The organism is Providencia sp. CIM-Carb-044 (assembly GCF_033901115.1).
Classification (GTDB): domain Bacteria; phylum Pseudomonadota; class Gammaproteobacteria; order Enterobacterales; family Enterobacteriaceae; genus Providencia; species Providencia hangzhouensis.
Map to the genome: position 1 here is coordinate 118054 of NZ_JAXADV010000003.1, position 57671 is coordinate 175724.

Consider the following 57671-nt stretch of genomic DNA (forward strand, 5'->3'; position numbering starts at 1 on the left):
CCGCCCATGGGGATTCAATAAAATTTTCTTGTGCTTGTACTGCCGCGTCACTATCTAACTCGACGGCATCAACACATAACATTGCATTTCTTTGTGCTAGCATCAATGCTATTAGCCCACTACCGCTACCAATATCCAATACAGACTGAACACCGTCTGCAGGAGCCCAAGCCCCCAATAGCACACCATCCGTCCCCACTTTCATCGCACATCGGTCATGAGCCACAAAAAACTGTTTAAACGTAAAACCGCCTTTACGGTAATTCTTTTTTTGCTTACACATGCAAACACTCTAATTGGCTAATACTTGTTCGAACATTCTCATACTAAGCAAATAAAAGTCATAATTTAACCTATTTGCTACAATATAATTCTCATAATATGAGAATTATATTTGAGACGAAAAAAATTTACTGATAAGTTCGAAAAAAAGGAGATGCCATGAACAGTATAAATAGAACCTTAGACATCTTGTCTTACATCACAACTTGCGCATCTCCAGTGACGCCACAGTCTATCTCATCAGCGTTAGAGATCCCATTATCAACCGTCTATCGTTTACTAACAATTCTCATAGATTGGGAATTTGTATCTCACGCAAAACAATATGGAACATACTGTGTTGGCTCGCAGAGTATCAAAAATCAAGAAAAATACTATCACCACAGTTTATTGATGAGCGCGTCTAAACAAGAACTGCAAACTTTAGCGAAAAAAACCCAAGAAACCGTGGCGATTATCACCTCAAATTTACGAGAGACCATTTGTGTCGACATGATTGAGAGTGAACAAGCGCTGCGCTGCTCTTTTATTATTGGCCGGGGCAATACTTTAGTTAAAGGAGCAAGTGCGAAAACATTATTAGCTTTTCGTCATGAACTCTATCAAAACCAAGTACTTGAAGCTCATATAAAGCAGTTAACCACTGAACAACAAAAAATAAAGCTACAACAAGATTTACAACAGATACGCAAACAAGGTTACGGCATGTCTGTGAGTGAAATCGATGAAGGCGTACTGGGTGTTTCTGCACCGATTTTCAAAGGTAATGATGTGTTAGCTGTCGTTTCAGTTATGGCACCTGAATTTCGCTCTACACATCGCGTGGATGAATTTATCACGCACACCCGCCAAACAGCGCATAACATCACTAAATTAATTAACTTGGAGTAACTATGACACAACCTTTCCAATGGCAAGGGCGCACAGATGGTGAAACACAAGAACATTTGCGCATCCACCAAGTCATTAATAAACACACACCTGCCAAGTTTGCATTAATTGGTTTTGCTTCTGATGAGGGCGTTCGACGCAATAAAGGCCGCCAAGGTGCAAAAGCAGGCCCTGATGCAATTCGTCATCAACTGGCAGGTTTGCCTATTCATCAACCACTTGCAATCAAAGATGTCGGTACAATTCGCTGTGATGATGGCAATTTAGAAGCAGCACAACGCCGTTTATCCGACCAACTTATCGCTCTCCTCGCTGATAACCAAAAACCGATTGTCCTTGGCGGTGGTCATGAAGTTGCATTTGCGAGCTTCCAGGGCCTGTTTGACTATGTTGAACAACATCAAGCGGGTAAAACGATTGGTATTATTAACTTTGATGCACATTTTGATTTGCGTGAAGCCCCTGTTGCCACTTCTGGCACTCCATTTTTACAATCAGCCATGTTGTGCCAGCAACACCAACGCTCTTTCAAATATTTATGTTTAGGCATCGCAGATCATGGCAATACAAAAGTATTATTCGATACCGCAGATACGCTAGGTTGCCAATATATCCGCGATAAAGAACTCGCTTATTCCAAGCTACCTCAAGCGATTGAAAAAATTAAAAAATTTATTGACGAAGTAGACTATTTATATGTCACCGTTGATTTAGATGTATTTTCTGCTGCTATTGCGCCGGGCGTTAGTGCACCAGCACCAAAAGGCATTTCTACTGAAATTTTTGATGAATTGTTTGCCATTATCAAGAGCAGCCAAAAAATTGCGGTTTTTGATATCGCAGAATGTAATCCTGAATTTGATATTGACAACCATACCGCCAAACTCGCGGCTTATTTGATATACCAATATTTATTCTAATAAAACAACACAACAACTCGACTGATAAATACACTGTTTCTCACGCTGTTAAGATTATTAATTTTCAAACACCACAATAAAAATAGCTTTGAAGTTGATTATCAAACTAGCCGTAACACAATAACTTAATGGTTTTTAACTATTGAATTTCGCGTTACAGCTAGGCAGCAAGTGACGTTATCCCTAGGAGCTACAAAAGTATGTGACTAGGGTAACGGAGCGCGGCCAACAACGCTGTAGCGCAATAACTTAATGGTTTTTAGCTATTGAATTTCGCGTTACAGCTAGGCGGCAAGTGACGTTATCCCTAGGAGCTACAAAAGTATGTGACTAGGGTAACGGAGCGCGGCCAACAACGCTGTAGCGCAATAACTTAATGGTTTTTAACTATTGAATTTCGCATTACAGCTAGGCGGCAAGTGACGTTATCCCTAGGAGCATACAAAAGTATGTGACTAGGGTAACGGAGCGCGGCCAACAACGCTGTAGCGTGAAAGACAACAGTTAAAAAGGGAAAAATATGATTCTACACCTCGACACACTCTCCACCCTCTTCCTAACGGTGATCTGCCTACTCATGGGGATCCACTTAAAGAAACGTATCGAATGGCTACAGCGCTTTTGTATCCCTTCTCCCGTCATTGGCGGCTTTCTGGTTAGTTTGATTATTTGGGGGCTCAAATCATTTAATCTGGCCGAAATCAATTTTGATACCAGTTTACAAACCTTCTTAATGGTCGCTTTCTTTACCACTATTGGTATTGACGGCAGCTTCCGTATTTTAAAAAGTGGTGGTCGGTTACTCTTTATTTACCTGTTTATCTGCTGGTTTGTGGTTATTTTCCAAGACACCTTTGGTGCAGGCCTAGCTCATTTACTCGGTGTTGATCCCGTTATTGGTATCATGGCTGGTGGCGTTTCTCTTACTGGGGGACATGGTGGTGCAGCAGCCTTTGGTGGCATGGCTGAGGGCCTTGGCGTGCAATCCGCAACGGTTGCCGCAATTGCCGCAGCAACATTCGGCCTAATTACAGGAAGTTTACTTGGTGGTCCGATTGCAACGTTCTTAATTAAGAAATTTAACGTGCAGATTAAAGCTGATGAAAATGTTGAGCGAGTTCAAGTTCCTGAAACCATTGCTGGAAAAATTGAATCCATCGATGCTCACGCCTTTTTAAAAATGCTAGCACTTGTTCTTGGAATTATGGTTATTGGTCAATTCGCTTCAGCGCAATTTACCAAAGCAACCGGGTTTTCTTTGCCGAGCTATGTTGGAGCAATGATCATTGCGATTGTTATTCGCAATATTAATGACCAAGTAGAATTATTCCGTATTAACCAAAAGTCGGTTGACCTTATCTCTGAAGTTTCGCTTGGCCTATTTTTGACTATGGCGATGATGTCATTGAAAATATGGGAGCTAAAAGCTGTTGCTTTGCCATTATTCACCATTCTATTGGCGCAAGTCATTATTTTAATTCTATTAGTTGTCTTTGTCATTTTCCGCTTATTAGGCAAAAACTACGATGCCGCAGTAATGTGTGCTGGCCTAATGGGGCACGGCTTAGGTGCGACGCCAAATGCAATGGCGAATATGTCCTCTGTTTGTGAACGTTACAAACAAGTGTCAATGAAAGCTTTCATGATTGTGCCACTCAGTGGTGCCGTGCTCATTGACTTAGTTGGTATTCCTTATCATACATGGTTAATTAATATACTTAGCTAAGTTAGATAAGCATGAAGGAGGAAAAGCTCTTTCCTCCTTCAATTATTTATCTTCTCTATATTTCACTCACATGCATTGATATATCGCTCCCTGTCCACAGTGAAAACAGTTACACTTGAGCAAAGCTGATTTTTTCAGGTGAACAATTTTGCTAACCTGTTTATAATCAGCGCCCCAAATAGAGGTATATCATGACTGCATCCACTTTTACTGAACTTGAACTTGATGAAAGCCTAATTGATGCGCTTTCAGATAAAGGCTATCAACGTCCAACCGCTATTCAAGCGGCAGCTATTCCTGCTGCAATGGATGGCCGCGATGTATTAGGTTCAGCTCCGACAGGTACAGGTAAAACCGCCGCGTTCTTACTACCTGCGATCCAACATTTACTTGATTTCCCTAGAAAGAAATCAGGGCCGCCTCGCGTTCTAGTTGTCACACCGACTCGTGAATTAGCCATGCAGGTTGCTGACCAAGCAAAAGAATTATGTGCCCATAATCACCTAGACATTGCAACAATTACGGGTGGTGTTGCTTATATGAATCACGCTGAAGTTTTCAGTGAAAATCAAGACATTGTCGTCGCAACAACAGGCCGTTTACTCCAATATATTAAAGAAGAAAACTTTGACTGTCGTGCAGTTGAGATTTTGATCCTTGACGAAGCTGACCGCATGCTCGACATGGGTTTTGCCAATGACATAGAAACAATCGCAGGCGAAACACGCTGGCGCAAGCAGACCATGCTGTTTTCTGCAACTCTTGAAGGCGAAGCTATTCGTGACTTTGCTGAGCGCTTATTAGAAGATCCAATTGAAATTGACGCCGACCCTTCACGCCGTGAACGTAAAAAAATTCAGCAATTTCATTACCGTGCTGACACTCTAGAGCATAAAACAGCATTACTGTGCCATTTGTTAAAACAAGATGAAGTCACCAAAGCTATCGTCTTTGTGCGTAAGCGTGAGCGTTTGCGCGAATTAGTCCAATGGTTACGTGAAGCGGGTATCGAACCTTGTTATCTTGAAGGTGAAATGCCGCAGGCTAAGCGTAATGAAGCTGTACGTCGCCTAGTTGATGGCCAAGTTAAAGTACTCGTTGCAACAGATGTTGCTTCCCGTGGCTTAGATATCGAAAACGTTAGCCATGTTTTTAACTTTGACTTACCTAGAACTGCAGATGTGTATTTGCACCGTATTGGCCGTACCGGCCGAGCTGGACGTAAAGGAACCGCAATTTCCTTAGTCGAAGCGCATGACTTCCCATTATTGGGTAAAATTACTCGTTATATTGAAGAACCTATCAAAATTCGTGTGGTTGATTCTTTACGTCCAACAACTAAAGCCCCTTCAGAAGCGATGCTAAATAAGCCAAAACCGTCGAAGAAAGTGCTTGCTAAGCGTAAAGAAAAGAAAAAAGAAGAACAAGCTAAGAAAAAAGAAAAAGTACGCCATCGCGATAAGAAAAATATTGGTAAACGTCGTACTCCTGCTAGCCCTTCTATACCAACAGCTAGCGATAAAAGCTAGTCACTAAAAACGGGTTTAGGCCCGTTTTTTATTTAGCCCATCATTTGAAAAACTTTATCTCGCATTTGTTTGCCTTCATGAGTTAGCAAATCATACTTAATAATATGGCTACCAAGTATATCCTTACAATCTAAGCCTTTATTATTTTTAATTCGCCAATCGGCTCCATTTTCCAATAGTAATGTAGCAACATCAAGTGCATGGCTATTTAACGCATCATGTAAAGGTGTGTTCCCCAAACTATCTTTAATATTCACTGTTAATCCATTTTTTAATAAAAGTTGCGATTGTATAAGACGGCCATTTTGCGCAGCTAAATGCAAAATACTTTTTTGGCCTCTGGATTGAAACATTTTAATTGTTTGACCATATTGAGATTCCATTAGGGCTGCCATAAACTGCCCATTAACTGTTCTGACTGATTGTTGTGCCAATAAACTAATGTCACAAGGTTTGTGGTCTAATGATAAAAGTGCTGAAAACTCCGTTATATTTCCTTTTTTGATAGCACTTTCACAACATTCCTGCCAACTCATTTCCTGTTTTTCTTCTTTAGTTGGAAATATTTCTAGTGGTATTTCTTGTACCTTATTATATTCACCTGTGATTGCATTCCAATTATTCCATGGCTTATGTTTGCACATAACCCTAATAATTTTAAGCATTGAATGAGCAATAAAACTTCTTGTTAATAAACGGGTGGGTAACCAATTTTTCCAAGAGCTATGTTCGCTATAAGCCATTTTAATACAATTTCCCAACGCAGAAGGGATCGGTAAAGAGTTTTGTAATCCATCGAGCCAATCATATTGCACCGTGTAATAACGTATCAACCCTTCTTGTGCCATTTTTTCAGCAACGTGATAATCAATCCCAATATTATTAATAGTATTTTTTGCCAGCCCTGCAGGACTGAATGCGATACAGGGTGATTGACTCGCTAACGCCGCTATTGATGCCAATCCTCCACCTAATGAGTGCCCTGTACAAATTGTGTTTCCATTAACTGCATTGAATAAAACATTCATCAAACCAACAGCTTGAAAATATTGAGACTCATAAAAACCAAGGCCTTGACGAATATTACTGTAAAAATCGATAATATCGTTAGTACCAGCAAAACAAAGAATATATAAATCATTAAATCGACAGATATTAGCTTGAAAACCTGTTTGCTCGTCGTTTAATAGTTCCGCATTAATTCCGAGATCAAAAATCTCTTTATTACTTAATCTTTCAACACCCTGAATATTCCGCCAATTTTTATGATAAGCACCTTGCGCTAATAGAGCCAAAATATAGTCATTTTGTTGTGCATGACCTCCTAAGAAGTCTTCTCTTAATATCTCTTTAGGCCATAAATCTGTTATACAAGGTTTAATTTCTTGATGTTGGTGCTGCAAATAAATATTTAAGTTTTCTCTAACAAAAATATATTCATCTTTTTTTGATAATGTTTGTAGTGTTGATAGTGACATGAATTCTCCCTAACAAGTGTATTTGTTGGAAGAATATTGAAATACAAATAACCAAGGTGGGAAATAATCAACTTTATTAGGAACAAATAAAAAGCCATTGATAACAATGGCTTTAGAATTTATTATGCATTACTAGATGTAATTACATTTAATATTTATTACAAGCTTTCAGTGAAAGTACGAGTAATAACATCACGTTGTTGTTCAGGCGTTAATGAATTAAAACGCACTGCATAACCAGAAACACGGATTGTTAATTGTGGATATTTTTCTGGGTTTTTAACTGCATCTTCTAATGTTTCACGACTTAATACGTTAACATTTAAGTGCTGACCACCTTCAACACGTACAGTTGGTTTCATTTCTAAAGGAACTTCACGATACTCAAAAGCACCTAATTCGTCTTTAGCAACGATTTGCCCTTCGTTATAATCGGCTTTCGCACAAACACAACGAGCTTCATTTTTTTCGTCATCCAGTAACCAAAACGAATTCATCAATGCTGCATTATCAGTTTTAGTAATTTGAATACCTGTAATCATGTCGACCTCCACGTTCGAGCTAGATTGCATTCGATTTGCTTAATAAATCGAAGCTACATTAACCATCAATCTTATGAAAACTTGTAATTGGATATTTGGTCTAACCAATGTATATAGGTATTTTATACCAGCTAGATCCCCTATTTTCTTTGATATTTATCAATTATTCCGCTTAGTAACTAATTCAACCAACCCAACATTATGATTTAAATCAAAATTCATAATTCACTTTTTTAACTATTTTTATATATTTTCAATTTTTTTTAAAGATTAATACTCAATATCAGGGCTTTATCTCTCCCTCATGAACCAGTAAGCTTATAGCTATCAACTGGTTCATATAATTGTTCCTTCTTAAATTCATTGTTATGGAATATTTCATGTCAAACTCCATTACGTGGCACGATGTTATTGGCCCTGAAAAATCAAAACCTTATTTCAAAGAAACGTTGGCTTATGTAGCAGAACAACGCAAAAATGGTAAAATTATCTATCCTGCTCAAGACGACGTTTTTAATGCATTTAGGTATACCGAGCTTTCTGATATTAAAGTTGTTATCCTTGGGCAAGACCCTTACCATGGGCCAGGGCAAGCTCACGGCCTCTCTTTTTCCGTACTCCCAGGAATTAAGCCACCACCATCATTAGTCAATATGTATAAAGAGCTAGAAAAAGATATTAGTGACTTTCAAAGGCCTAATCATGGGTACTTGCTCAGTTGGGCTCAACAAGGTGTTTTACTCCTTAACACCGTCCTCACCGTCGAGCAAGGCAATGCCCATTCCCATGCACATTTAGGTTGGGAAACATTTACAGATAAAGTTATTGAAGCAATTAATGAAAATACCGAGGGCGTGATCTTTTTACTCTGGGGCTCTCATGCCCAGAAAAAAGGTAAAATTATTGATACTAAACGCCATCATGTTCTGAAAGCCCCACATCCTTCCCCACTTTCTGCTCATCGCGGGTTTTTAGGTTGTGGGCATTTTTCACAAACAAATGAAATTTTAGCTCAGCAAGGCAAAAAACCTATAGATTGGACACCTGTAATTAGCGAATAATTTCAAATTGCGGACAATAAAAAATGGGATACTCACGTATCCCATTTCATCGATTATTTAGACACAATAACCATTGCAGGTCTGAGTAAACGGTTATTTAACGTGTACCCTTTTTGCATCACATCAATCACATGATTAGCTTGGTGATCAGGTGACTCAATCATCGTCATCGCTTGGTGAACTTCAGGGTTGAATGGCACATTCACTTCACTGACAGGCTCAATACCGAACTTAGCCACTGCATCTAAAAAGGTTTTTAACGTTAAATTTAAACCTTCTAACATCGCTTTAGACTCTTCACTTTCGTGATCAGCAGCTTCTATTGCACGTTCCAAGTTATCAATCACTGGCAATAATTCATTTGAGAATTTTTCCAGTGCAAATTTATGTGCCTTTTCGATATCTTGCTCAGTCCTACGACGAATATTTTCAATTTCGGCGTGTGCACGTAACATCGCTTCACGTTCAGTTTTTTGTGAAGCTTCTAACTGTTGCTCAAGCTCAGCAATACGCGCGGCTAACGCTTGTTCGTCTGCTTGTAACTCATCAGCTTGTTGAACGCTGGCTTCTTGCTCAGCTTGAACTTTTTGTGATTCATTTTGTTCAAAAGCTTGCTCATCATGCATGTTTTGGTCTTTACTACTCATGAATATCTCCGCGTATTTAGCATTAATCCCATATATGAGAGTATTATGGGGATCTAATACAGGGATTCAAGGGAAGTCATACAATCAGAGGCCAAAAAAGTATGCGAAAGGACAATAATACAACACTACCACATTTTAAAACGATAGGCATTGTCGGGCACCCTAGGCATCCTGAAGCATTGGCAACTCATGAATTAATATACCATTGGTTAATTTCAAAAAATTATCATGCCATTATCGATAAACAAGTTGCTAAAGATTTAAAATTAGCTAATGCCAACACTGGTACATTAACTGAAATAGGCCAACAGGCTGATTTAGTTGTCGTCGTTGGCGGGGATGGCAATATGCTTGGCGCTGCTCGTATTTTATCCCGCTATAATAATAAAGTGATCGGTGTAAATCGTGGTAATCTCGGTTTTCTTACTGATTTAGACCCTGATAATGCATTGCAACAACTTTCAAGTGTTCTTGAAGGAAAATACCGCGAAGAAAGACGTTTTTTACTAGAAGCACAAGTCATTAAAGCTAACCAAAAAGCACGTAAAAGCACCGCAATTAATGAGATTGTTCTGCACCCAGGCAAAGTTGCGCATATGATCGAATTCGAGGTTTACATTGATGAAAAATTTGCCTTTTCTCAACGTTCTGATGGTTTGATTATCGCCACACCAACAGGTTCTACAGCTTATTCTCTTTCCGCAGGTGGCCCTATTTTAACCCCGAACTTGGATGCTATTGTATTAGTTCCAATGTTTCCACATACCTTATCCTCCAGACCACTAGTGATTAGCAGCGACAGCAGTATTCGGTTGAGGTTTTTACGAACAAATATTGATTATGAAGTCAGCTGTGACAGCCAAATTATGCTCCCTATTCAGGATGGAGAGGAAGTTATTGTTAAACGTAGTAATAAAAATCTTAATTTAGTTCATCCACAAGATTACAATTATTTCAATACGTTAAGTTCAAAATTAGGCTGGGCTAAAAAAACTTTTTAATTTTTTCATTCTGCCTCTTTACTGTATAAAAAAACAGTCATACACTGTATTAAAACACAGGTGTGTATTTTTACAGGAGAGCGCAGATGCTTACCCAACTAACAATCAATAATTTTGCAATCGTACGTGAATTAGAAATTGATTTCCGTAATGGTATGACAGCCATAACCGGTGAAACAGGTGCGGGTAAGTCCATTGCTATTGATGCTCTTGGCCTATGTTTAGGTAATCGGGGTGAAGCCAATATGGTACGCCCTGGTGCGCTGCGTGCTGATCTTTGTGCCCGTTTTTCCTTAGTTGATGCTGAGATGGCTGCTAATTGGCTTATTGAGCATCAACTTGATAACCAAAATGAGTGCTTATTACGTCGGACTATCTCTCCTGACGGCCGTTCCCGAGGTTTTATTAACGGCGTTTCTGTACCTTTATCACAACTTAGAGAACTCGGTACATTACTGATCCAAATTCATGGCCAGCACGCGCACCAACTCTTGCTAGATAACACTCATCAAAAGTCCCTGCTTGATGCCTATTCAAACCAGCAAGAACTACTTGCTCAAATGAAAAAAGCATGGAAAACATGGCACGACTCCTGCCAACAATTAGCCGTATTTCAAAAAGAGATGCAAGAGCGTGAATCTCGGCAACAGTTGCTGGAATATCATCTAAAAGAACTGAGCGAATTCCTTCCTGTTCAAGGAGAATTTGAAGAGATAGACCAAGAATATAAACAACTCGCTAATCATGGGCAATTTTTATCTATTGGTCAAACAACCACGCACATACTATCTGAAAATGATGATGCGAACGTCATTAGTTTATTAAATATGGCAAAAAATGAATTGACTGATCTCGTTGCTCTCAATCCGAAATTTTCAGAACTTCTCGATATGCTTGAAGAAGCATCAATACAAGTCAGTGAAGTCAGTGATGAAATAAAACATTATTGCGATCAATACGAACTTGATCCCAACCGTTTATTTGAACTTGAGCAACGTATCTCTAAACAAATTAGCTTAGCTCGAAAACATCATGTTAGCCCCGAGGCACTACCTGAACTATTTCAACAGTTATTGACTGAGCAAGAACAAATTGCTAATCAAAACGAAGATTGTGAAACTTTAAACGAGCAAGTCGCTATCGATCATCAAAAAGCATTAGCTTGTGCAGAGCGTTTACACCATGTGCGGCTGCATTATGCCCAAGAGTTAAGCACGCTAATTACCAACAGTATGCATCAACTTTCAATGCCTCATGGTCTGTTTACTATTGATGTGAAATTTATACCAGAACAATTGCAGATTGATGGTGCATGTAAGATAGAATTCAATGTTACAACGAACCCAGGCCAGCCACATCAGGCGCTCGCTAAAGTTGCTTCAGGTGGTGAACTATCGCGTATCGCACTAGCTATTCAAGTTATTACCGCTAAGAAAATGGATACTCCAGCGTTAATTTTTGATGAGGTCGATGTGGGTATTAGCGGACCAACAGCCGCTATTGTTGGTAAGTTATTACGTGAGTTAGGTGAATCAACTCAAGTCATGTGTGTAACGCATTTACCTCAAGTTGCAGGTTGTGGACATCATCATTTTTATGTAAGCAAAGAAACTAATGGCGTTGAAACTGAAACTCATATGCAGCTATTAGATAAAAAATCTAGATTACAAGAGCTTGCGCGCCTTTTAGCAGGTTCAGAAGTCACCAAAAATACACTAGCCAACGCAAAAGAGTTACTTGCAGCATAATTTTTGACAACTTTTTTACGCTCATGTGGTCTTAGAGTCGATAAGGAAGGTTTTAAATTGTATCAATGTCGATTATCATTGATGTTCTGACTCCAAAAGGAATGAGATATCCATGCGTTATAAATTGTTAACTGCTGCCGCACTATCACTCGCATTAATGTCTACGGGCTGTTCAATGATGGAACGCCTTGTCTATCACCCAGACATTAACCAAGGTAATTACCTCACAGCGAAAGATGTTGCTAAGATCCAAAAAGGAATGACACAGCAACAGGTCGCTTATACTTTGGGCACGCCAATGTTATCTGACCCGTTTGGTACTCAGACTTGGTATTATGTTTTCCGCCAAGAACTAGGGCATGACCCAGTTCAGCAAGAAACTTTGACTCTGATTTTTGATCGCAATGGTATTCTTACTGACATCAAAAACGAGAAAAATCTTGCCGCGCAGGAATCAATGGAAGCTGCTGAAACAAAAGCATCAGAAACTAAAACAGCTGACTAACCACAAACACTAAGAACCACCTAGTGTGATAGTAACAACCTGTTTTATGAAGGACTTATTCAGGCGGGTTGTTATTATGAGTATCTTTATTAAAAATTTATTTAGACTCAACTTGTATAAATAAATTTAAAGACAAAAACCGAGCTTTGCTCGGTTCGCTACGTATAATCGGTTTACTTATTTTTAACTTCTTTAGACTTTTCGGCTCGTTTGCGACGTAATTCTTTTGGGTCTGCAATCAAAGGTCGATAAATCTCAACACGATCCCCATCTTGCACTAAATCTGTCAATTTAGCAGGGCGACTATAAATACCAATCTTATTTTTTTTAAGATCAATATCATCTCTAAGAGCTAAAATACCAGAAGCTAGTATTGATTCTTCTATTGTCGCCCCCTCTTTCACTTTTACTGATAGCAAAAATTGCTTTTCAGGAAGCGCATATGTCACTTCAATATTCAGCTCAGACACTGTATACATCCTTTGCTCTTAAAGTGAAAGCTTGAACCATATTATTAGCTAATTCCTTAAAAATTTTGCCAAATGCAAGTTCTATCAATTTATTTGTAAATTCAAAATCAAGGTGAAACTCGATTTTACAAGCATCAGGACTTAAAGGAATAAATTTCCAACCACCAGCTAATTTACTAAATGGCCCTTCCACAAGTTGCATATGAATGCACTTGTTATCCTCTAGCACATTTTTTGTGACAAAAGTTTTGCTAATACCTGCCTTTGACACTTCAACAGAAGCGGTCATTTCTTCAGAACTATGACTAATAATTCGGCTACCCACACACCCCGGCAAAAAGCTCGGATATGAAATAACGTCATTAACGAGTTTATACATTTGTTCTGCGCTAAAAGGGACCAACGCAGAGCGACTAATCTGTGGCATATCAATTCCTATCCCCAAAAACTGAGCGTATAATACCATCTTTGATTGGTTAAACAAAAAACAAAACCCACATAGGGCAAGATTTGCACAATCAAAAAAATATCAGCTTAGAAAGATTTCTTTCAACTCAGCTTACAGTATAATGATTGCACTATGACAAAGAAAAAACCATATAAACCCGGTTCAGCAACAATTGCTATGAACAAGCGTGCTCGCCACGAATATTCTATCGAAGAGGAGTTCGAGGCGGGTCTATCCCTACAAGGTTGGGAAGTCAAATCACTCCGTGCAGGCAAAGCCAACATTGGAGATAGCTACGTTCTTTTAAGGGACGGCGAAGCTTATTTATTCGGTGCAAACTTCACACCGCTGACTGTTGCATCATCGCACGTTGTGTGCGACCCAACTCGTAGCCGAAAATTACTTTTAAATCAACGTGAATTAGATACACTCTACGGTAAAGTTAACCGCGAAGGTTATACCGTTATTGCACTTTCTCTCTACTGGAAAAATGCATGGTGTAAAGTTAAAATCGGCGTTGCCAGAGGTAAAAAATCTCACGATAAGCGTTCTGATATTAAAGAACGTGAATGGCAACTCGATAAAGCACGTATAATGAAACATTCTAATCGCTAACCTCTAGCTTTATAGAGTATTTTTCTGTTATACTGCGCTCAACAACTTGGGGCTGATTCTGGATTCGACGGGATTTGCGAAACCCAAGGTGCATGCCGAGGGGCGGTTGGCCTCGTAAAAAGCCGCAAAAAAATAGTCGCAAACGACGAAAACTACGCTTTAGCAGCTTAATAACCTGCTTAGAGCCCTCTCTCCCTAGCCTCCGCTCTTAGGACGGGGATCAAGAGAGGTCAAACCCAAAAGAGATCGCGTGGATGCCTTGCCTGGGGTTGAAGCGTTAAACTTAATCAGGATAGTTTGTTGGTGGCGTGTCTGTCCGCAGCTGGCAAATGAATTCAAAGACTAGACTAAGCATGTAGTACCGAGGATGTAGAAATTTCGGACGCGGGTTCAACTCCCGCCAGCTCCACCAAATTATCTTCTAAGGACGTCCAAAGAAGACTGAAAAGCCCGCTAACTCAATGAGTTGCGGGCTTTTTTATGTCCTGCGCAGTCTGATGTCACCTAATTAAATCCAATCATCTTAGGCACCTTGATAGGCACCTCGTTAACCTTTATAGTTTTTGAGGTGCCTAAAAACAACGGAACATCAAAAATGGCAAGACAAACCAAACCCTTATCAGCAAAAGAGATCGATGCAGCAAAACCAAAACAGAGTGATTATGTCCTCTATGATGGCGACGGATTAGAGCTATTGGTTAAATCCAATGGCAGCAAGCTGTGGTCATTTCGCTACATTCGCCCTCTCACTAAAAAACGAGCTAAAAAGAGCCTAGGCGCTTACCCTGCCGTCAGCCTTGCTGATGCACGTAGTTATCGCCTTGAAGCAAGAACACTGCTCGCTAAACAGATAGACCCGCAAGATCACCATAAAGAGCAAGTCCGTAACACCTTAGAAGCTAAGGCAAATACCTTTCAACTTGTTGCTGAGCGTTGGTGGGAAGTGAAGAAGTCCACCGTAACCGAAGATTACGGTAACGATATTTGGCGTTCACTTGAACGAGATGTATTTCCCGCTATAGGTGATATCAGCGTTACCGATATCAAAGCCCATATATTGGTTCAAGCAATACAGCCCGTCCAAGTCAGAGGTGCATTAGAAACTGTTCGTCGCCTTTGTCAACGTATCAACGAAGTGATGATCTATGCTCAAAATACTGGCTTAATTGATGCTGTTCCAAGTATCAACATTGGTAAGGCTTTTGAAAAACCAAAGAAAAAAAATATGCCAAGTATTCACCCTGAGCAATTACCGCAACTCATGCAAACAATGCGTACAGCTAATATTATCTTACCTACCAGATGTTTGTTTATGTGGCAGCTACTTACCATATCCCGCCCTGCTGAAGCAGCTGAAGCCCGTTGGGATGAAATCAACTTTGAGACCAAGGAATGGAAGATACCGGCTGCTAGAATGAAAATGAACCGTGAGCACACCGTTCCATTGTCTGACGCTGCTTTAGCTATTCTAGAGCTAATGAAACCACTCAGTGGTCATCGTGAGTTTATCTTTCCAAGCCGTATTAAGCCGACTCAGCCTATGAACAGCCAAACTGTCAATGCCGCGTTAAAACGCGCCGGATTCGGCGGTGTACTGGTCTCACACGGTTTACGCTCAATTGCTAGTACCGCTCTCAATGAGCAAGGCTTCCCACCCGATGTTATCGAAGCCGCCCTCGCCCACGTTGATAAAAACGAAGTGAGACGCGCCTATAACCGTAGTGATTACCTAGAGCAAAGACGCCCTATGATGCAATGGTGGGCTGATTTTATTGAATCGGCTGATAGGGGAAGCATTATTGAAGGCGGAATTAGAGGAATATCGCTAGTTGGGTAGTTTATTTGTACCAGCTCAAATTTGAGCTGGTACAATAACAACACAGAGCTAGATGTCTGCTCTGTGCCAGAAGCGGAAGTTGCGATTGTACTTTGATCCAACAGTGAGCACTCGATAGAAGTCTATTCCACCTAGTATCCCCAGGAGCCTGCATATATCGCGTTTTGCATGATTATCGGTTAACCTAATGTCATCTACCTGTTCGAGAGAAGTTGGGCCATGCAGGGGCTATAGCTGTAATTTTTGTATCTGAAGAATATGAACCAAAATATATACTTATTAAGATGAAAATTTAACTTCAACGGAAAAACATGAATATATGCAAATGTTTTAAATGTGATACCTGTGAAACGTTAATTGATTGCAGAATTGGGATGTCTAACAGGGACATTCAGCCTTTTCAGTTTGCCTGCCCAGAGTGTGAAGAACGCATCACTTTTACAATCGGCTCTGAGAAAGACGATCTCACGGGCGCATCAGATATAATTGATTTTGAAGCACCATTCACAGGTGAGAATCATTTCGTTGAGTTACACCTTGATTTCCCTGTTTATTTTTGTAAGTACACGCAGGGAATGACGACTTTTTTCGTGCAATGAGTGAAATTGGTAGAAATGAATTTGGTCATTTAGCTCAACGCCTTGATATGTTGAATCGCCTCTATCCATTGCAAAGGGAGTTAGAGAGAGTTATTACTCAATACAAAAAAGGTAATATAAATAACTTTGAAAAAGTGTGTGCGAAGTTACCTATGGAAAAGCTGAGAAGTCATAAAAAAGAAGACGTTTTAGCATCCTTGTACACAGCAACATCGATTATGTCATCGCCTTTTACAATCCATGAGCAAAACGAAGAATTGTCCAAAGGTTTTACCCTTTTATATAAAAATCTTCACGGGAAGCATAAAAAGAACGTCATCAGCTTTGTTGAGGAAATTATTAATAATAAATTTCTAAAAAACCTACATTTTGATTGTCTTGGCTTATACCCACGCCTTATTGAACTTGAATTACCATTACGACCAGCCCTCTTTTATGATTACATTGAGGTAGAGAAATACCGACCAGTTCCCGCTCGCGTATCAACGGCTTACTTTGACACATGCAATAATTACTACAAAGACTTGGCAGAGGTTTTCGCCCGTCAGTTAACGCTTCTTGCAGGCCTGAATAATTTACTAAAACGAGGTGATCACAATGAATTTGAAGCGACATTAAAGTTGAACAAGAAGAACGAATTTCGTAAAGAATTATCCTCTCTGAATAAATTTGCTGATGTGGATTTAGGCCAGAAAATTCAGTATATCGACGATTGCTTTTATACAATTAATATAACAGCCATCGATAATAGGCTCAGGAACGGTATTGCACACTATAAATACGAATATAAAGAATCAACGCAAGTCATTACCTATTACCCTGCTAAAGAAGGTATGGAACGTACTAAGTCGGAAGATATTACTTTTATGGAGTTTCTGCGCAAAACTCTGCTGCTATTCCGTGAAGTTCACAGCCTGAATCATCTCATCAAGGCTACACTCTACTACATTGTCCTGATCCTGAAAAAAGACGTGTAGCAATTTGGTATAACTCCGGTAGCGGATAATTTCCCTAATCAGGTTTTGCGCCTGCGGAGTTTTCTTGTTGCTTCTGACAGAGTTCTATTCTGCAGGTTTATAAAACAATTGCCATTCCGGATAACAAGCCGATGTCCGATGTTCTCTCTTTCGGGATAACAGACATAATTAAATCTCTACATCATAGGAGATTTAATTATGTCTAAGTCACCGTGGAATAAAAATCGTATCATTGGGCAAAAACGACCGCTTAAAATATCTCATATCTGGGGAATCCGTATTAGACTGGAATTAGAAGGGAAAATTCGCGACTTAGCTTTGTTTAATTTAGCCGTGGATAGTAAACTTCGAGGCTGTGATCTCGTTAAATTGAAGGTATCAGATGTTGCATATGGCAGTTCAGTCTCCAGCAGAGCAACAGTGTTACAACAAAAGACTGGTAGTCCTGTCCAATTTGAGCTGACTAAAGGAACTAGAGATTCAGTTGCTGCATGGATAAGAATAGCTCACTTGCATAGTGCAGACTATATTTTCCAATCCCGAGTAGGTTCTGCTCAACATATCTCTACCAGACAATACAACCGTATTTTTCATGGTTGGATTGAAAAGCTAGGCCTTGATAATTCGTTGTACAGCACGCATTCTATGCGCAGAACTAAGCCATACCTGATCTACCAGAAAACAAAGAATCTTCGTGTAATTCAGTTATTACTAGGACATAAAAAACTGGAAAGCACGGTTCGTTACCTTGGCATTGAAGTCGATGATGCATTGGAGATTTCTGAGTCAATTGAAGTATAAATCTATCAGGGCTGTTTATCAGCCCTGTGCCAAAAGCGGATGTTGCATCTATCGAGGCTTGTTTATCAACGGAGAAGTCAGTTCTGGGAATGGAATACTTGACAAAGAGGGTTGAAGTGACCATAGTTACTATATGCTTCTGACTTTGGAGTATCTCCGGTCAACTAGGAAGCCTCTATAGGCAGTTTAGTCTCATAAATTATTAAGGCTTCCGTTAAGCAATTAGCGGGGGCCTTAATAATTTACAGGCCATGTGAAGGTGCTTCAGTCAGTTAACTATTTCTGATGACAACATCAGATCATACATAGGTAAAGGATGAATGAAGAATAACAGTTTGGAGAGTGTTTTTAATTCCTACTTCAATAACAAAAAAGACTTCGCTGATTTTCATACTCTAAGAATGGAAGATGAAACCTCCCGTATTCCCTTAAGTAAAAGTAAGGTTGAGCTTTACCAGTGTTCCGCCAGACTTAAGAGTATTCATACTTTTCTTTCCCTGTTTGTGTTCAGTGAAATGCCTATGAGAAAAGATATTGTTTTTTCTTACCAGAAAGATGTGAATATCGGTAACGCTGTTCGACCTCATTGCAATAGTGAGTATATATTTAAAACGGATATATCGAATTTTTTTCCTTCTATCAGTGCTAAATCCATATTTCACACTCTATCAAAATACTGCGAACATATACGTTCGGTTGACTCTGAAGAAGTTAGAAAGAATATTGATCGGATTGTTTATCTGTGTACTATCAATAACCGTGTACCTGTCGGTTTTTCATGTTCCCCCTCAATTAGCAACTTCTGTTTTTATGATTATGACAATACTATTGAGTCCTATTGTAAGGAGAGAGGCTATATTTACAGTCGTTATTCAGATGACCTTATTATTTCATCACAGGATGAAATGGATAAAGATATAATTATTCGCGATCTCACGAGTATATTATCATCTGACGAATTCTTGAAACTATCCATCAATTATAAAAAAACAAAAATAATCACGAAAAAATATGAACGAAAGATTCTGGGAATAAGCATACTTAATGACGGAAAAATGACAGTCAGTAAAGCAACTAAGACGGATATTGAAGTGAAGCTGCACTTGCTCAAAAGTGACAGGAAAAAACTAATGGATTACACTAAGATGGATGAAACGGCATCGATTCTATCAATCGCAGGCGTTCTGAGTCAGATTAACAGCATTGACAAGGACTACCTGTTTCATCTGCGTAAAAAATATGGGAACTCCATCATTAGTAAGCTGCTCAGAGGCAAGGAATTGCTGAAATGATCGTTAGTGTAGATATCAAAGCGTTGCAGCACTTAGCCCAAATCAGCGTGTCATTTGATTTTTCACGCGATCCAATTATCTGTATGACAAGTAAGAATGGCGTGGGTAAAACGTCCATCATTAAAGCTCTCGCTTTACTTAAGGACACTGCGATCGTCAGTAAAACATCTTCCGTGTTTAGCATCAGTGAAAAGACACAGATTGATGTTAAAATTAATGAAGACGTATATGCTTTCAGGTTCAATGATGGAGACCTTGATACGAAGAATATTATCAGAGATGAAACGTTTCTGAACGTCGAGTTGCCTATTCCTTATGGTAAACGTTTTTCTGATTTTCCTTCATTGGGCAGCATCGATATGACGCTGAGGGAGAAGTACTTAAAAGGAGAGTATGAAAACGCAAATGAGCTCATAGTTTTTCTCAATTCTGTTTATAAGGATATAAACAAGTTTCAGAATTTGAAAGTCGTAAAAATAAAGGGCGTAAACTACTATTTTCTTCCGCTTGATAATAACAGATATATACGCGAGGACTATTTCAGTTCTGGAGAGTTCTTTGTTATCAGTATTTTTAAGATGATAACCTCTTCAAGTCGACTTATCATTATAGATGAAATAGACGTATCCCTTGATTCCTCAGCTCAGGTCTCACTTATGGGCGCGATAAGGGATATTTGCATAAAAAGGGAAATAAAAATACTCTTTACTACTCACTCTCTCCCTATCATGAAAACCATCTATGAATATGGCACTCCAATCATCTATCTGAAAAATGAAAACGGTACAGTCCACCATAACCAGGTTTCTTACAGCTTTATCCAACTTGAAATGTTTGGTTTCCTCGGGTTTGATAAATTCATCTTCACCGAAGATGTAACGCTTGAGTCTTATATCAACTTTAAGCTCTCCACTATGGAAACAAAAAATCGAGTTAAAGTTATTTATATCGGTGGGTGTAGTAATGTTGTTGATTTGATGAAACGTAATGCAGTAACCAATTTCATCTGCCCATCCAAGGACGCGATAGCCGTTCTGGACGGTGATTCAAAAACCGACTATGGTTACCGTTCAGACGTTATTATAAGCCCTTATAATGATATTGAAGATGAAATATTCAGGAAATATAAGGAAGAAAATGAAGTGTACAATCTCCCAACTGTCGCGCCAGAAAATGCGAAATCTAAAGCTTATTGGAAAAAATTGCAGGAAAAACGCAAAGAACATAATCTTACCCGTGAGGATATTTTTACAATTCTAGAACAAGGTTTTGAATCAGAATTGGCTGTTTTTCATGATGAATTATTCTCATTTATCAATAGGTAGGTGAGTGAAATGCTTTTTTTCATCGTGCTATTGTGCATAGCATACTGCATTATATGAATAGGAATAAGTAGATCTCATCAGAGTCAGCTCCTCGCTCAAAGCGAACTCTCTCTTTTGAGTCTCATGATGACGAGCGTTTACTCTGCCAGTTCATCTACTGGCTCTAGTCTATCCACATTTATCCACCCATGCGCATCACCATATCCAACCAATAGCCAGCCATTATTATCCCCATCAACTGGTTTTGTCGCTCTCATTCCATTGACTTGAAGAATATCGCCGGGCACTACAAACCAATTATTGTGTCGGCATTGCTCTGTCGGAGCTGCGTGAAAATAGGCTCTCCCTTTCCCTACCACACGCCATTTGGGTGATTGTGCAATGAAAGCTTCTAACCGAAGAGTGTCCAAAACTTGATGACATTTTTCCTCTTTTTTGAGGCATGACTGCAACTTCTGCCCTTGGGCAGCACTGAACGTCAAGGCTTCATCTGTGCTTATCTCACGTAATTGGTTCTTTTCCAGATCGTATGAAACCCATCCCAACATGCCTGCACCAGGGGATTCATTGGATGGCTTTTGGTTTTTATTAGAGAGCTGAATTATCAGTTCGTCTCCCTTACGCCTATCGATGAAAAGATCAAGCTTATCTGTAGTGACACGTTCCGTTCGAATTAATGCATGGTTACTGCTGGCAATTAACTTAATTAACTCTTGGCGACAATCAAACAATTCTCCTGAATAGGAGGCGGCCATAGTGCCATCGTCATCAACATCATCAAATGCCATTGATGCAAAAGACGCTAGGCTAAGATTGAGGCAAATAATTGAAGCTAGAAAACGCATACAAATTCCTTGTTTGCTTGCTAAAAAATCTGCGTTGATTAATTCGTTATATTAATATTGGTCTTCCACTTTTTAAATGATTAATGTGGTAACTGTAAGCAAATCAGCTATTAATTAGACATAAAAAACTATAAAGTACAGTTAGTTACCTGTAAATTGAAGTCGATGATACATTGGAGATTTCTGAGTCAATTGAAGTATAAATCTATCAGGGCTGTTTATCAGCCCTGTGCCAGAAGCAGATACTGTAAACACAACAGGAAGTTAATAAGCAGTATAATTTTAGGAGAACTAATATAAATGGCGTCAAATAATTATGGGTATGAAGATTTTGAAGCATTTACTTATCTTGACTATCACAACCTTGCTGTGTCCTGGAATTTAGCGAGAGGAGCTTTTTGTTCTCCCTCAGAATTACCATCTAATGAATATAGTAATAGCTTCCTTTCCGTTGCTATTGCCGGAATGCTATCAAATACCGATCCTACAAGGCTTTACAGCGAATTAGCCATTGATAGTGTTAGAGAATGTTTATTTCCTGATTGCGTATCAAGATTAAGAGGTTTTTTTGTTTTCGATGAAATAGAATCAATATCTAGATTTTGGAGTTGTAATTCTTGGGGCGGGCATTTTTCTGATCAATATTTATCTGATGTAGGTGTGACAGCAACTAGATCTACCAGAGTAGACTCCAATTGGATATCTCATATAGTTGATGTGGATGGCAGACTAAAAGAAGGTTGGCATGAGAATACAGTTAACTATTGGCGTGGAGATGCGTTTCCAGGTTCTGAACCTATATGAGAAAGGATCGTCGAAGGTTATTTAACGGTTTGGAGTCCCGTTGTTAGAAAAGAAGCAATATTAGAAATAGAGGCTGTCTGGCCAAACTCTTTGAAATTATTGAACTATTCTTGCCTGTGTGCTGCTTATGGCTCTTTAGATGGAATGATTTTCCCATTTTTGATGCAAGATGATGAAGGTAATATTAAAGTTACCTATATATCTAGAATGGTTCAAGCTAACGACAAAAATTTCATTGAAGCGATTATTGAAAACGCAAAGAAAAAGCCTTCCTTTAGTGTTAACTTGAACGATACGACAACTAATGACGAAGAGATCAGCACACCTGATCTAACCTTTTTAAATGTCTCACTATCCTCTGACGATAATTGTGCTTTTGCCGACTTTGTTAAACTCATGAGTCACTCTCAATGATTCACTTTCCGTGACCTGTTCCCCGTTAGTTAAAATACACGGCTGTTATGAAGTCATGTATTGTAACCTGATAGAATTGCATATTGTGAGGCCGATATGTCCGCTCCTCGCTCAAAGCGAACACTCAAGATTTGCCAGGGTTGTTTATCAGCCCTGTGCCAGAAACGGATCGTGCAGTGCTCAGGTTCGCTTATGGGGTGAAGTGGGTATCCATCTTAATTGAGAGTTACCAAGTAGAGAGGTTGCAATGACAGTTCTGCGCATCGTGGCAAATATCAGCACATCATCAATCAATGAAGTGCGTAGCTTCTATGCGAAACTTTTCAGTATGACCGTTGGCATGGATCACGGCTGGATCGTGACGCTTATGTCAGGGCAGAGTGCAGAAACGCAGATTAGCATTGCTGAGGAGGGTGGTTCGGTAACCCCTGTTCCCGACTTTTCGATTGAAGTCAGCAATATCGATGAAACCTTTGAAAGAGCTACAGCAAACAACTTTCCTATCGTTTACGGTTTAACCGATGAGCCTTGGGGTGTGCGCCGTTTCTACGTCAGAGATCCTGCTGGAAAGATAGTGAATATACTTAGTTATAAGGGGGTATCCGTTCATAGCCAGCAAAGATTAAATAGCATCGCTAGACAACTCAACGAGAGTCCAAGAAAAACGCTAGGTTATGAATCATCAGCAGAACGATTTAACCAGTGCGTTGCATCCACCGATTGAACTCACAGCTCATAGCGGACATCACACTCGTTAAATTGTTGAGCGAGGTACAGAACAAAATACCGAAGCTGATGACCTGTTGAAATTTAACTATAGTTTAGCTGTATTAGTGTGAATGCCTGCTAATTTCACTTTTAAATTAAAGCAATACGTAGGGTTCAGTATTGCACCTCACCTACTCCATCAGTAATCTTAATAAACTCAGTTCGGCAGATCTTTAAATGTTCTTATAAACATTTATTTTTCTTGTAAATTAACCAATCATTCCAGACATTACTCGCATTGAGATCCTGATAGCCACGGCTTTTGTCCATATCGTCGACAATGTCTGATGGCAACTCAAAAGTAGTAGCATTATCGCGGATCGACTCAACCTCACTCTGAGTTAATTCATATCCAGCCTCGTTCTCTTTAGATTCAAGCAGTGCTACAAGTGAAGGAATGAATACAATAGCCATTTCAGCCAGACTCCATAGCCGTTCAATACTTAATCTTTTTGGCACATATCTTCTACTGCCACAGACCTTTATTCAAAGTATACAAATACATCACCACCCTGAACGTATTTCCAAGATGGTGAATTATCATATGTTAACGTTGAGCTTCACTTACCTTTCCTAATCCCTTCATTAACACATCAAACATCAATCCAGCAAAGCCTTTCGCTATTGCTTCGTTAGACAGGAGTTTCATTGCCATCTCATTATGAATATCCATACTCTCAATAATGGCATTGTTGATTGACTCAGGGAATTGACCGAGCATAGCTTGTTCTTTGGTATTACTGCGCAGCTGATCCATAACGACTTCATTTTCTGAGATTTTGCCTGCAATCGTATTCGCATAGTTGAGCATATCATTTTCAGATAAGCCATCTTCAATAAACAAGTCGTTCATTCTCTGAATGATCTCGTTGAGCAATTCAGTTTTGGGATCTTTTGGCACAGCACCAGAGCCTTCTTTTGCCGCAGGCAAATAGGGCTTTGGTTCTTCTCCAATCATAAGGCCAAGCTGTAAATCGGCTTCGCGTTGCTCGTGAAGACGATAGTGTGTCATCACCACATCTGATAAATCAATTTCGTCTTCCACAACATCGAGGCGCAGCAACGGATGAAGATATTTGGCGAAAATACTCAGTTTTTCTAATTCATAATCATCAAAATTGACAATCTGAGACGTAAATTCGTAGTAGCGATAAAACGAGATGAGGTCTTTCTTGAATACCTCAAGAATATCTCGGGCTTCTTTCGCGTGCTTTACGCTATTTTCAGCATATTTAATTTTTTTGTCGTTCTTCTCAATTTTTGCCTTCGACAGCTCCGATTGTGCAGCTCGAAGAACTTGCGACGCTTCTTTGTAACGGACAGAAAAGCGGTCAACAGCAGGCTTACACAAATTAGCGAGTTTGGCTTGATTTGCTTGCTTGTTGTTATACGTTTCAACAAACATCTCAACCTCTCGCCATTGATAAATACCAACCTTGTCGAGCTTTTTCATTAGTTCATAGACAATGTTTGGATCAGAGACATCAGCTAGTTCTGCCGTTTGGAAATACACTTTAAACTCTGCCAATATGTCTTCAGGATCATTAACGAAGTCGAGCACAAAGGTTTTTTCTTTGCCTTTATAAGTACGGTTTAACCTCGAAAGCGTCTGAATACACTCAACACCTTTTAATGGCTTATCGACATACATCGCCACTAATTTCGGCTGGTCAAAACCTGTCTGGAATTTATTCGCCACCAACATGACTTGATAATCTGAGGTATCGAATGCTTTACGCATATCGCGACCACGGAGATTAGGGTTCATATTATTTTCAGTAAAAGGATGATCAGGAAAATCAGGATCATTCACCTCCCCCGAAAATGCCACCATCGCATTAACGTTGGTGTAGCCCTTATCTTGCACATATTTTTCAAAAGCAAGTTTGTAGCGTACTGCTTCTAAGCGACTGCTGGTGACGACCATCGCTTTGGCTTCGCCGCCTAGCAAATGCTTAATTTTATCATTGAAATGTTCAATGATAGTTTCCACTTTTTGAGCAATGTTGTAAGGGTGAAAGCGAACCCATTTTGCCATCTTCGATGCTGCTTTCTTACTGTCTACCTCATGGTCTAAATCTGGGTTTTTATGCGCTAATTGGTAAGCCACTCGATAACTGGTGTAGTTTTGCAGAACATCGAGAATAAAACCTTCCTCAATCGCTTGGCGCATTGAATAGACGTGGAAAGGCTGAGGTTTATTGGTATCGCTTGCTGGTTCTTCAGGGTTGGGTCTACGACCAAACAACTCTAATGTTTTTGCCTTCGGTGTCGCCGTAAAAGCAAAGTAGCTGAGTTTATTCGAGCCTTTACGAGCTTCCAGTGATAAACGCAGCATATCTTCACTATCTAGCTCTTCATCACCATCTAATTGCTCTGCCATAAGGACTTCTCGCAGTTTACGAGCCGTTGTCCCTGTCTGGCTTGAATGCGCTTCATCAGCAATCACAGCGTAGCTTCGGCCTGCAAGGGTTGAGTCTTGGCGTATCGCTTCTAATACGTGAGGAAAAGTTTGAATGGTCACGATAATAATAGAGGTGCTAGCCTTTAACTCCCCAGCTAATTGGCTGGATTTAGAGCCTTGAGCCTCTTCGCGGTTAACACGAGCAATCATCCCTTCGCTGTGGTCAAACTGATAAATAGTATCCTGTAATTGGCTATCTAACACCGTTCTGTCGGTGATCACAATAACGGAATCAAATACCTTATCCCCTGCTTGCTTATCAAGCTCAGGGTGATCAATATCATAGTGTTTTGATGCTAATTGGTGAGATAACCATGCAATCGAGTTTGATTTACCTGAACCTGCGCTGTGCTGGATCAAGTATTTATGCCCTGTCCCTTCATTGTCTACGGTTCTGAGCAACGTAGAGACCACCGACCACTGATGATAACGAGGAAAGATCAGCGTTTCTTTTTGGCTAATTGAACCATCTAAATTTGCAACATCTTTGACTTCAAGGTGAATATATCGCCCAAGGATAAGCAGCAGATTATCTTTTTGGAAAATTTCATTCCAAAGATAGGATGTCGCATAGCTGCCATCTTCGGGGATATCGTTCCCCTTACCACCTTCACTTGTCCCTCGGTCAAACGGTAAGAAATAGGTATTTTTGCCATTTAAGTTTGTGGTCATTGCCACGTTGTACTGGCTAACCGCGAAGTGAACCAGTGCCCCTCGTTTAAAAGTCAATAACGGTTCGGACTTATGTGTCTTCTTATCTTTAGGTAGCCTGTCCTTCATATATTGGACTTTGGCATTATCAATTGATTGTTTAAACTCAGATTTAAGCTCACAAGTGGCAACAGGTATTCCATTCACGAATAGCGTTAAATCTAATCGACCGTCATAACCATTGGGTGAGTAAACCAGTTCTGGCACAACACGTAAAATATTTCGCTGATAACGAACCGTTGCCGTTGGGTTCAGCTCGTGATCCGGTTTAAAGCTACACAGATCAAACTTAGCACCTCGATTATTGACCTTATTTCGCAATACCCAGAGTGTACCTTCTTTTTTAAGTTCTTGTTCTAATGATTTGAGTAGCACTTCAGCTGTTGTATTTGGAAAGTGCTGCGCGAGTTTATCCCATTGCTCTGGCTGTGTGGCTTTCACAAACGCAATAACGTCGTCAGGATAAAGGGCAAGCTCTTTGTTGTATTTGCCCGATTCGCCTAATAACCAACCGTGGGACAGCATTTGGTCAAGGATATCGTTTTGGAATATTTTTTCTTGTGCCACATCAGACATTAGTTAGCTTCCTCCAAACACCATATTTGTTCTGCTATCTGGCGATATAACTCACAACGTTCCTTGATATCAGCCACTTTCATTTCTGAATGGGCTTTAAATGCTAACCCATTGTTGGTGAATAGTTTATTGAAGTTAGGATTATTCTCATATGCTAATGGGTGTAGTGACTTAACCAGTAAGTTTTCTTTAATGTAGTGAGGAAGCTTATCTACATATGGTTTATCACTGTATGACTGATTTGTGCCTCGTGGAAGTAGTACCAAAGCACCAATCTTATTTCGAACATCATAAAAATCGTTTTGTTGTTCAAATTCATCTTTATGATCGTCAAAGTTATTCGCCCATAGATGTTCTATTTCAAAAGGCTTACCATTTGTTGCATGATAGTAGGTCGAAAAGTCTGTATTTGCCCCAGCTAAACTATCGACATAACTCGATAAACGTGAAAGTAAGTACTTAACGAAACGACCGTTTTGCCCATGTAGACAAAACCTATCAAAACCATCCCATCTTTCATCCATATCACTCAGCATTTTATCGAAAATAACGAGTAGCTCGTTATAGTCTTTATTACGGATTTCTTTAACCAAATTGTACATCGTATAGCGAATCGAGCTGGCAGAGAAGTTACGAAAGTTAATCGCTCTACGAACACAGAAAATATCAATATACTTCGCCACAAGATTCATTTTTTTGTTGGCTAATTCAATGGAGTCTGTCGTTTTTAACGGTGCAAGCATCAAAGGATAACTTAATGAGGTTGCTATCCCCCATTGATAGATGTAATGAATTGAATCGAGTCCTGACGTTATCGTTTCTTCTGCTTGACGCAGACGCTTATACGCGTTCACGTAGTATTTAAACTCGGTATTAATAAACGCATCAAACTCATTTTCACCTGCCTTAGCAAGCTTCATCTTGGATAGGTTATCTCTAACCCAGTTATGGAAACGAGTACCAATTTTTTCAAAGTCTTCGTTAAGTGAGCCGGCTTTACTTTGGCGGATGGACTCAGCGTATTTTGCTCTTAGCCACGCCTGAATAAAACGTTGATCTTCTTCTTTATCAAAAGCTTTAAGGTCAATGACCGTTTGTTTCCAGAAATCGTTAGCCTTTTGCCGCTTTTTATCATCGCGATACTTCGATAGCAAAAAACCTTTTAACATTTCAGTTGGGGTTAAATTTAGCCCCCTGTCGTTCATTGTCTCAAAAATAGTGTAGGCATTTTCATCGTTATATGCCACGATTTCGACAAGAACAACTAATTCTTTAAACCAGTCAATAAATAACGGAAATACTTTTTCATCAATGCGGTCTATTGGAAATGCATCACAGATATTTTGATAACGAGCCACCATGTTAACCGTTGAGGCATCTGCATCTTCTGGTGGTACGTACTCCCCTTGGTTAAATAAGGCATCAAGGCAGGCTGTACGCTCAGGTACATCTATATTGAATGATTTTACTCCAAATTTCTCAGAGAAAATCATACCTGAAATAGCTTCTTTTAAACCAAGTTCTCGTTGTTTATTATTCAGATAAATCAAAAATAATGTTAGTGACGTTAAACGTTGCTGACCATCGATAATACTGCGTTTACCCGACTTTTCACTAAGGACAAAGGGACCTAAATAGTAACTGTTGTAATCAGCCACATCTTGACGTTGGTGTTTTGGGTCGTAATTGTCCAAAAATGCATTACACAAGTCGGTAACAAGCTGCTCTATGTGGGTCTGCTCCCAGCTATATTCACGCTGATAGTAATCAACGGTGTATTTTTTATTATCGAGCACTTCTAAAATAGAACGATTATTTGCATCAATTTTATTTTCAAAACGACTCATTATTGAATTCCTTTTGGTTGCCAATCACGCACATCAATTTTGCCTGTTACTGCGGCTAATATAAGAGCGGTTTTGCGTTCTTTCATCAATTGAATCGCATTGGTCGCTTTTTTAATTATCAAATCACATTTAGCTGTTTGTATGTCGAGATACTTGGCTATAGATTTTTGTTCAATATTTGAAGGTAATAGAATGTGAAACCAACGAAGATCTGCTTGGAACAAATGGGGTACACCCATTCCACCTTGCATTCTTTTAATAACGTTTTGTGTATAAGTGCTTACAAAAAAGTAGTATAAATATTCTGGGTGGATATTACCTCTAGATCTTATTACAGCAATAGAGCTATTGACAGTTGCTGGCTCTGGCAAGCTTCTAACAAGGTTTGTTGTACCAGTTGTTGAACCGTCTTTTGTAACTAGCAAGTCGTTTTCTTGAAGCATTATCTCCGGTGATTCATCGTAGCGTTGCTTTGTAATGTAGTTAACATTTTCAAAGTCGATATCTGAACCTTTGATGTTTGGTGTAGCTAAAAATATATAACCCTCAGGTACATACTCATCAGCTTTGAGTCCCTTCCAACCGAGTCGGGCTTTCACTGAGCATTCAAAACCTAAGCGGGATCTATCCCAATGCTCAGGCACTTCACCCAACCATTCCACACCTGAATCTTTCATTGGAACATCTGGGTTAAGCCCTTTGGTAACAGCATTAGAAATCACCGCTTGGCGTTTCTCTTGTATCAGTTCAATCAATTTTTCTTGCTTAGCTATTAAAGTGTCGATCTTGGCTGTTTCATGATCGAGGAAATTAGCGATTTTTTGTTGTTCTTTACGGTCGAAAATAGGAGAACTGATACTTCCTAGTAGCTCTAAGTTGAGACCATCCCTCAGATCCCCTCCAGCCATGTTTCGAATTTTTTGATAATTGCTAGTTAGCCACCAAAATAAAAAACGAGAAGATATATCCTTACTTGGAACAATAGCTGCCATTGACTGATTACACGTAGAATCAATAGCTAGTTGAGCAACCATTCCTTTAGTCTTTCCTTGACCAGCTAAAGCCATTACCAACGATTGTTTTGGAATCCACTTGGCACTACTATTATTAAAAGCATCTCTAGTAATAAATGCTGATGGTTTTTCAATTAGGCTTTGGTTCACTGCGCCAGAGTTTAACCAAGGAATTGAACCATTTTCCCAGAACGATAAATTGTCTTTACTTGGTGTTCCACCTGAATAAAGGTGTGAAGTCCACTTCAAGCTAACTGACTGCCAATGACTTGGGAGAAAGTCGAACCATGCTGAGTTGTACTCCTTATACTCCGAATACGCCTTATAACGCCCCGTCATTATGAATGTACCCCTTTCAGCAACTGCATAATTTCAGCTGATATCGCATCCAACTCCGCATCAATCTCTTCTAATGCTCTCGGTGGCTCATAAACATAGAAATGGCGGTTAAATGGGATTTCATATCCAACAATACCCACTTCACCATCTTTCGGGTCTAGTTTGGTTTCATCAATCCAAGCATCCGGTACGTGTGGAAGAACTTCTCGAGCAAAGTAATCAGCAATATTTTCAGTGAGTGGTACGTTTTCGTTATCACGCAAATCAGGATTAGATTCAATCTGGCCTTTGGCTTTGCACACTTCAGCTTCATCATCGTGCTCACCAAGGTGTTTCACGATCAGTTTCAACTGTACTGCACTTAATTTAACTTCTGCCAGCTTAGTTTTTAACTGTTTGAGGAATTTATCCCGAGACAAATATTTTTCGGCTTCAAATGACGTAAGCGCATCAAGAATAGCTTGTTGAATGGGTTCATCCATTTTCTGCCAAACACTATCTGCTTGCAGAGCTTCGAGGCGTATAGCATCTTTCGGGAAAATTGCTAATTTCAGTGGACGTTCAACCGTAATTCGTCGATAGCCAAACGCTCTGTAATCAAAAATTTTGCTAAAGTCATTTTCTACAAACTGACCGTATATTTGCACGATTGTCTCAATCGCTTCTTCTGTCAGTTCTTTACGCTTACTGCCCAGTGATTTACGCATAGCAGCATAAAACACGTTTTCATCATTGCCTTCAACTTCACCGCCACCACTACGCCCACCTGTTTTAGCACGTTCTTTTGACGCATTAATTAGCTGAACCTTACCTTTGCGAGTAGTTAGTTTATGGTTAGATAACACCCAAATATAAGTGGCAATACCCGTGTTGTAGAACATATCAGTAGGCAGTGCCACAATCGCTTCGAGTAAGTCATTTTCCAGAATATAGCGTCTAATTTCACTCTCACCGCTACCCGCTCCGCCAGTAAAAAGTGGGGAACCATTCAGGATAATACCGATACGTGAACCACCGTCGCTTTCAGGGCGCATTTTACTAATCAGGTGCATCAAAAACAGTAATGAACCATCAGACACACGAGGTAACCCTGCACCAAAGCGTCCTTCAAAACCTTTTTGGGTATGCTCATCAGTGATGTATTTTTGGATTTTCTTCCAATCCACACCAAAAGGCGGATTAGATAGCATATAGTCAAACTTATCATTGCGGAGCTGATCATTCGATAAGGTGTTACCCAGCTTGATATTATCGACCTTTTGCCCCTTAATCAGCATATCTGCTTTACAGATTGCGTATGACTCTGGGTTTAGCTCTTGACCAAATGCGGATAAAGAAGCTTTCTCGTTCAGTTTGTGGACATACTCCATACCAGACGATAAGAAGCCGCCTGTTCCCATTCACACGTAACATTCACTACTGGTGACAATGGCTTTAGGCCATTATTCCTCTGCATCGTACGCGATTCTTAAATTGTCCATAGGTTACCATTCTAAGTGGTGACATTTTGGTGATATTGTCACCACCTTGTCATCCTGCGCGTCATCTCTATTGTTGACTTCAGAATGAGACGTTGCCATTAGTTTCCAAGCTGTTTCACCTCATTGTACAAGGTATAAAGACGATGAGCAGACATATCAAGGATTGGCTCATACATAAATGAGTTCAAATGTATGTTTTCTGGTGTCATCAAATTTACTTGATCCAGTAAGCGTATGATGCCTGTGTGACCTGGAAGCATTTCAACATACTTATCAAACAGCTCTCGTGTCTGATTAGATTCGATACTATCTACAAATGCTTGGTCATTAATCTGGGCAATCATGAATTGCTCTGCTTTCAGCCGGATAGCCATTGCAACAATAACTTTGGATTCAAGCTCAGGTGACTCATGCGCAGCGCTTGATAATACGTCTGCCTTCTGAAATATCTTGTCAATCACACGTGATGTAGTATCTGGCAGGATCAAGGCAGGCTTATCTACAAGTACAGCTCGATATATATCTTGTAATTCCTGCACCGTGATGTTTTGACTATTTGCCTTTAGATGAAGCAGTGATGTCAGTGTTAAGTAATGAGCATCGTACCCACAGTATTCAGCGAGATTTCTAACAAATGGAATACTGGCTAGCATGTAATGCTCATTTTGATGCATATCTCGCTTCCAAGCGACGAATACATCATTCTGGTACTTTTCAGGATTAAGTTTTATTTCCGTCGATGTCTTAGTAGCCAGCATTCGCCTATTGCGCGCAACGCGATTTCTGCTTCCAATTATTCGACCACCTACAATTCTATGAAAATCGAAGTTATGCGTAAGAATCAAAAGGTAGAAATGTGTAACCTGAGCAATATCACGAAGGTACTCAACGATTGCATACTTATTTTTGTAATCAAAGGAGTCGGCAATATCGTCTATGACGATCAATATCGGTGCGCCTGCGTTCTTTTTAGCTTCAATTTCAAAAAGAACATTCAGGATGTAAAGTGCACGTTTCTCGCCTTGGCTTAGAGTATCAAGCAAGGTTTCATGTTTAACCTGCTGCTGACCACCGCGACCATCATCAAAGTCAAACTCGATAGATGGGGCAGCGTTATTAAGAATGACATCATCCTGATTGTCCACCCTAAGCTTGAATGGAACGGAAAATCGCTTGTTGAATATATCGACAACGCCCTTCCAAATCGTTTCCTGCTGCTTCGCTTGATCAATAATGTATTTAACTTTTTCCTGATTTGACTTGTAGGTTGAGACAAGGTCATCCCAAACTGATTGGTGTGATTGAAGATAGCCTGTAATCAGCTTTTTCTTGAAGCCCTTTACGTCCTTATATTCCGGCAATAGCTCTTGGTGTTCTGAAATAAAATCTCGAAAGGCATGAGTCTCTTTTGTGGTTAGCTTTTTATCGACCTTGCTAAATTTTTCTTTCAGTTCGGGATTCTGAAAAACCTTATTCTGCTCTTCCTGCAGAATTTCATTTAAACGGTCTTTGGAAGTTACTTCTTGCTTTTGGCCATTAATTGAAAGATTGACGCTATGAGATGCATCAAAGAAGCCTGTATCGGAGAGGCTTTTAGAAACAGTTCCCGCTTTCTGGTGATTGAAACTCCTCGACAAAACCGCTGATTCGCTAATGAGTTTTTCATAGGTTTCCACATAACCAGTCAACTCCTGCTCGAAACTCTCTGTAGCAGCGAGATCCAGAACCTTTGGATTAAAAAGATCTCCATACTTAAACTCGGCAAAACTAGAATAATCTTGCGCAGTCTGAAGCTTCAATTCAGCCAACAGGTCAAGAAACTCCTTTTCCGGCCGATCAAATGCTTCACAGATCAACTCCGGAATCGCTTTGTTCTGCTTTCCTGATGACTTTGCTAACTCCTTTATTAGCAGGGCTCTTTTATCATCGACTTCTTTTAAGGCCTCGTCATAGTCACGCTTTAGGGCCTCATTAACCAATAGCGTGGAAACCTGCTTGGAGCTATAACTTTCGTCGTATGAATTAATTACCATTATCTGGCCAGCATCAACTGGCTGGCCATCTAAAGTAACAACTCGTTTCGTTGCTCGCTCAGGAAAGATAACGTCCTTTGACTGCCTGTCGTCTTCAATGTCCTTTAGTGTCTTGGCCAGAGAGGTTTTCAATGTTCCATTGGGCGCATACAAAGAGCACACGCCGTCAACGCCATCAATTCTGGTAAAGTCTAACTCCTGCACCAGTTTATTGATGCCATAACAGTTCTCCAGATCCAGTCCAAGTTTCATTTTGACTTCCTTTTAAAATCGTTCATTTCAAAAACTGTGAATTAACAATGCTCACGCATACCTGCTTGAAAACTCATCCATCGAATTAGATACCGTAAACTTCACGTCATCACCCAGTGCTTCAAAGTGTGCATAACCACATTTGATTTTGGCATTTTCCTCCGGACGTCGTTCCACCGAGAAAAGCGTGCTCTTGGTTTCGACGACAAAATAGAGTTTTTCTTTCCCATCCTGATCAATCAACACTGCCCAGTCGGGGTTGTATCCACCCAATGGCGTATCGATTTTGAACCATCCGGGGAGCTTGGCGTAGATCTTAATATCGTCGTTTAACTCGAACGCCGAGGCAAATTCCAGCTCGATATCGGAGTCGTAAACCACATGGTCAAAAACGGACTTTTCGGCCTTAACCATGTTGTCTTTCAGATAACCAAACAATTCGTTCTTTTGGAATAATTCCTGAGCATAGAATTGGTCATCACCAATTTTGTGATACTTGATGCCATCGACGATAAACAGGCGCATCTGGCTTTTGATGATGCTGGCGGCCTGCTCGATAAATTTCTGCGGATTGTTCTTGAATGATTCCAGGCGACCGCTTTTGTTGATAATGGTAACAATGGTGCGGCGTGTCAGGTTGGTTTCGTTCTGTAAATAAGTAATCAAATCGGGCAAATCGAACGCGCGCGATTCGTACAGGCTGCTTGTTTCCTGAACCTGTTGTGTATGCACCCCACCACGGTCTATTTCAGTCTTAGCCTTACGATAGGTGAAGCGAGCCTTGCCGACCTGAAGGTTAATTTTGATCTCTTCAGCGCACTTTTCAATCAATGCGTTGGTATCAAAGTCCACGCGGAACGTGGTTTTGTATTTAATACGATCCCACAGCGCCTGAAACTCGGGGCTCAGATACACCGCTTTGTTCAGGGAAACCTTGGCTTTGTCGTCACGGTTTTTGATGTTCAGATTACCGGATACTTTTTTCAGTACCGACACAATCTGTGCTGCATGGGGCTGGAATACCTCCGGCAACGCCAGAGTACCGCTCTTTAACGATACCTTGAGGCTATCCTGAACTTTGCCCTTGTTGTCAATGTGGCCTTCGCTCTGCAAGTGATCCCACAGTTGTTTGGATGCTTCGGTACCCAAGTATTCGTGATTGTGATCATCAACCAGCACCACGATATTGGCAAACAGGTGCTTTTCAACCACACCAAATTTGATGCCTTCTTCGTTTTCGATTTCCTTCTGCAATTGCTCTGCAAATTGCTCGTAGGATTCATTGGCCATTACGGTGAGTGTATTCACCGCAAAACCGTGTACCCGCTCACCATTCTGATTTACACAGATACGCAAGCCCCGACCAATTTCCTGACGTTTTTTAATGACAGATGTGGTTTCGTTCAGGGTGCAGATCTGGAACACGTTCGGGTTATCCCAACCTTCCTTCAACGCTGAATGAGAGAAGATAAACTTCAGCTTCGAATCAAAGCTCAGCAGTTTCTCTTTATCTTTCATGATCAGGTTATAGGCGCTTTCATCAGCAGCGGTTTTACCCGATGAGTCTTTCACCATCTCGTTGCCTGAGCTGTCTTTCTTCTTGTCGACCGAGAAATAGCCGTTATGCACACCATCCGCAGCCGTATCCAGATCGGCACCTTCAAATAGCTGGCTGTACTTGGGTTTGCGAATGGCGCGATCGTATTCTTCTTCAAACATCAGAGCGAACTTACCCTTTTGCGGGTTACCGTCTTCGTCGTACCAGCGGTAGTTGGCGACCTTGTCGATAAAAAACAGGCTCAGAACCTTAATGCCCTGTGGGCGTAGGCGCATTTCTTTATCGAGATGTTCTTCAATGGTCTTGCGGATCTGCAGGCGTTTAAACTCATCCGGGTCTACTTCGCCCAAGGTCTGACCCAGTTTCAGAATATCGGACTTACTGGTAAAGCTGATGTATTCATTGCCCTGTTCGCAGTAGACGTCATCAATGATGTAGCCGTCGTACACGTCGCGGCCACCGCTGTACTTGGCATCCAGCAAATCCGTTCCGCTGGTTACCGTAACTTCCTTACGCTTAATACTGCCATTCTTCAAACGAGCATCAATTTCGATTTTGGCACTGTTCGGGCTTTTCTTGTTGTTCACACTAATCAGCTTGATATAGGCCTTGTTATGGCCATCCTTTACCTCAATGCCAGCCACTTCAATTTGCTTAACGAGTTTTTGCTCGTAGGCATCGACTGAATCCAGCTTGTAGAGCATATGATGCTTTTCGACGTGTGTTGCAGAATAACGCAGTGTACACATGGGGTTAAGCGAGGCGATTGCCTCTTTACTTTTATCGGTCGTGTCAACGCTCTGCGGCTCATCCACAATTACAATCGGGTTGGTTTGCTGGATAAACTCAATTGGCTTGGCACCGGTCATGCGGTCGTGTGCCCGGTGAATGATGTTGGCTTTGCTCTCTTGTTCCGGGTCGGTAAAGCTTTTCCGGAAGGCATCGATATTGATCACCATGATTTGAATATCGGGGCTAGTGGCAAAGTTGCGAACATCGGACAGCTTACTGGAGTCGTAAGTGAAATAATCAAAAGCCACGTTTTCGTACAATTCTTTAAAATGATTCGCCGTAATTTCCAGTGACTTCTGCACCCCTTCTTTAATGGCGATTGACGGCACCACGATAATAAACTTGGTAAAACCATAGAGCCGGTTCATTTCGAAAACCGTACGCAGGTAAACGTAGGTTTTACCTGTGCCGGTTTCCATTTCCACCGTCAGGTTGATGCCGCCTTTTGAATCAAAATCTTCTGACGGCGCGAGGCCATTTTTCAACTGTATTTTGCGGATATTGGCATGGATATCTTCATCCAGCAGGCGCAGGCGGTTACCGATACCCAGGCTATCTTCCTGAGTACCATAAAACAGCGTTCCTTCCTCCCAGGATTGCAAAGGTGCCACAGTGAAGTTAGTTTGGCAAATTTCCTGACCGGCGAAGACGCCCGTAACGGACTCAATCGCCTGGCGCTGATAATCCAGATTGGCATCGAACTGAATCTTCATGCTCATTTTAGAGGCTCCTTACGTCTTCAATACCAGCCTGTTTGAGAATCTGTACTGCATTGGTTTTTACCACGTCGTCGGCAAAACCGGCGTCTTTGAATACCACTCGCATGATTTCTGGCTTCAGTTCGTCTTTGAGCTTAGCGATGCCTTCTACGACATCAAGGGTAATGTCGTCTGACAGGCAAATCATCAGCGCCCCCATGCCGATATCAAATACCTTATGGCCCGCCACGCTATGCTCTGTAATCGGCAAGGTCAGGTCTAGGCCGTACTTCAGCAGCACCTCAAAAAGCACATCGTCTTCTTTACGATCAAGCTTGATATTGGAGATCTGCTCTTCCAGATCCTGCTCAGTCAGATCAAAGTCCAGCTCCCAAGGCTTGATATTGGTAGAGTCGAGTTTGAAAACTTTAAAACCGAGGTCGCCTTGGTAATCTGGGTTTTCTTCTTTGATTTTGGCGGAAGCTCGTCGAACACGCTGCTTACTGATGTCCGCAATGGTTTTATAACCTTCTTTAAACGCGAGCGAATCTTTTTCAATAACCTCGGGCAACTGAACCATAATAAACTTTCGACCGCAACTTTCCTCTACGTTAAGTTGGTATACTGCATGGGCAGTTGTTGAAGAACCTGCAAAAAAATCCAGGATCAAATCATCGGACTTGGTAGATATTCGCAGACATCTTTCAATAAGCCCAACTGGCTTCGGAGTTTCGAATACTTTACTTTTTAACAACCCCTTAACGGTCAAACTACCCTTTTTGTTACCCTCTATTCCCTGCCAAAGGTTAGAAGGCTGTTTAAGCCTTCCTTCTAAATAGAATTTCTGATACGGCTTCCAACCATCATCTCCCTTCTTCCATTCAATTCGATTCTCAGAAATAAGCTTGATATACGAATCTTCACCACATCGCCAACGACTTTCATACCCAGTTGGACCTACTGGATATATATCGTTTCCATCGGGGTCCTTTATTGCGTAATACATCGTGGGCCTATCTTCTCTGCGGTCTTCACCACCTGTTTTTCGAAGTGATCGAGTAAGATACTTGCCCCATTGATCTTCTTGATCGTAGATCTTTTCATCTTCTTTAGAGAAAGGAAGACCTAGGAGTGCAGCTGAAGATGTTTTTGCATAGACCAAAACGTAATCAATTTCATTCACAAGTATGTCGTAGCCTTGCCCACTTGGCGTACCTGTTGGCCTAGAAACTATTCCACGGCAGTTTTCTTCTCCAAAGATTTCGTCGCATATTTTTTTTAAATTGGCAATCTCGTTATCGTCGATAGATATGAATATAACCCCATCATCTTTCAAAAGGTTCCTAGCCAACTTCAAGCGCGGATACATCATATTTAACCAGTCCGTGTGATAGCGTCCGCTGGTCTCTGGATTATTTGATAGATTTCTTCCTTCACCATCTACCTGACCGGTGATCTCTTTATAGTTTTTGATATTGTCTTTGAAGTTATCTTTATAAACAAAGTCTTTACCCGTGTTATATGGAGGGTCGATATAGATCATCTTGACCTTTTTGTGATAGCTCTTTTGCAGGAGCTTGAGCACTTCGAGGTTGTCACCTTCGATAAACAGGTTCTGAGTGTTATCCCAATCAACGGATTCTTCTTTGCAGGGGCGTAAAGTGCCGGTGCTTGGGGTTTGTGCCAGCATGCGGGCTTTGCTTTTGCCATTCCAGGTGAAGCTGTAGCGTTCTTCACGGCCATCGATATAGTCACCTAGCACTTCTTTCAGCGCATCGAAGTCGACTTTGCCTTCGCTAAAAGCTTCTGGGAACAGTTCTTTGAGTTTACTGATGTTGTCGGCGACTATGTCCATGCTCTGTGAATCCACTTCTGGAATAACGTTTTTCACTGTGTATCCTCTCAATTCTTTTGTTTTCGGCTTATTTCAGCTTCTACTATTTCAATTCGGTTATAGGGTTTCAGCGATCTGCTTGAGCCGCTGTTCCTGCTGTTTAATCTGGGTATTCAACACAACCTGCCGGCTGAACTCTGCTTGTTTGATCTGGGCACGCAGTTTTTTAATATCGTTCTCGATACTGCGATAACGGTTAATTTGGTCTGCCTGGTGTTGGGCAGATTCAGCGCTTGCCAGATGAAATCGACCACTGATTTCAGCACACTGAAGCGCTTGTATGCGGCACATAAAGGCTTGGTAAAACTGCCAAAAATTACTGTGTGGCAAGCCAGTAAAGTTCAGGCTGTTAACAAACGCTTGTTCGCTTTCAGACTTGCTGCCGAGTTCTAACCAAGGCGATAGCTGAAAATCTTCGATGACCCACTTTGTTTGATCTGCCTTGTTTATGCGCTTGTCAGCCAGGCAGATAGCCAGTTGCTCGCCTGTTGCTTCTGTTCCTTTGCTTTCAGTATTCACAAAGAAGATCACCAATGGGTAAGGTACAGCCCGGTTGATCAGCTGACCAGTTCGTTCAGCACTTTTGGTATTGTTTAATTCCACATACAGAAACGCCAACTCACCATAATCACGAAGGTCGTCACAAAAAGGCGCGATATTGATGGTGCTGGGCTTTAGGGTGTAGAGCCAGCGGATTTTATCAACATCATCTTTCAGAGCCTTTTTGTCTTTGGCATCCAGGTCGGCATGCTGCTGAAACATCTTTTTAAACAGGGGTTTATTGAGCACGCAGCTACTGGGCACGTTCAGGCCTTCCAGAAAGGCTTCGAATTGTGGCAAGCCTAATCCCAGATCAGACATAGCCTTCTCCTTCGCTAGCAGCTTTCAGTATCAGGTACGACACCACCATAAAGTCTTCAATGCCCTGACTGGAGGTGGCAGTCAGTACGGTACCGCCTTTGGTAAACAGGCTTTCGATGCCTTTTTCTTCGCTCTTCCCAGCAACGCTATCGACGGCAACGGCCAGCAGATGCTGGAAGTGGCTCATATCACCCCCGTGGCGTGTCATGCGGTTAACTTCAGTAATAGCGAGTTGATCGGGCGCTTTGTGCTTAAAGGCTTCACGCTTGAGCAGATCGAGTATCTTTTTACTTTGGGTAAAATTCAGCTCAACCACCGTGCTGCCTTCGGCATCTGCGGTCACGTAGATCAGGAAGTACGGTGCCAGTGGGTAGTTATCATCGACCTGAACGACTTCTTTACCACTGCGGATATTCTTCAGGCAGAAGATAACGCCCGGTTTAATGTCATCGGCGGCCAGATCTTGGTCAATACTGACGGCGGCATACAGCCCTAGCGGTGCTTGCTCCAGCGTTGTGAGGCGGGCTTTGTCGTTCATATAGCCTGACAGATCCATGCGGAAATCATTGAGGGTCAGGTCGGTAATGGATACACCACCGCTCATGTCTTCCAGATCGACGACCGCGTCTTTGAGTTGCTGCAGTTGTCTGCGCCGGTATTCAAGGTCATTCATGTCTTTGGCGCTTTCATCAATGACGTTTTCTTCACCGGTTGCAGAGATATCCAGCAAGACCATGCGTCCGGAGACACGCGCTTCCAGGTTGATGTATTCGTCCAGCTCCATGTTGGGCCAAAAGTTGATGAGCTGGATTTGCGTGTTTTTACTGCCAAGACGGTCGATACGGCCAAAACGCTGAATGATGCGTACTGGGTTCCAGTGAATGTCGTAGTTGATGAGCGTATCGCAATCCTGCAGGTTCTGACCCTCACTGATGCAGTCGGTGGCGATCAGCAAATCCAGTTCGGTAGTGGCAGTTGGGTCGACTTTGCTGCGCTCTTTGGATACCGGCGAGAAGCCGGTCAGAATGTTATTGAGGTCAGAACCTAAGCCCGTCAAGGTGGTTTTATTGGTACCGCCGCCCGTCACCAATGCACTGTGAATGCCTAATTCGGAATGCGCCCATTGCGCCAGATGGGCATACAGGTATTGCGCCGTGTCGGCGAACGCAGTAAACACGATCACTTTTTTGTTATCTGGGTTGAGTGGATTCCGCACTTTTTGTGCAATGGCCTGTTTAAGCTGCTCCAGCTTTGCATCACGACCGGCATTCACACTTTGTGCTGTTTTGACAATGTGGTTTAAAAATTCACGGTCAGCCTCCAGTTCCTGTCGGAAGCGAATCAGATCCATATCCTGCAGCAACACTTTGGTTTTGTTGCCCACGATGTAACTTTCCAGTTCAGTGGACTCCAGTTCAAAGTCGTGAATATCCTCGATATTCAGCTCGGTCAGTTCTTCTGATTCGTGGGCATCAATTTTGGCCAGCAGTCGGTCGACCTGCTGAGCGAGCTTGGTGGCCGTCAGCGTGAACGAGTGAATGGAGCTTTCCATACGCTTGAGCAAATTAACGCGCATGAGGTGAATCAGGCTTTCTTCACGGTCTACTTGTTTGAATACACCTTTACCACCTCCCACAGCTTTATCGTAACGACGGGCATATTCGGCTTTTTTGGCTTCGCGCACGAATTTCAGCGGAGAATAACCCGCAAGGGACAGTCGCCTGATGGTTTTGTTAACGTCTTTTAAGGGCGGAAACTCACCGGAGGCATCGATGTCGGCGTAGATATTTTTCGGTGGCAAGCGAGTCGGGAAGCGGCCGATATCTTCGGTGCCGTAGTACTTTTCTATGTGTTTTCGGGAACGAGCAATGGTAACGATATCGAGCAGTTTGAAGTAATCAAAACTCATAATGTCGAGCAAAGCCGCCGTGGTACGCTTTTCGACCGGTTCGCTCACCCATTGGTTGAACTGCTTCTGGGCAAGTCGCAGGGTGGATTCAATATTTTTGATACCCTGTTCGGCGAACGCATCATCCCGACCTTCAGTAATGAAGGCGACCTGATTTTTCAGATCGTTCATGCGATTGTTGACCGGCGTTGCCGACAACATCAGCACCTTGGTTTTGACGCCTGAGCGGATAATATCGTTCATCAGGCGCTCATAGCGGCTTTTACCTTCCGCCTTGCTCGGTGTGTTACGGAAGTTGTGGGATTCGTCGATGACCACCAGGTCGTAATTGGCCCAGTTCAGTGTCTCCAGATTGATTTCGCCCGAGTAGCCTTTCGGTCGGGTCAGATCGGTATGGTTCAGTACGTCGTAATTAAAACGGTCAACTGCGAGCAGGTTGCGCTTGTCGTTGACCGTGTACATGGTCCAGTTGTCACGAAGCTTTTTCGGGCATAGAACAAGGACCCGATCGTTACGCAGTTCGTAGTATTTGATCACAGCCAGGGCTTCAAAGGTTTTACCCAAACCCACGCTGTCGGCAATGATGCAGCCGTTGTGCTTTTCGAGCTTGTCTATTGCACCCAGCACACCGTCTTTCTGGAATTTGTAGAGTTTGTTCCAGACCAGGGTATCTTTAAAGCCAGTTTTACTGCGGATGATGCTGTCTTCGTCGATGTCTTCGAGGAAGTCTTTGAACAAATGAAACAGCGTAAGGAAATAGATAAAGCTGGCCGGTTGATCGGCGGCGATGCTATCCAATTTGGCGATGAGGTCATTCTTAATATCACGAAGACTCTGTGCATCTGCCCAGACATTATCAAACCACGCCAGAAGCTGCCGGGTGCTCTCAGCGTCAGACAAGCCCATGTTCATATGCAGCGAATCGCAGCGTACGTCGCCGAGCCCGGTTGGGCTGAGCGTGGCACTGCCGCTAATGACAAAACTTTGCTCAAGCGAGCCTGTTTGTTTGGGTACACCCAGGTGAATAATGTTCTGCCCAGGCTGAGGCCGCACACTGGCTTTCACTTCAGCCTTGTTTGCCAGCCATTGCGAGAACTCGCTGGCAATGCGTTTTTGTTGCAGCTGATTCAGCAGGCGAACCTCTGATTCAGAACCAACCAAGTTCTGCAGATTGAGCGAATCCCATTCGCTGAAAATGATCCTTGCTGACTCCAGCTGCTTCAGCTCGTGCTTCAGCGAGGCAAAACCGTACAAGGTAAATAGACTCGACAGAACAGAGAGCTTGGAGCCAGAAAAGGTATGTTTTTTCAGTTCGATACCAACGTGGCCGCTGTTTTTGTTATCCAGTAACACCCCGAAATTCCCTATTATTGTCTGTCATTCTTTTGTTCTTCTATCCACTTTTCGATGTCTTCACGCTTGAAACGCCAGGATGTGCCCACTTTGAAGGCAGGTATTTTCGCTGACGTAGCCATACGGTAAACAGTTCGCTCGTTGAGCTTGAGATACGATGCGACATCCTTAACTGTCATTATTTGCTCACTCATTTGCGTTATCCGCACTCTGTTGAGGTTAATGATTTAGTGTCGAAATAGTACAAGGTTGTCATCAGATGATCAATATTGTTACCCGTTATCAAACAAAAGAAGCCGTCTAGGTCAGGGGGGAATAAATAGGAATTGCTACCTAGAGATAGAATTCGTCTACACCCACCGCACTAGCTCCCGTACAGGGACATCGTAAAAATCTTGAGTAATACGATTCTGGATACTGTCATCGTCCAGGTACTTTGCCAGCTTGTTAATGACGCTTACCGGGTGCCGTTTCAGTTCAACTGCTATCTGCCGGACAGTGCAAGCAGAATCAATCATGTCGTACAGAACCTCTTCGTCCGTCTTGCTCCATATTTTTCCGAAACTCTCCGGGAATTGAAGTTCACCAGTCATGTATCGGTGATAGAAGTCTGACAGCTCTCCCATAAACACTTCCGAGATGCCACCATCCTGGGTCACGTGCTGGTATCGCCCAGATCGGGGCCAAAAGTACCATTGCCGCCCTTCGAGTTGCAGTAGGAACTTGTATTTGCTAAGTTTTTTATAACTAACTCCGGGGTGATTTCGGATCGCTTCCCAATATTTTTGCTTCTTATCGTTCCACATATGCTCGCCAATAGCCCAGTCGATAGATTTAAGACTACCTAAGAATAACAAAAATGAGCGATATATCCCGTGGTGATATATCCAACATTTGGTGATAGTTCTGTCTTTTGGGCAGAACAAATATGAAAGATCCAAGACTGGTCGCTTTTGGTGAGAAGGTTCGCAAGATACGGAAAGAAAAAGGCCTCTCGCAGGAGGCTTTGGCTGACTTAGCCGGTATTGATAGAAGCTATATGGGGCATATAGAGCGCGGTGACCAAAACATCACTCTGACAAAGATCCATCAAATCGCTGACGCCTTGGAGATTCCGGTCGTAAATCTCATTTCTTAGCGGATTTAGGCCCACGCCCTGTGCCAACTAATCATGAGGGCTTCTTCGAATTAGAAATGAAGTGAACATTACTTGCCGGTAGCTGAGCTTGTAGACGCTGGTTCTCAAGTGTCAGTTCCAGTATCCGAAATTGAGCATCCAGCAACTGCCCAAGGGCTTTATCTCGCTGTTCTTCCAGCACCTTAACCTTTTCCAGTAGATCTCGGTTCCTCGATCTTTGCGCAAGCATCATCTGTCTGGGCGATTTTTGCGCTGCTTCATCCTTATGGCTTTCTATCCAGGCTTGAATATCCGCAACCAGCTCAGGGAACCTTGCTCTGCGAAGGGCGGAAGGATCTACCCCTGCTTCTTTGGCAACATTGTTCTGACTGAGTGGCGTCCCTTTCGGCAGAATATCTGGCTTGCCCACCTTGAGGCGTTCGAAAGCCTCCCTGAATTTCAGTTCGGCCTTGCTAACTTTTCTTGGTTCAATTGCTTTCGATAACATGGATTGCTCGCTCTGCGGATTCTAATTGCGCTTGTAATGACTCATATAAAGGGGAGTCTGGCGCAGCGTCACTGATCTGAATAGTAATAACGTTTTTAAGCTGTTTAATCATTGGTAGCTTTGCTTTATCTAACAATGCCGATGCGCATGGCTTATTGCTGCTAAATCCCATACAGGAACTGATATTGCTGATCCCTCCAAGCGGGCAAGGCGGGCCTGAATTGGCGCAACCACCAAGGAATGTTTGACGGTAACTGATCCGTCCTGATTTTGCGGCCTTGAGCAACTGCTCATGGTCTTTCTCCGATATTTCAGAGAGGATCTGCTGCTTGCGCTTCTCACCGTGTGGCGAAACATACTGATCAGATTGGAGCGCTTTAAACTCCCGCACCATTGATTGATACATCTCACGCAAGTAATAGGCACGAGCTTCCTCATTCAATGGTTCTTTGAGTCGGTAGTAGTTTTTTCCGTAGTATTGGCTCATAGCGCGCGAGGCGTGTTTCAGCTGGTACTGAAGAGACGCTTCGGTCACCAATCCACTGGCAAGCATATTGACAGCACCGGTGCGTCGTAATTGATGCCAGGCAAGAGGCCAAACTTTGCCTACGGCAAACTTCTCTGGATCAAGGCCAAATGTCATTCTATTGGCCATTTCCAGATCAGCTTCGGTAATCGTCAGTTCCTTATCATCAAAGAGTTTTGGCCACAGGTTTTTTGAGATGTCACCGTATGACCGAATCTTTTTGTACTTTTTGGTTGATTGAGATTTAGGCGCTTTGGAGCTCCATGGTTCATGCTGAAGAAATTGAAGAATTGGGTTCTCGACATCTTCCTTTGATAATTCTAAATAGGGGTTCTCTCTTGCTGCCTTTGACCGCATGAAAGCAACGATTCTCATTGCTTTCAGAGCTATTTCAACGGAAGGTGAAACAATCCAGCGAGCATCAGAATCCTCAATGGTTTTTGTTGTTACACCTTTTAGCATGTGAATATCTTCACCTAACTGATCACGTTCAACCTCATAACAATCAGCACGAAGTTTGGAGCCCTCTTCAATTCGCATCAAAGAAAAGTTCAATAGATAAGCCAATCCAACACTGCTAATTAAAGAGAGGTAAGTAGTAAGTGATCTAATACCAGTAACGTTATTGAACAATACCCAGCGATCAAGTAATTCCGATATACCAAACTCTTCTGCAGTCTCTGTAAACAAACCATAAAAAACTCTTCCTGTTCGGCTTTTTCCTCTTATACGCGAGCTTCGAAATGGCCCATTGATGCCAAGGCCACCAAATGATTTTGATAACTGACCTCCAGCATTTCTGGCATAAGCTGACAAACAAAAATCGTAACAGGCCTCAACTTGTTCTTGATGCAACAGAAAGTCTTCCAAGCATTCCCGAAGACGTGAAACCTGATAACTCCATATCCTCGCTGGTATATAAGCTGTCTGAGTCGAATCATTCGTTGTTAATACGCTGCTAAGTAGTTTAATTCCGCTTTCGTCAAGCAAGACAAACCCTAAAGTCTCTCGTGCGATGAATAATGAATGGAGGCATTCAATCAAGCGATTTCCGCGTTGCTTATAATATTCGGATAACTTCTCGATGACCTTGGGATATCTATAGAGCTCAGTAGCCAGAATACCGGCATCTGTGCAGGCCACAAACAGGGGTTTTATCGTCTCAAACTTAAACACCAATGCCTTGGCAGAACGAATAGCCGCTTCGCCCCAAAGCCACCACGCTACAACTTTACGCAATAACTCCGCGTTCTGAGGGCTAACTCTTTTTCCCTGACCAGAACCATCCCCAAAGTAAATGGTGAGGGTGTGCCCAGACCAAGGTGAAAGATCCCATCTTACGTCACCATATCGAGACACAACATGGCCATAGGCATCTATCACAGCAGGAAAATCCGGCGCAGGGGGCCAACTGTCAGGTTTAAAATTCAGCGCATCTTCTTTTGATAAGGCCGATTCAATCTGCAATCCCGGGAAGTAAGCCAAATTCATGCAATTACCTCCATCAGCTCTATATGGCCACTCCAATAGGGGTGATATTTACCGGCACGAATCAAATCCTGAGATTCACTTACCCACATTGCTCGTATTTCGCTGCCAGACGCTATTGCTTCAAGTTTTTTGTTTATTCTTTCAATAACCCGGTATGCAGGATGAATGTCTTGCTTTTCCGGTGGTTTATACAGGTTTGCTTCCAGGCTCTTGATCTTTGCGTGCGAGGCAAGTTTCCAGCAATAATCAGGACTCATAACGTCTCGATGCTTAGTACAAAAAAGACAGCCTTCTGGGCTGGTACAGTCCGGTTTCGGCGCTTCTTTAGCTATACCATTGATCGACTCGGGGGCACGATCTTTGTCGATACATACACCCGGCCCAGGTGGCGTATAAGCAGGATCTGTTGATGCATGGAACCGGACTATTTCGGATGCCGCTGATTGATGATGTGGCCTTTCATAATCACGGAGAAGGACTTCCTTATCATGGGCCATTTGCTCAGCCGTAAGTTCGAGATCGTTGCTTCGCCTGAGTAGCCAGTTTACTCTGGTTTTACGCAGCTCCTGTGGCCCTAAAATCCGAGCATCAATTTTCTTGAAGGATTCTTTCAATGTGTAGAATCCAATCTTTGAATCTTTTGCGCGAATCATGCCTCGACTTTGTAAAGGGAAAAGCCGGGTATCGTGTTCAGCAAACCCTGTGTCATTCAGCCACTGCAAATATCGCTCGAGATGTTCCTTATAAGAGCGATAGCAACGAAAAACAGCTTCGCCGCTGCGTCTCCCCTTGTATACGCGGAAAACCTCCAGATCGTCACCGTTAGACTTCCAACGATAAGTTTCTCTTTCAAGCGCTGATGCCTGAGTCAGATTCATCCCTGTTTGTGCGATGAATATCAAAAGCTCAGATTCTATTCTCAGATTTAGTATTCCCGATCTTTTATGCCGATCGAAAAGGCTTTCACTCTCCATCAGTGGCGCTCTGGCTTTCTCAGCATTTTTCCTGACGGTGCTGCACTTTATAGATTCGACATCCATTTCCGGATTAAGGAGGCTTCCTGCAACCACCAAGGTCTTGCCGCCTTGCAGCGCAATACGGATAGGTAGCCGTCCTCTGACCGTCGCACAATCCAAGGCGTCACAGATCGACCTCAGGCAATGACCAAACTCAAATGTACTGCTGAGATTTTGCTTATCTGCGCTGCTGGTCAGTACGCTCTTTTTTGCGCTAGGTTTTCTGATCCTTGTTTGCATCAAAAGTGCGCTGCCAGGCTTAGCTCCAGGAAGTTTTAAGGCTCTAGCGATGAGATTGGCTAACTTTGAAGTCTGTCTGTAAACGTAAATTTCAGACACTTCCTTTTTGATTTTTGATCTATATAACTGGTATTCCGACCATTTCTTGAAGTTGGTTACCACTTTATCTCGAGACATAGTCAATGAGTTGGTATCTGAGCATGCAAAGAACCGCCAAAGCACTTCCAGACTGCCTTCGATAAGTGAACGAAAGCGCCCCTGACTTATCATGCTGGAAATAGCTTCATGAAATGCGCATACAATCGGAATTCGAAGAACGTCAACATCATCGACTGAGGAATGATGTATCGATTCCATCGCATTTTTTCTCGGTACACATGCAACACCATGATGAAGCAATATGTTCAGGTTCCAAGGGATTTGATGCGTACCAAGACTCATGCCCGGGAAAGTAAGATTTAACTCATGCATTGGCACGCCCTCTAGCCAATCCCATAAAGGCTTCCGAAAAAGCTTCCGCTGCATCTGACATTGCTTTGTTTGCTTCAATAAACTTGATGTATTTCATCGTTGTACTTTCATCTCGGTGCAAACATGCCTCCCTTACAAACTGGATGGCATCACCGACTGGCATGAACTTTAGCGCCACGCGCATTAACTCTGTGGCAAAAGTGGCTCTTGTGCGATGGAAATGAAAACCGCGCATCACTTGCAGCCCAGCCCTTTTACCAGATGATCGGAGACGAGACATTTCCACGTTAACCGCTCGGCTATCATCTCCGCTGTACGAGTTGCCATAGCGAGTAAGGAATAGTAGGTCCCTATCTTCATGACTCGCTAACATTTGGCGTTTCAGCCTTCTCGTACTCATGGAATAGGCAATAAGTGTTTCGAGAAGCTCCTCAGGTATTGGCACTGAACCGGAAACGCCAAACTTGGTTGAGACCATTGGCCTAGCACCAGGACCAACAGCTAATCGCTTCCAACCGACTTCAGGAACCAGGGTTGCGTTGTGAAGAGTTTGAACCTTCAGATCGGTAATTGAGCCAATGCGCAACCCTGTGAAAAAGCCAATTCGTAGCATTAGCGAAAGCTCTTCGGTTGCGCTGCAATCTGCCAGCGCGAGAATTTCTTTCATTGCAGAAACAGTTACTGGGAGAAGGCCATCCTCAAGCTGTATGGCCCCAGCAACCTTTCGATTGGGAATGGCAAGGTCTGTACTGGCAACTCGCATGGTATGTTCGAGACCAAACGGATTGGTTAATTTGATTCCAACAAATCGCTGCTCCCACATTGGCCATTCTGGTGAAATTAATCGACGCGATTGTGTCCATTTATAGAAACGGATGACTGCTGCCATCCTCTGCGAAGCAGTGCTTGGAGCAAGCTCACCATTATTTCTGGCGGCAACAAGTGCTCCACGAAAGCGAACAAGGCAACGCTCACTTTCTCGCTCTGGGAAATGCCACCATTGGATTGACTCTGCTTCTAGCCATTTTGCGTAGGCAAGCAGGTGAGACATATTGGATCGAACGGTTTTCAGATCCCGTTTTGATGATGTTGCCTGATCCAGGGCCCAAAGATTTGCTTCTGCCCAGGTTGAATTATCTTCCCAGACTATTTGGGGAAGATTTTTGATCGGTTTTCTTTTTAGTGGAGCCCACTGTAACGAGCCGTCCGATATTTCTGCTCGATGAGGCTGATAGTTGATTTGCTCAAGGCTTGCCATTGATTTCCCCCTTCGACGACTCAATGCCGTTCAGGAAGGAATTACTTCTGAGCATAGAGTAGTCTAATTTGTCACCATTGAAACATGTATGGTGTGCGATTAAAACTTGGTATGTAACGTTTGCCTGCTGTAGGGTCGTAGATTGAGCGAACTAAGCCCGAACTGGTTAACTCTTCTTCGTTAGTGAAAAGCAATGACGTCGTCAGCTCAACAATATCCCTTGGGGTAAAGTGTTCCCCTGCGGTTTCATTCGAGCTTTCTGCAAAGCGTCGGATAAGCTCTTCAAACACTAAACCCATACCGTAGTTGCTAATGGTGTCAGGGTGAAGATCTGTGGTCGCAAAACGTTTTGCAACTTTATAAAGCAGGTCGGCTTCTTCCAATTTATCGTTGGTATTGAAAAAGTCGAAGTGCTCAAAAATCTCACGGGCATTTGGGCTAAATGATTGAATATAGTTCTGAAGATTATTCGCTACGCCTGTTTCACCCAGACGGTTCAAATCCATTTTTGAGGTGTTGTAAAAGCTTAACTGAGCAGCATGGGTAAGTAGTTTGTCCTGCGCTTCAATCGGCATTGATTTTACTGCATTATATTTAGCCAGAACATCAGCCTTTGTAGCTGCAAGGACACACTCTAAGCGCCTTAGTAGAGTGAAAGGAAGAATGATGCGTCCGTATTGAGATTGCTTGAAGTCGCCACGTAATAGGTCAGCTACTGACCATAGAAATGCCGCTGTTGAAGAGAAATTGTTATTAGTCATTGTAATCAGCACATTGAATATTAAAAAAGTTAACTGATTGTACCTTTATAACAAGCCTAGTGGTAGCGACAGGAGACGCAAAAAGCATATGTTAAGAAGTTTATACACCTATTTATTAAAAGATCTTATAAACATTACCTTTGAGCTCATAATGTATTTCTATTCAATAAATTAGCAAAAAAACAAGCAGGCTGTTATAACCATATGGCTCAGCTAGAGTAAAGTAAGTTAACCTCATAGGAGTAGAATAATGGAAACTATAATTATTCAAATAAAGAAAAAATTTGAATCAAAAGCACTTGAAATCATACAGAATCAACAAGAGAAACAAAATAGTCAAAATTCCCCCCCGATTGATTTATTCAACAATCTTGTAAATCGCTTCCAAAAACAAGTCAATAAGTTTAATAAACCTGATTTTGAACATGACTTTAATCCTGAAGATGGTATTCTTATGAGAGATAATGAAGGTGTTCTCTCTGATTACTACTTCAATACAATTACCCAAAATACCACTTCATCACAGCTTCATTACGCTATAGGACTTTATGCTGCATCGGAATTAGAACTTCAAGCTCACAACACACAACAAGCATTTGACTATCTTCTTGATGCTTACTATCGTATTGGTTATTGTGATGGTTTAAGTTCATATCCATCCGGAAATACTTCAGATAAAGCTTTGGAAGAGCGAAGAGCCGACTTTTCAAGGCGTGGCTCAAAAAATAAGCGAACTCAAGATTCTGAAAAAACGAAAAAAGAAGTAATTGATTACCTTACAGCAGATCCTGATAAAAAGAATTGGAGGTCTTATCGTGAGGCCATTAAAGATATAATTCCAATGTTAATACAGAAATCATTAGAACTAGAAGGTACAGAATCGTCATTTAAAGTCAATAAAGATACAATTAGAAGTAATTTAATGACCTGGTTTAGACCAAAAAGTGGTGATTCAGAATCCAATAAAAATTATCAGCAATCAATAAAAAACATTTTTTCTGAGAAATCAAAATAATATTAGTTCATGGCGGCAATTGCAGCCGCCATATCTATCTTTTACCCTCTTTTATTTTTTTTAGTTTCTAACCAGTTATTTATTTCATCTTCAAGCCAACCAACCATTGTTTCGCTAATCTTAACTGGCCTCGGAAAATCACCTTTGAACCTTGGTGACTTGTGATTTAGCCAGTCATATAATGTTGATTTACCGATTTTCAATCGGCTAATCACATCCTTCACTCTCAAAATAACCATTTGATTTTTCATAACATATCCTTTTTTAATTGATAGATTTAACTATTTCTTGTTGACCAAATACAGGATATGTATTCTCTTTTTCTAATACTAGTAGCAGAGCTTGAGTAAAAATTTAAGCTCAGCTCAACCGCGCAATAAATGAACAATTAGTATTATTTTGTATGAATCTCGACCTTTTAACATTCAAAAAAAATATTCACTTAGAGTCATACGTATGCTCAATACTCTTAAAAAGGTAGAATTGAAAATTCTTAAGAAAAAAGTATTTAACCTATGTCATTATTGTTCTAGATTTCTAAGCAAAAGGATTTCCAACAATGAATACCTTTATGGTTACAAGACAAGATGAGATTTTCCCGAGAAGCAATAGTGAACAACTATTTCAAATACAAGATGATTTACTTTTTGACTGTATCGGAATAGGAAAAGCATGTTCTAATGATCCAAATCGAGTTACTGGTTTTAATTGTGGAAAGCGGTTTGGGTACGCATTACTAACCTATTTTTTATCTAGAGCTTTAAACATTCAAAGACTCCCTTTCTGGAAGACAGAATTTATACTGACTACTTCAACTATCACTATGATCGTAATGAAAAAGAAATATTGAGCACGCTAGATAGTGATAAAGTTCAGAAAATATGTGATGAAGTTTTACGGCTATATCAACACACTCAACTCCACTTAGCTAAAATATCAGCTCAAACTATCTTCATACGTCGTGAACTAAGCAATAAAAATGGTTATGTCGATAAAATACTTAAACTCAAAAGCTGCGCTGAATTATTAGGCCTTACTGAAATTAAGATTGAAATGGATACATTGAACTCATTTGGCGACCAAAACTGCTACTGGGCAGATATTGCATTAGAGCTAGAAGTTCCTGCAAAAGACATATTTTACTGTAGCCAGCTCATAGCTGACCGTCCTTTCCATTCAAAAACTGTGGAGTCTGGTGAATGGATTGTTATCAATCGGTCACCAACTGGTGTTGTACACATTCCTGTTTCGAGTATTCGTATTCGTTCAGGTAAACATATCGATATGAAACCATTGAGCAAGAGTGAAGCAGAATCATTTATAAGTAATTATTATCCTATTGAACTACGCACATTATTTGATAGAAGCTAAAAAATCATTGTGAGGGCAAATCCTCTTGCCCTTGAAGTGGTCAACTAATAACACTAAAGTATCCCTATAGATAAGTTATCTACGACTCATCCCTATAGACCGATAGCCATCGTGATAGCTCTTTGTATGGTCTTTCGCTAAGTAATCTAGACGCCCCTGTAAATTCGCCAATTGTTGGAGATATTCACGTTTATTCACATTGAGTACATAAATCCCGTTTTTCGTGAAATGAACCAGCCCTTTGTATTGGTCTAGCTCAATGCCCAACGCACTACACCATGCTTGCTGGATCAGTCCTGCTAAGCTGGTCGTTGATCCAAAGTGTCCTGCACTCCAGTAAAAATCTTTATTCAGCAGTAATAAAGCGTGGTAATGCTTACGATGATTACGTTCACCAATCTCACGTACCCAGATATACCGTAAACGATTATGCCAGTTACGTTCCCAATCGTGATTTTTATTTTTACTCGCGACTTTAACCTTTGCTTTCAACGATTCGATAAAACGCGTTATCTCTTTATTTGAATCACCATATTGGTAATCAGAAGGAAAGTGAAGATCGATTCGTAATGCAAGCGTACGAGGAAACTCTCGTACGGCATCATTAATCACATCCGAGAAGGCTTGCTGATATTGCGCATTATACGTATACGGTTTCATCTTTATTTTGACATTCCTTAATTAGATATTAAAAGGATGTGTCGGTATCAGTAATTATGTTATTCCAATCTATATTATTATGATGATAACCAATGAGGCATAAGAGATGTCACCTCATTAATTAACTGAGCATACATTTAGCTAATGGAATTAGAATCCATTAGCTACGAAATGGTATTAATTATAAATTATCATTAAATATATATAGTAATTTATATATGTATTCATTAATAATACATATATAATGATAAACATATATTACTATACCGACACGATAAAACTTAACGATTAGAGAAAAACAAAAGCCATAGACATTCATTAACTTAGAAAAACGTCAGAATTGTGATTATTTCACTCTGATATTACTTTGGCCTATTTTTAAATTTTCACCCTGCTATTCTTGCTACTAATAGCAGAAATAGCAGGGTCTAATTTCTGAACCACTGTTTTTTTGTATAACTATTGTTAAAAAAAGTAGGACCTTGGCAGACCCACAAACTTTGTCTTTCACATTGTTCAATATCAATACAACCTTCACGCTCTAAACGTTGTAGAACAACATCTAATCGTTTTCCTCTTCTTAATGAGTTAGGACCATATTTTCGTATATCATTTTTACGTATACTATTGCAATTTTCTCTACGATAGAAATAATCTAACCAATCTAATAATTTAACCTCTTCATTCCACTCGAGTGCGCCAAATAAATTATTAGCTTGCTCCATATACCACAAGCAAATATCTTTAGCCTGCCCCACAGAAACTTTATCTATAGGAGCAGTTCCCCGTTCAAAATAACTTAATAGAGCTGATAAACGTGCAATGTTATTAGCCATCTTTGATGCCGTATCCCTAATATTTTCGTAGTCTCCCCCTCTTCTTAATTGCTCTTCAATATCATTATAGATTCCTTTCCACTCTAATTCAGCTTGAGGATCAAAAGCTACACATTCTCGATGCTCTTGACAGCTCGCCTTTAAATAACTACATATTTTCTGATGAAATAGTTCAATATAAGTATGATGATTATTTGAATAATCGCGAATAAAGCGTGACCCTTGTGTCGATAATTGCTCATCAATTAACACAGGTAAACAACGTGCAAAAAAACCGCTTCCCTTCGCTTTTATTCCTTGTTTCTTTAAATATTCTTCAAAGATAGCTTGTTGCACCATCACGGATAAAGTGATCCGCCCATTTTCAATCTGAAAACTTTGCATTGTCTTTCGCTCAACTTGAAAAGAGTGCCCATCCCAGATTGAGTTTAGAAAGCTAAGATCATTCATCACTTTGCGATCTAAGATATTCGCGCCTTCATCAGCAATTAGTCCAATGTTGGATTGGTGAAAAAACATATTCAGTTGCAGTGCTTCCGGTGTCACATTGTTGTAGATGCGCTTTTCATTCTTTGGTAATTTAGGACACAATTTGCTGTGAGCTAAATATTGAGCATCTTCTAATTCAGTTGCTAGCCCCTTTTTAGCTTTTTTTTCAATACTCGCTAGTATGGCTTTTTCTTTAGCTTTCCAAATCTTATGTTCCGCCGAATATTTGGCCATTAAAACTTCATAGTTCTGTGCGGATATTCTATCGTGCTCATAAATTGGCGCTAATACACGTCTATCGACACTCGTTTTCCGTTCACCCGAGTTTGCAATAACAAGAAAAAATAATGAAACAGGTGACTGTATAGATGTAGTGACCTGTATATCTAATTTATCTTGCAGTGCCAAAGATAGCGCACTCAGTACTGAAGAAGCAATTAAAGGTTCAGGCGCTTGTGTTTCTTCTCTTAAATCTAAAATAACCTCTTTTAGATCCTGAGGAAAAGCGTTTAATGGAAATCGATTCATGTAAACTCCATTAGTCCGTTGTCATTGAGTTATGGGAATAAATAGTAATCCTTAACCTGCGTCAAGTAGGAAAAAAACTATTGGATTGTATTGTTCTTCATCAGAATCAAAGTTTACATATATTTACAATCATTCTCGCTCTATCTCCCTTTTTTTCTAACACTCAAACGAGTTTTTATAGCTCATGTTCTTCACAATATAATCAATATTCTTAATCAAATATTTTTCAGATATATATCACTCATATGAAATCCAATAATTAAATGAATATCAATTAGTTAAATTGCATTCGTGACACACCCTGTCATTTCCCTTCATTTCTCTCTTGAAAAAAAGTCAAATAGCCGGACATAACCTGTCCGGTGAGGTTGTTATCGTGGTGTTCTCTTTTTAAAGCTAGGGAATCACACTGATGGCAACTTACCGATTAGATACCGATTTAGCGTTTTTACGTGAATGCAGCAATGAAGAACTGGGCTTGCTTGTGTCCGTCCTAACTCATGACAGCAAAGACGGACAAAAGCGTTGGACTGAAACCTTAACCAGTTCACCTGAATATCAACTCTATCACCCTGAGCACCAGCAATACTGGATGTCGATTGCGGCAGAGTTGCAAGCCTTTGGGGCCAACAGCTTGATGAGTCTCGTCCGAGGCAATAAAGGCGTGTTGTACCGTGAAATTTTACAAGATGTCTGTGACCACCTTGATGTCAATTATCCTAAGGAGGGGAATACCGAAACCTTGGAATTGAATTTGTTATTGAAAGTATTAGAAAAAAGCTTAAATGAGCTGACCACGGAAGAGCTACAAGCCTTCTCTCGTGATATGCAACTTAACCTCACCAACCCCACTCCTCAACTGATTTTGATTGCGGTTCAAGCGGCTATCCGTACCTCTGGCATTGCTGCACTGGAAGTGGCCACACTCTCAGCCATTGGTGTGATTAATGCGCTCGGCGGGGTAGCCACACTCGGTACGCTTTTTGCCGCACACCGAGCACTTTCCTTGATTGCGGGTCCGATTGGTCTTGCGGTGAGCTCGGCATGGCTTGTCGCTGACCTAGCGGGTCCTGCTTATCGCGTCACTGTTCCTGCCTGCATCATTGTGGCGTACTTACGACAAAAGGCCTTATCACAATAAGGTTTATCAATCCCATTCTATCCGCTTGCCGGAGCTATTTTAATAAGGACAACATCATGTCGACATCTGTGTCTCGCCATGACCGGCTTGCGTCTCGGTTGGCGTTTATTATCAGTCAATTATTTCGAGGAGAAACCGTTTATTTATCCGCGCTGTCAGAAGAGCTCAATGTCTCGACTCGTACCCTGCGGCGTGATTTTAATGAGCGCCTTCAGTATCTGGACTTGGAATATCACCAAGGTGGCTATCGATTGGCAGCATCACAGCGTCCCTTTCGTACCGATAAGGACATATTGCGCTTTGCCGCCATTACGCATGTCACCTCACTGTTTCCGGCTTTAGACAGGAAGCTGCTGACGGTTCTGCTCGACCCAACAATTGATTCACCGTTTATTGTCTACCACACGCCACCTAAGCAGCGTCCCTCGCTGTTCGGGGGCTTTTATATTCTAACACAAGCCATTGTAAAACGGCGTTTACTGCAATTTACCCACCAAGGAAAAAACATCACGAACGTTGCCCCGTACAAGTTGATTTATTACCACGGTCATTGGTATCTCGCCGCTGATATCGCGGAGCACATTCATGTCTTTGATGTGATGGCCTTGAAAGACGTGGTCATGACGGCGCGGGGCTTTCGTTATCGTGAAGACCTCAACCAACGGTTATGTGAAGAGGCGTTTATTCAAGCCTTGCCCCATTACCAATATATTCAATCACTCGTTAAATTATAAGGTATTAAGATGAAAACTATTTTTTATACCGTTTGCATCAGCAGCGCACTCTTGTTGGGATGTGATGATTCAACGTCAACGACTGCTAAGACTGTTTCCCAAGACATTTTGCGTGTTCAAGGATTGATTTATGATTACGACCGCAGTGTCACACTCGGTGGGGTACTCAACCATCGTAAAGATTGTGTTTCGCCAACATGGGA

General features: G+C 41.4%; 48 protein-coding genes, 1 other RNA gene and 4 pseudogenes (2 of these 53 only partly in view). 26 read left to right on the forward strand and 27 right to left on the reverse strand.

All coding sequences use genetic code 11. From position 1 onward, the window contains the following. Positions 1–283 carry the start of a tRNA(1)(Val) (adenine(37)-N(6))-methyltransferase TrmN gene (gene trmN / locus SJ312_RS07075; protein ID WP_136134234.1) on the reverse strand. The gene continues 452 nt to the left of window position 1, outside the view, so 283 of the gene's 735 nt are visible here — the first part of the coding sequence; it begins with the start codon at positions 281–283; its stop codon lies beyond the left edge, outside the window. 158 nt (positions 284–441) lie between these two features. Between trmN and SJ312_RS07080 the strand changes: the two genes are divergently transcribed. The 4 genes from SJ312_RS07080 (at position 442) to srmB (ending at position 5348) form a co-directional block, all read left to right on the forward strand. Further along, positions 442–1173, forward strand: a complete 732-nt coding sequence (locus tag SJ312_RS07080) for an IclR family transcriptional regulator (protein WP_165879571.1) — start codon at positions 442–444, stop codon at positions 1171–1173. Between the two features lie 2 nt (positions 1174–1175). Further along, entirely contained in the window at positions 1176–2093 is a 918-nt protein-coding gene (gene hutG, locus SJ312_RS07085) for a formimidoylglutamase (protein WP_112308258.1), read from the forward strand. A gap of 520 nt (positions 2094–2613) precedes the next feature. After that, positions 2614–3819 (forward strand): sodium/glutamate symporter, encoded by a 1206-nt coding sequence (gene gltS, locus SJ312_RS07090; protein WP_036959023.1) that lies wholly within the window; start codon positions 2614–2616, stop codon positions 3817–3819. Between the two features lie 191 nt (positions 3820–4010). Next, on the forward strand, positions 4011–5348 hold the full coding sequence (srmB, locus tag SJ312_RS07095) for an ATP-dependent RNA helicase SrmB (protein WP_004264992.1): 1338 nt from the start codon (positions 4011–4013) through the stop codon (positions 5346–5348). A 32-nt stretch (positions 5349–5380) separates the two neighbouring features. Here srmB and SJ312_RS07100 read toward each other — a convergent pair whose 3' ends face one another. Continuing rightward, the gene (locus tag SJ312_RS07100) at positions 5381–6826 is read right to left on the reverse strand and encodes an ankyrin repeat domain-containing protein (RefSeq protein ID WP_110591983.1); all 1446 of its coding nucleotides are present in this window, start codon (positions 6824–6826) and stop codon (positions 5381–5383) included. 158 nt (positions 6827–6984) lie between these two features. Then, complete coding sequence (gene grcA / locus SJ312_RS07105; RefSeq protein WP_036959024.1) at positions 6985–7368, reverse strand: autonomous glycyl radical cofactor GrcA; 384 nt, start codon at positions 7366–7368, stop codon at positions 6985–6987. A 380-nt stretch (positions 7369–7748) separates the two neighbouring features. Between grcA and ung the strand changes: the two genes are divergently transcribed. Beyond that, positions 7749–8429 carry a uracil-DNA glycosylase gene (ung, locus tag SJ312_RS07110; RefSeq protein WP_110591984.1) on the forward strand — a complete coding sequence of 227 codons (681 nt, stop codon included), beginning with the start codon at positions 7749–7751 and terminating at the stop codon, positions 8427–8429. A 53-nt stretch (positions 8430–8482) separates the two neighbouring features. Here the strand turns inward: ung and grpE are convergent, their stop codons facing one another. Then, entirely contained in the window at positions 8483–9076 is a 594-nt protein-coding gene (gene grpE, locus SJ312_RS07115) for a nucleotide exchange factor GrpE (RefSeq protein WP_004264998.1), read from the reverse strand. Between the two features lie 101 nt (positions 9077–9177). Between grpE and nadK the strand changes: the two genes are divergently transcribed. From nadK to bamE, 3 genes are all read left to right on the forward strand, one after another. After that, positions 9178–10077, forward strand: a complete 900-nt coding sequence (gene nadK / locus SJ312_RS07120) for an NAD(+) kinase (RefSeq protein WP_319867307.1) — start codon at positions 9178–9180, stop codon at positions 10075–10077. An 86-nt stretch (positions 10078–10163) separates the two neighbouring features. Continuing rightward, the gene (recN, locus tag SJ312_RS07125; protein ID WP_110591986.1) at positions 10164–11825 is read left to right on the forward strand and encodes a DNA repair protein RecN; all 1662 of its coding nucleotides are present in this window, start codon (positions 10164–10166) and stop codon (positions 11823–11825) included. A gap of 112 nt (positions 11826–11937) precedes the next feature. Further along, positions 11938–12330, forward strand: a complete 393-nt coding sequence (bamE, locus tag SJ312_RS07130) for an outer membrane protein assembly factor BamE (RefSeq protein ID WP_004265001.1) — start codon at positions 11938–11940, stop codon at positions 12328–12330. Between the two features lie 173 nt (positions 12331–12503). On the opposite strand, the gene SJ312_RS07135 is transcribed toward bamE, so the two are convergent. Both SJ312_RS07135 and SJ312_RS07140 read right to left on the reverse strand, forming a co-directional pair. After that, on the reverse strand, positions 12504–12809 hold the full coding sequence (locus SJ312_RS07135; RefSeq protein ID WP_319867310.1) for an RnfH family protein: 306 nt from the start codon (positions 12807–12809) through the stop codon (positions 12504–12506). Beyond that, complete coding sequence (locus SJ312_RS07140; protein WP_036959027.1) at positions 12793–13227, reverse strand: type II toxin-antitoxin system RatA family toxin; 435 nt, start codon at positions 13225–13227, stop codon at positions 12793–12795. The genes SJ312_RS07135 and SJ312_RS07140 overlap by 17 nt, the downstream gene beginning before the upstream one ends. Before the next feature lie 153 nt (positions 13228–13380). Here SJ312_RS07140 and smpB point away from each other — a divergent pair, with 153 nt between their 5' ends. From smpB to SJ312_RS07180, 8 genes are all read left to right on the forward strand, one after another. After that, positions 13381–13863 carry an SsrA-binding protein SmpB gene (gene smpB / locus SJ312_RS07145; RefSeq protein WP_004265004.1) on the forward strand — a complete coding sequence of 161 codons (483 nt, stop codon included), beginning with the start codon at positions 13381–13383 and terminating at the stop codon, positions 13861–13863. Positions 13864–13911: 48 nt separating this feature from the next. Beyond that, positions 13912–14275, forward strand: a transfer-messenger RNA (tmRNA) gene (gene ssrA / locus SJ312_RS07150). Between the two features lie 183 nt (positions 14276–14458). Further along, a complete protein-coding gene (locus tag SJ312_RS07155; RefSeq protein WP_131680557.1) occupies positions 14459–15700 on the forward strand; it encodes an integrase in 1242 nt (413 codons plus the stop codon). A 374-nt stretch (positions 15701–16074) separates the two neighbouring features. Continuing rightward, complete coding sequence (locus SJ312_RS07160) at positions 16075–16299, forward strand: hypothetical protein (protein WP_239407490.1); 225 nt, start codon at positions 16075–16077, stop codon at positions 16297–16299. After that, positions 16296–17276 carry a hypothetical protein gene (locus SJ312_RS07165; protein WP_319867311.1) on the forward strand — a complete coding sequence of 327 codons (981 nt, stop codon included), beginning with the start codon at positions 16296–16298 and terminating at the stop codon, positions 17274–17276. Before SJ312_RS07160 ends, SJ312_RS07165 begins: the two co-directional genes overlap by 4 nt. Positions 17277–17474: 198 nt before the next feature. Continuing rightward, the gene (locus SJ312_RS07170) at positions 17475–18077 is read left to right on the forward strand and encodes a tyrosine-type recombinase/integrase (RefSeq protein WP_131680558.1); all 603 of its coding nucleotides are present in this window, start codon (positions 17475–17477) and stop codon (positions 18075–18077) included. Between the two features lie 320 nt (positions 18078–18397). Continuing rightward, positions 18398–19369, forward strand: coding sequence for a reverse transcriptase domain-containing protein (locus tag SJ312_RS07175; protein ID WP_131680559.1), 972 nt, complete (start codon positions 18398–18400; stop codon positions 19367–19369). Next, a complete protein-coding gene (locus SJ312_RS07180) occupies positions 19366–20694 on the forward strand; it encodes an AAA family ATPase (RefSeq protein WP_319867313.1) in 1329 nt (442 codons plus the stop codon). The genes SJ312_RS07175 and SJ312_RS07180 overlap by 4 nt, the downstream gene beginning before the upstream one ends. 137 nt (positions 20695–20831) lie before the next feature. Here the strand turns inward: SJ312_RS07180 and SJ312_RS07185 are convergent, their stop codons facing one another. Next, on the reverse strand, positions 20832–21539 hold the full coding sequence (locus SJ312_RS07185; RefSeq protein WP_319863195.1) for a hypothetical protein: 708 nt from the start codon (positions 21537–21539) through the stop codon (positions 20832–20834). Between the two features lie 300 nt (positions 21540–21839). Here SJ312_RS07185 and SJ312_RS07190 point away from each other — a divergent pair, with 300 nt between their 5' ends. From SJ312_RS07190 to SJ312_RS07205, 4 genes and pseudogenes are all read left to right on the forward strand, one after another. Next, positions 21840–22343: a hypothetical protein gene (locus SJ312_RS07190; protein ID WP_239407492.1), complete on the forward strand. Its 504-nt coding sequence runs from the start codon at positions 21840–21842 to the stop codon at positions 22341–22343. 90 nt (positions 22344–22433) lie between these two features. After that, entirely contained in the window at positions 22434–22757 is a 324-nt protein-coding gene (locus SJ312_RS07195) for a hypothetical protein (protein ID WP_239407493.1), read from the forward strand. 247 nt (positions 22758–23004) lie between these two features. Next, positions 23005–23328 (forward strand): annotated as a pseudogene (locus SJ312_RS07200) (VOC family protein); the annotation flags it as partial. 27 nt (positions 23329–23355) lie between these two features. After that, a pseudogene (locus SJ312_RS07205) lies at positions 23356–23481 on the forward strand (IS30 family transposase); the annotation flags it as partial. Between the two features lie 227 nt (positions 23482–23708). Here the strand turns inward: SJ312_RS07205 and SJ312_RS07210 are convergent. The 12 genes and pseudogenes from SJ312_RS07210 to SJ312_RS07265 all read right to left on the reverse strand — a co-directional run bounded on the left by SJ312_RS07210 (position 23709) and on the right by SJ312_RS07265 (position 44112). Further along, on the reverse strand, positions 23709–23984 hold the full coding sequence (locus tag SJ312_RS07210; RefSeq protein ID WP_404823943.1) for a hypothetical protein: 276 nt from the start codon (positions 23982–23984) through the stop codon (positions 23709–23711). 88 nt (positions 23985–24072) lie between these two features. Further along, on the reverse strand, positions 24073–27276 hold the full coding sequence (locus SJ312_RS07215) for a type I restriction endonuclease subunit R (RefSeq protein ID WP_239407494.1): 3204 nt from the start codon (positions 27274–27276) through the stop codon (positions 24073–24075). Then, positions 27276–29123: a DUF262 domain-containing protein gene (locus tag SJ312_RS07220; protein WP_131680562.1), complete on the reverse strand. Its 1848-nt coding sequence runs from the start codon at positions 29121–29123 to the stop codon at positions 27276–27278. The genes SJ312_RS07215 and SJ312_RS07220 overlap by 1 nt, the downstream gene beginning before the upstream one ends. Further along, entirely contained in the window at positions 29123–30475 is a 1353-nt protein-coding gene (locus SJ312_RS07225; RefSeq protein WP_239407495.1) for a restriction endonuclease subunit S, read from the reverse strand. Before SJ312_RS07225 ends, SJ312_RS07220 begins: the two co-directional genes overlap by 1 nt. Continuing rightward, positions 30475–31872, reverse strand: a pseudogene (locus tag SJ312_RS07230) (class I SAM-dependent DNA methyltransferase); the annotation flags it as partial. The pseudogene SJ312_RS07230 and the gene SJ312_RS07225, both read right to left, overlap by 1 nt. A 182-nt stretch (positions 31873–32054) precedes the next feature. Next, entirely contained in the window at positions 32055–34241 is a 2187-nt protein-coding gene (locus tag SJ312_RS07235; protein ID WP_239407497.1) for a hypothetical protein, read from the reverse strand. 51 nt (positions 34242–34292) lie between these two features. Next, the gene (locus tag SJ312_RS07240) at positions 34293–37310 is read right to left on the reverse strand and encodes a type III restriction-modification system endonuclease (protein WP_207392880.1); all 3018 of its coding nucleotides are present in this window, start codon (positions 37308–37310) and stop codon (positions 34293–34295) included. A gap of 1 nt (position 37311) precedes the next feature. Continuing rightward, on the reverse strand, positions 37312–39180 hold the full coding sequence (locus tag SJ312_RS07245) for a site-specific DNA-methyltransferase (protein ID WP_319867315.1): 1869 nt from the start codon (positions 39178–39180) through the stop codon (positions 37312–37314). 60 nt (positions 39181–39240) lie between these two features. Continuing rightward, on the reverse strand, positions 39241–40044 hold the full coding sequence (locus tag SJ312_RS07250) for a DUF4391 domain-containing protein (protein ID WP_131680566.1): 804 nt from the start codon (positions 40042–40044) through the stop codon (positions 39241–39243). After that, entirely contained in the window at positions 40037–43306 is a 3270-nt protein-coding gene (locus SJ312_RS07255) for a helicase-related protein (protein ID WP_239407498.1), read from the reverse strand. The genes SJ312_RS07250 and SJ312_RS07255 overlap by 8 nt, the downstream gene beginning before the upstream one ends. Positions 43307–43320: 14 nt before the next feature. After that, the gene (gene mads1, locus SJ312_RS07260; RefSeq protein ID WP_039532421.1) at positions 43321–43500 is read right to left on the reverse strand and encodes a methylation-associated defense system helix-turn-helix domain-containing protein MAD1; all 180 of its coding nucleotides are present in this window, start codon (positions 43498–43500) and stop codon (positions 43321–43323) included. A 156-nt stretch (positions 43501–43656) separates the two neighbouring features. Continuing rightward, positions 43657–44112, reverse strand: coding sequence for a hypothetical protein (locus SJ312_RS07265; protein ID WP_207392883.1), 456 nt, complete (start codon positions 44110–44112; stop codon positions 43657–43659). A 122-nt stretch (positions 44113–44234) separates the two neighbouring features. On the opposite strand from SJ312_RS07265, the gene SJ312_RS07270 reads away from it, so the two are divergent. Then, the gene (locus SJ312_RS07270; protein WP_113594272.1) at positions 44235–44444 is read left to right on the forward strand and encodes a helix-turn-helix domain-containing protein; all 210 of its coding nucleotides are present in this window, start codon (positions 44235–44237) and stop codon (positions 44442–44444) included. Between the two features lie 31 nt (positions 44445–44475). On the opposite strand, the gene SJ312_RS07275 is transcribed toward SJ312_RS07270, so the two are convergent. From SJ312_RS07275 to SJ312_RS07295, 5 genes and pseudogenes are all read right to left on the reverse strand, one after another. Next, positions 44476–44931, reverse strand: coding sequence for a hypothetical protein (locus SJ312_RS07275; protein ID WP_131680568.1), 456 nt, complete (start codon positions 44929–44931; stop codon positions 44476–44478). Further along, complete coding sequence (locus SJ312_RS07280) at positions 44912–46948, reverse strand: hypothetical protein (protein WP_239407499.1); 2037 nt, start codon at positions 46946–46948, stop codon at positions 44912–44914. The genes SJ312_RS07275 and SJ312_RS07280 overlap by 20 nt, the downstream gene beginning before the upstream one ends. Further along, positions 46945–48675: a hypothetical protein gene (locus SJ312_RS07285; RefSeq protein WP_319867316.1), complete on the reverse strand. Its 1731-nt coding sequence runs from the start codon at positions 48673–48675 to the stop codon at positions 46945–46947. The genes SJ312_RS07280 and SJ312_RS07285 overlap by 4 nt, the downstream gene beginning before the upstream one ends. Further along, complete coding sequence (locus SJ312_RS07290) at positions 48668–49957, reverse strand: tyrosine-type recombinase/integrase (RefSeq protein WP_239407500.1); 1290 nt, start codon at positions 49955–49957, stop codon at positions 48668–48670. The genes SJ312_RS07285 and SJ312_RS07290 overlap by 8 nt, the downstream gene beginning before the upstream one ends. A 98-nt stretch (positions 49958–50055) precedes the next feature. Continuing rightward, a pseudogene (locus SJ312_RS07295) lies at positions 50056–50694 on the reverse strand (type I restriction-modification system subunit M N-terminal domain-containing protein); the annotation flags it as partial. Between the two features lie 250 nt (positions 50695–50944). Between SJ312_RS07295 and SJ312_RS07300 the strand changes: the two are divergent. Further along, positions 50945–51709: a hypothetical protein gene (locus SJ312_RS07300; RefSeq protein ID WP_131680572.1), complete on the forward strand. Its 765-nt coding sequence runs from the start codon at positions 50945–50947 to the stop codon at positions 51707–51709. A 41-nt stretch (positions 51710–51750) separates the two neighbouring features. On the opposite strand, the gene SJ312_RS07305 is transcribed toward SJ312_RS07300, so the two are convergent. Then, positions 51751–51960, reverse strand: coding sequence for a helix-turn-helix transcriptional regulator (locus tag SJ312_RS07305; protein WP_239407501.1), 210 nt, complete (start codon positions 51958–51960; stop codon positions 51751–51753). 595 nt (positions 51961–52555) lie between these two features. Here SJ312_RS07305 and SJ312_RS07310 point away from each other — a divergent pair. Continuing rightward, a complete protein-coding gene (locus tag SJ312_RS07310; protein WP_131680574.1) occupies positions 52556–53080 on the forward strand; it encodes a hypothetical protein in 525 nt (174 codons plus the stop codon). Positions 53081–53155: 75 nt separating this feature from the next. Here SJ312_RS07310 and SJ312_RS07315 read toward each other — a convergent pair whose 3' ends face one another. Both SJ312_RS07315 and SJ312_RS07320 read right to left on the reverse strand, forming a co-directional pair. After that, on the reverse strand, positions 53156–53740 hold the full coding sequence (locus tag SJ312_RS07315) for an inovirus Gp2 family protein (RefSeq protein ID WP_131680575.1): 585 nt from the start codon (positions 53738–53740) through the stop codon (positions 53156–53158). 428 nt (positions 53741–54168) lie between these two features. Next, positions 54169–55593, reverse strand: coding sequence for a YfjI family protein (locus SJ312_RS07320; protein WP_319863180.1), 1425 nt, complete (start codon positions 55591–55593; stop codon positions 54169–54171). A gap of 412 nt (positions 55594–56005) precedes the next feature. On the opposite strand from SJ312_RS07320, the gene SJ312_RS07325 reads away from it, so the two are divergent. The 3 genes in view from SJ312_RS07325 to SJ312_RS07335 are tightly spaced (at most 56 nt apart) and all read left to right on the forward strand, a layout consistent with a single transcriptional unit that may run on beyond the window. After that, positions 56006–56734 carry a DUF3944 domain-containing protein gene (locus SJ312_RS07325; RefSeq protein WP_094963210.1) on the forward strand — a complete coding sequence of 243 codons (729 nt, stop codon included), beginning with the start codon at positions 56006–56008 and terminating at the stop codon, positions 56732–56734. A gap of 56 nt (positions 56735–56790) precedes the next feature. Continuing rightward, the gene (locus SJ312_RS07330; protein WP_319863178.1) at positions 56791–57468 is read left to right on the forward strand and encodes a helix-turn-helix transcriptional regulator; all 678 of its coding nucleotides are present in this window, start codon (positions 56791–56793) and stop codon (positions 57466–57468) included. Positions 57469–57477: 9 nt separating this feature from the next. Next, positions 57478–57671: the 5' end (the start) of a hypothetical protein gene (locus SJ312_RS07335; protein ID WP_131680578.1), read on the forward strand. 856 nt of this gene lie beyond the right edge of the window; only the first 194 of its 1050 coding nucleotides appear in the window; the start codon lies at positions 57478–57480; its stop codon lies off the right edge, out of view.

Coding starts and splice junctions, on each gene's coding strand:
- SJ312_RS07285 (WP_319867316.1), bottom strand. CDS start 48,675: ATGCATGAGTTAAATCTTACTTTCCCGGGCATGAGTCTTGGTACGCAT.
- recN (WP_110591986.1), top strand. CDS start 10,164: ATGCTTACCCAACTAACAATCAATAATTTTGCAATCGTACGTGAATTA.
- SJ312_RS07325 (WP_094963210.1), top strand. CDS start 56,006: ATGGCAACTTACCGATTAGATACCGATTTAGCGTTTTTACGTGAATGC.
- gltS (WP_036959023.1), top strand. CDS start 2,614: ATGATTCTACACCTCGACACACTCTCCACCCTCTTCCTAACGGTGATC.
- SJ312_RS07140 (WP_036959027.1), bottom strand. CDS start 13,227: ATGCCACAGATTAGTCGCTCTGCGTTGGTCCCTTTTAGCGCAGAACAA.
- SJ312_RS07265 (WP_207392883.1), bottom strand. CDS start 44,112: ATGTGGAACGATAAGAAGCAAAAATATTGGGAAGCGATCCGAAATCAC.
- srmB (WP_004264992.1), top strand. CDS start 4,011: ATGACTGCATCCACTTTTACTGAACTTGAACTTGATGAAAGCCTAATT.
- SJ312_RS07160 (WP_239407490.1), top strand. CDS start 16,075: ATGTCTAACAGGGACATTCAGCCTTTTCAGTTTGCCTGCCCAGAGTGT.
- SJ312_RS07185 (WP_319863195.1), bottom strand. CDS start 21,539: ATGCGTTTTCTAGCTTCAATTATTTGCCTCAATCTTAGCCTAGCGTCT.
- SJ312_RS07100 (WP_110591983.1), bottom strand. CDS start 6,826: ATGTCACTATCAACACTACAAACATTATCAAAAAAAGATGAATATATT.
- SJ312_RS07220 (WP_131680562.1), bottom strand. CDS start 29,123: ATGAGTCGTTTTGAAAATAAAATTGATGCAAATAATCGTTCTATTTTA.
- SJ312_RS07330 (WP_319863178.1), top strand. CDS start 56,791: ATGTCGACATCTGTGTCTCGCCATGACCGGCTTGCGTCTCGGTTGGCG.
- SJ312_RS07300 (WP_131680572.1), top strand. CDS start 50,945: ATGGAAACTATAATTATTCAAATAAAGAAAAAATTTGAATCAAAAGCA.
- bamE (WP_004265001.1), top strand. CDS start 11,938: ATGCGTTATAAATTGTTAACTGCTGCCGCACTATCACTCGCATTAATG.
- SJ312_RS07235 (WP_239407497.1), bottom strand. CDS start 34,241: ATGAAACTTGGACTGGATCTGGAGAACTGTTATGGCATCAATAAACTG.
- grcA (WP_036959024.1), bottom strand. CDS start 7,368: ATGATTACAGGTATTCAAATTACTAAAACTGATAATGCAGCATTGATG.
- SJ312_RS07315 (WP_131680575.1), bottom strand. CDS start 53,740: ATGAAACCGTATACGTATAATGCGCAATATCAGCAAGCCTTCTCGGAT.
- SJ312_RS07175 (WP_131680559.1), top strand. CDS start 18,398: ATGAAGAATAACAGTTTGGAGAGTGTTTTTAATTCCTACTTCAATAAC.
- smpB (WP_004265004.1), top strand. CDS start 13,381: ATGACAAAGAAAAAACCATATAAACCCGGTTCAGCAACAATTGCTATG.
- SJ312_RS07190 (WP_239407492.1), top strand. CDS start 21,840: ATGGCGTCAAATAATTATGGGTATGAAGATTTTGAAGCATTTACTTAT.
- SJ312_RS07165 (WP_319867311.1), top strand. CDS start 16,296: ATGAGTGAAATTGGTAGAAATGAATTTGGTCATTTAGCTCAACGCCTT.
- SJ312_RS07135 (WP_319867310.1), bottom strand. CDS start 12,809: ATGTATACAGTGTCTGAGCTGAATATTGAAGTGACATATGCGCTTCCT.
- SJ312_RS07240 (WP_207392880.1), bottom strand. CDS start 37,310: ATGAGCATGAAGATTCAGTTCGATGCCAATCTGGATTATCAGCGCCAG.
- SJ312_RS07275 (WP_131680568.1), bottom strand. CDS start 44,931: ATGTTATCGAAAGCAATTGAACCAAGAAAAGTTAGCAAGGCCGAACTG.
- SJ312_RS07180 (WP_319867313.1), top strand. CDS start 19,366: ATGATCGTTAGTGTAGATATCAAAGCGTTGCAGCACTTAGCCCAAATC.
- nadK (WP_319867307.1), top strand. CDS start 9,178: ATGCGAAAGGACAATAATACAACACTACCACATTTTAAAACGATAGGC.
- SJ312_RS07270 (WP_113594272.1), top strand. CDS start 44,235: ATGAAAGATCCAAGACTGGTCGCTTTTGGTGAGAAGGTTCGCAAGATA.
- SJ312_RS07250 (WP_131680566.1), bottom strand. CDS start 40,044: ATGTCTGATCTGGGATTAGGCTTGCCACAATTCGAAGCCTTTCTGGAA.
- SJ312_RS07170 (WP_131680558.1), top strand. CDS start 17,475: ATGTCTAAGTCACCGTGGAATAAAAATCGTATCATTGGGCAAAAACGA.
- SJ312_RS07320 (WP_319863180.1), bottom strand. CDS start 55,593: ATGAATCGATTTCCATTAAACGCTTTTCCTCAGGATCTAAAAGAGGTT.
- grpE (WP_004264998.1), bottom strand. CDS start 9,076: ATGAGTAGTAAAGACCAAAACATGCATGATGAGCAAGCTTTTGAACAA.
- SJ312_RS07080 (WP_165879571.1), top strand. CDS start 442: ATGAACAGTATAAATAGAACCTTAGACATCTTGTCTTACATCACAACT.
- mads1 (WP_039532421.1), bottom strand. CDS start 43,500: ATGAGTGAGCAAATAATGACAGTTAAGGATGTCGCATCGTATCTCAAG.
- SJ312_RS07225 (WP_239407495.1), bottom strand. CDS start 30,475: ATGACGGGGCGTTATAAGGCGTATTCGGAGTATAAGGAGTACAACTCA.
- SJ312_RS07280 (WP_239407499.1), bottom strand. CDS start 46,948: ATGAATTTGGCTTACTTCCCGGGATTGCAGATTGAATCGGCCTTATCA.
- SJ312_RS07155 (WP_131680557.1), top strand. CDS start 14,459: ATGGCAAGACAAACCAAACCCTTATCAGCAAAAGAGATCGATGCAGCA.
- SJ312_RS07215 (WP_239407494.1), bottom strand. CDS start 27,276: ATGTCTGATGTGGCACAAGAAAAAATATTCCAAAACGATATCCTTGAC.
- ung (WP_110591984.1), top strand. CDS start 7,749: ATGTCAAACTCCATTACGTGGCACGATGTTATTGGCCCTGAAAAATCA.
- hutG (WP_112308258.1), top strand. CDS start 1,176: ATGACACAACCTTTCCAATGGCAAGGGCGCACAGATGGTGAAACACAA.
- SJ312_RS07305 (WP_239407501.1), bottom strand. CDS start 51,960: ATGAAAAATCAAATGGTTATTTTGAGAGTGAAGGATGTGATTAGCCGA.